This is a genomic window from Exiguobacterium sp. s80 (genome assembly GCF_018618725.1).
GTDB classification, from domain to species: domain Bacteria; phylum Bacillota; class Bacilli; order Exiguobacteriales; family Exiguobacteriaceae; genus Exiguobacterium_A; species Exiguobacterium_A oxidotolerans.
The window spans coordinates 57,672-115,342 of the sequence record NZ_JACSMP010000009.1; the positions used below are offsets into that span (position 1 = coordinate 57,672).

Annotated in this window: 56 protein-coding genes and 4 riboswitches (2 of these 60 cut by a window edge); of the genes, 24 read left to right on the forward strand and 32 right to left on the reverse strand. The window is 46.3% G+C overall.

The annotated features are described in order from the left end of the window. The 5 genes from KNP94_RS13600 to ribD form a co-directional block, all read right to left on the reverse strand. A protein-coding gene (locus tag KNP94_RS13600; RefSeq protein ID WP_251132669.1) for a putative bifunctional diguanylate cyclase/phosphodiesterase crosses the window boundary here: on the reverse strand, positions 1-1,123 show its 5' portion. 1,529 nt of this gene lie to the left of the window's left edge; the window shows 1,123 of its 2,652 coding nt (coding positions 1-1,123); it begins with the start codon at positions 1,121-1,123; its stop codon lies beyond the left edge, outside the window. 279 nt (positions 1,124-1,402) lie between these two features. Beyond that, positions 1,403-1,864 (reverse strand): 6,7-dimethyl-8-ribityllumazine synthase, encoded by a 462-nt coding sequence (ribH, locus tag KNP94_RS13605; RefSeq protein WP_214808901.1) that lies wholly within the window; start codon positions 1,862-1,864, stop codon positions 1,403-1,405. Between the two features lies 1 nt (position 1,865). Further along, on the reverse strand, positions 1,866-3,050 hold the full coding sequence (ribA, locus tag KNP94_RS13610) for a GTP cyclohydrolase II (RefSeq protein WP_215115863.1): 1,185 nt from the start codon (positions 3,048-3,050) through the stop codon (positions 1,866-1,868). Beyond that, entirely contained in the window at positions 3,050-3,676 is a 627-nt protein-coding gene (ribE, locus tag KNP94_RS13615; RefSeq protein WP_088837992.1) for a riboflavin synthase, read from the reverse strand. Before ribE ends, ribA begins: the two co-directional genes overlap by 1 nt. Next, a complete protein-coding gene (gene ribD / locus KNP94_RS13620) occupies positions 3,661-4,707 on the reverse strand; it encodes a bifunctional diaminohydroxyphosphoribosylaminopyrimidine deaminase/5-amino-6-(5-phosphoribosylamino)uracil reductase RibD (RefSeq protein WP_215115842.1) in 1,047 nt (348 codons plus the stop codon). The genes ribE and ribD overlap by 16 nt, the downstream gene beginning before the upstream one ends. Before the next feature lie 158 nt (positions 4,708-4,865). Then, positions 4,866-5,010, reverse strand: a riboswitch (FMN riboswitch). 152 nt (positions 5,011-5,162) lie between these two features. Beyond that, positions 5,163-5,267, reverse strand: a riboswitch (SAM riboswitch). A 215-nt stretch (positions 5,268-5,482) separates the two neighbouring features. Then, a riboswitch (SAM riboswitch) is annotated at positions 5,483-5,585 on the forward strand. Positions 5,586-5,645: 60 nt separating this feature from the next. On the opposite strand from ribD, the gene KNP94_RS13625 reads away from it, so the two are divergent. Next, the gene (locus KNP94_RS13625) at positions 5,646-6,404 is read left to right on the forward strand and encodes an alpha/beta hydrolase (RefSeq protein WP_215115843.1); all 759 of its coding nucleotides are present in this window, start codon (positions 5,646-5,648) and stop codon (positions 6,402-6,404) included. Between the two features lie 183 nt (positions 6,405-6,587). On the opposite strand, the gene KNP94_RS13630 is transcribed toward KNP94_RS13625, so the two are convergent. Then, entirely contained in the window at positions 6,588-7,205 is a 618-nt protein-coding gene (locus KNP94_RS13630) for a thymidine kinase (RefSeq protein WP_034801409.1), read from the reverse strand. Between the two features lie 182 nt (positions 7,206-7,387). Between KNP94_RS13630 and KNP94_RS13635 the strand changes: the two genes are divergently transcribed. Continuing rightward, the gene (locus KNP94_RS13635) at positions 7,388-8,038 is read left to right on the forward strand and encodes a DedA family protein (RefSeq protein WP_214767790.1); all 651 of its coding nucleotides are present in this window, start codon (positions 7,388-7,390) and stop codon (positions 8,036-8,038) included. Positions 8,039-8,073: 35 nt separating this feature from the next. Here the strand turns inward: KNP94_RS13635 and KNP94_RS13640 are convergent, their stop codons facing one another. Together KNP94_RS13640 and rho are read right to left on the reverse strand one after the other, a co-directional pair. Beyond that, entirely contained in the window at positions 8,074-8,319 is a 246-nt protein-coding gene (locus KNP94_RS13640; RefSeq protein ID WP_012371588.1) for a type B 50S ribosomal protein L31, read from the reverse strand. A 97-nt stretch (positions 8,320-8,416) separates the two neighbouring features. After that, a complete protein-coding gene (gene rho, locus KNP94_RS13645; protein WP_029331794.1) occupies positions 8,417-9,781 on the reverse strand; it encodes a transcription termination factor Rho in 1,365 nt (454 codons plus the stop codon). A 351-nt stretch (positions 9,782-10,132) separates the two neighbouring features. Between rho and KNP94_RS13650 the strand changes: the two genes are divergently transcribed. Beyond that, a complete protein-coding gene (locus tag KNP94_RS13650; RefSeq protein ID WP_215115844.1) occupies positions 10,133-10,819 on the forward strand; it encodes a C40 family peptidase in 687 nt (228 codons plus the stop codon). Positions 10,820-10,941: 122 nt separating this feature from the next. Continuing rightward, positions 10,942-11,715, forward strand: a complete 774-nt coding sequence (locus KNP94_RS13655; protein ID WP_215115845.1) for an SDR family NAD(P)-dependent oxidoreductase — start codon at positions 10,942-10,944, stop codon at positions 11,713-11,715. A 73-nt stretch (positions 11,716-11,788) separates the two neighbouring features. Here KNP94_RS13655 and glpX read toward each other — a convergent pair whose 3' ends face one another. The 5 genes from glpX to KNP94_RS13680 form a co-directional block, all read right to left on the reverse strand. After that, a complete protein-coding gene (gene glpX / locus KNP94_RS13660) occupies positions 11,789-12,754 on the reverse strand; it encodes a class II fructose-bisphosphatase (protein WP_088837997.1) in 966 nt (321 codons plus the stop codon). Positions 12,755-12,786: 32 nt separating this feature from the next. Further along, positions 12,787-14,037 (reverse strand): UDP-N-acetylglucosamine 1-carboxyvinyltransferase, encoded by a 1,251-nt coding sequence (murA, locus tag KNP94_RS13665; protein WP_215115846.1) that lies wholly within the window; start codon positions 14,035-14,037, stop codon positions 12,787-12,789. A gap of 27 nt (positions 14,038-14,064) precedes the next feature. Beyond that, positions 14,065-14,712 carry a fructose-6-phosphate aldolase gene (fsa, locus tag KNP94_RS13670; protein ID WP_029331801.1) on the reverse strand — a complete coding sequence of 216 codons (648 nt, stop codon included), beginning with the start codon at positions 14,710-14,712 and terminating at the stop codon, positions 14,065-14,067. Between the two features lie 165 nt (positions 14,713-14,877). After that, the gene (gene fba, locus KNP94_RS13675) at positions 14,878-15,732 is read right to left on the reverse strand and encodes a class II fructose-1,6-bisphosphate aldolase (RefSeq protein ID WP_088837999.1); all 855 of its coding nucleotides are present in this window, start codon (positions 15,730-15,732) and stop codon (positions 14,878-14,880) included. A gap of 132 nt (positions 15,733-15,864) precedes the next feature. Next, positions 15,865-16,239, reverse strand: coding sequence for a response regulator (locus KNP94_RS13680; RefSeq protein WP_088838000.1), 375 nt, complete (start codon positions 16,237-16,239; stop codon positions 15,865-15,867). 94 nt (positions 16,240-16,333) lie between these two features. Here KNP94_RS13680 and KNP94_RS13685 point away from each other — a divergent pair, with 94 nt between their 5' ends. Continuing rightward, positions 16,334-16,843 carry a DUF2529 family protein gene (locus KNP94_RS13685; RefSeq protein WP_088838001.1) on the forward strand — a complete coding sequence of 170 codons (510 nt, stop codon included), beginning with the start codon at positions 16,334-16,336 and terminating at the stop codon, positions 16,841-16,843. 197 nt (positions 16,844-17,040) lie between these two features. Here the strand turns inward: KNP94_RS13685 and KNP94_RS13690 are convergent, their stop codons facing one another. The 7 genes from KNP94_RS13690 to rpoE form a co-directional block, all read right to left on the reverse strand. Continuing rightward, the gene (locus KNP94_RS13690; RefSeq protein ID WP_215115847.1) at positions 17,041-18,363 is read right to left on the reverse strand and encodes a PTS sugar transporter subunit IIC; all 1,323 of its coding nucleotides are present in this window, start codon (positions 18,361-18,363) and stop codon (positions 17,041-17,043) included. 12 nt (positions 18,364-18,375) lie between these two features. Continuing rightward, positions 18,376-19,782, reverse strand: a complete 1,407-nt coding sequence (locus tag KNP94_RS13695) for a glycoside hydrolase family 1 protein (protein ID WP_214767805.1) — start codon at positions 19,780-19,782, stop codon at positions 18,376-18,378. Between the two features lie 14 nt (positions 19,783-19,796). Next, positions 19,797-20,105, reverse strand: a complete 309-nt coding sequence (locus KNP94_RS13700; RefSeq protein ID WP_029331810.1) for a PTS sugar transporter subunit IIB — start codon at positions 20,103-20,105, stop codon at positions 19,797-19,799. After that, positions 20,102-20,449: a PTS lactose/cellobiose transporter subunit IIA gene (locus KNP94_RS13705; RefSeq protein WP_029331812.1), complete on the reverse strand. Its 348-nt coding sequence runs from the start codon at positions 20,447-20,449 to the stop codon at positions 20,102-20,104. The genes KNP94_RS13700 and KNP94_RS13705 overlap by 4 nt, the downstream gene beginning before the upstream one ends. A 150-nt stretch (positions 20,450-20,599) precedes the next feature. Beyond that, the gene (locus KNP94_RS13710; RefSeq protein WP_088838004.1) at positions 20,600-21,310 is read right to left on the reverse strand and encodes a GntR family transcriptional regulator; all 711 of its coding nucleotides are present in this window, start codon (positions 21,308-21,310) and stop codon (positions 20,600-20,602) included. Between the two features lie 383 nt (positions 21,311-21,693). Next, a complete protein-coding gene (locus KNP94_RS13715) occupies positions 21,694-23,289 on the reverse strand; it encodes a CTP synthase (RefSeq protein ID WP_029331814.1) in 1,596 nt (531 codons plus the stop codon). Between the two features lie 253 nt (positions 23,290-23,542). Further along, entirely contained in the window at positions 23,543-24,067 is a 525-nt protein-coding gene (rpoE, locus tag KNP94_RS13720) for a DNA-directed RNA polymerase subunit delta (RefSeq protein ID WP_029331815.1), read from the reverse strand. Positions 24,068-24,236: 169 nt separating this feature from the next. On the opposite strand from rpoE, the gene KNP94_RS13725 reads away from it, so the two are divergent. Next, positions 24,237-24,683 (forward strand): GNAT family N-acetyltransferase, encoded by a 447-nt coding sequence (locus tag KNP94_RS13725; protein WP_088838005.1) that lies wholly within the window; start codon positions 24,237-24,239, stop codon positions 24,681-24,683. 65 nt (positions 24,684-24,748) lie between these two features. Here KNP94_RS13725 and KNP94_RS13730 read toward each other — a convergent pair whose 3' ends face one another. Genes KNP94_RS13730 through KNP94_RS13740 form a run of 3 tightly spaced genes read right to left on the reverse strand, consistent with a single transcriptional unit; the run spans position 24,749 to position 27,005 of the window. After that, positions 24,749-25,210: a heme-degrading domain-containing protein gene (locus tag KNP94_RS13730; RefSeq protein ID WP_088838006.1), complete on the reverse strand. Its 462-nt coding sequence runs from the start codon at positions 25,208-25,210 to the stop codon at positions 24,749-24,751. Further along, positions 25,207-26,247 carry an oxidoreductase gene (locus KNP94_RS13735; RefSeq protein ID WP_214770953.1) on the reverse strand — a complete coding sequence of 347 codons (1,041 nt, stop codon included), beginning with the start codon at positions 26,245-26,247 and terminating at the stop codon, positions 25,207-25,209. The genes KNP94_RS13730 and KNP94_RS13735 overlap by 4 nt, the downstream gene beginning before the upstream one ends. Next, on the reverse strand, positions 26,244-27,005 hold the full coding sequence (locus KNP94_RS13740; RefSeq protein ID WP_088838008.1) for a DeoR/GlpR family DNA-binding transcription regulator: 762 nt from the start codon (positions 27,003-27,005) through the stop codon (positions 26,244-26,246). Before KNP94_RS13740 ends, KNP94_RS13735 begins: the two co-directional genes overlap by 4 nt. 137 nt (positions 27,006-27,142) lie before the next feature. Here KNP94_RS13740 and KNP94_RS13745 point away from each other — a divergent pair, with 137 nt between their 5' ends. The 4 genes from KNP94_RS13745 to KNP94_RS13760 all read left to right on the forward strand — a co-directional run bounded on the left by KNP94_RS13745 (position 27,143) and on the right by KNP94_RS13760 (position 30,644). Further along, positions 27,143-27,985, forward strand: coding sequence for an SDR family NAD(P)-dependent oxidoreductase (locus KNP94_RS13745; protein WP_215115848.1), 843 nt, complete (start codon positions 27,143-27,145; stop codon positions 27,983-27,985). A gap of 91 nt (positions 27,986-28,076) precedes the next feature. Next, complete coding sequence (locus tag KNP94_RS13750) at positions 28,077-29,645, forward strand: GGDEF domain-containing protein (RefSeq protein ID WP_088838010.1); 1,569 nt, start codon at positions 28,077-28,079, stop codon at positions 29,643-29,645. A gap of 10 nt (positions 29,646-29,655) precedes the next feature. After that, entirely contained in the window at positions 29,656-29,985 is a 330-nt protein-coding gene (locus tag KNP94_RS13755; RefSeq protein WP_029331830.1) for a potassium channel family protein, read from the forward strand. 17 nt (positions 29,986-30,002) lie between these two features. After that, the gene (locus KNP94_RS13760; RefSeq protein ID WP_088838011.1) at positions 30,003-30,644 is read left to right on the forward strand and encodes a hypothetical protein; all 642 of its coding nucleotides are present in this window, start codon (positions 30,003-30,005) and stop codon (positions 30,642-30,644) included. A 220-nt stretch (positions 30,645-30,864) separates the two neighbouring features. On the opposite strand, the gene mgtE is transcribed toward KNP94_RS13760, so the two are convergent. After that, positions 30,865-32,217 (reverse strand): magnesium transporter, encoded by a 1,353-nt coding sequence (gene mgtE / locus KNP94_RS13765; RefSeq protein WP_215115849.1) that lies wholly within the window; start codon positions 32,215-32,217, stop codon positions 30,865-30,867. A gap of 229 nt (positions 32,218-32,446) precedes the next feature. On the opposite strand from mgtE, the gene KNP94_RS13770 reads away from it, so the two are divergent. The 6 genes from KNP94_RS13770 to KNP94_RS13795 all read left to right on the forward strand — a co-directional run bounded on the left by KNP94_RS13770 (position 32,447) and on the right by KNP94_RS13795 (position 39,434). Next, entirely contained in the window at positions 32,447-33,187 is a 741-nt protein-coding gene (locus tag KNP94_RS13770) for a metal ABC transporter ATP-binding protein (protein WP_214802914.1), read from the forward strand. Further along, positions 33,184-34,035 (forward strand): metal ABC transporter permease, encoded by an 852-nt coding sequence (locus KNP94_RS13775; protein ID WP_215115850.1) that lies wholly within the window; start codon positions 33,184-33,186, stop codon positions 34,033-34,035. The genes KNP94_RS13770 and KNP94_RS13775 overlap by 4 nt, the downstream gene beginning before the upstream one ends. Next, complete coding sequence (locus tag KNP94_RS13780) at positions 34,032-34,946, forward strand: metal ABC transporter substrate-binding protein (protein WP_088838015.1); 915 nt, start codon at positions 34,032-34,034, stop codon at positions 34,944-34,946. The genes KNP94_RS13775 and KNP94_RS13780 overlap by 4 nt, the downstream gene beginning before the upstream one ends. Positions 34,947-35,038: 92 nt before the next feature. Further along, a complete protein-coding gene (locus KNP94_RS13785; protein ID WP_088838016.1) occupies positions 35,039-35,542 on the forward strand; it encodes a PCYCGC motif-containing (lipo)protein in 504 nt (167 codons plus the stop codon). A 193-nt stretch (positions 35,543-35,735) separates the two neighbouring features. Next, entirely contained in the window at positions 35,736-36,758 is a 1,023-nt protein-coding gene (locus KNP94_RS13790; protein WP_214846132.1) for a zinc-binding alcohol dehydrogenase family protein, read from the forward strand. Positions 36,759-36,998: 240 nt separating this feature from the next. Next, on the forward strand, positions 36,999-39,434 hold the full coding sequence (locus tag KNP94_RS13795) for a HAMP domain-containing sensor histidine kinase (RefSeq protein ID WP_214767826.1): 2,436 nt from the start codon (positions 36,999-37,001) through the stop codon (positions 39,432-39,434). A gap of 81 nt (positions 39,435-39,515) precedes the next feature. Here the strand turns inward: KNP94_RS13795 and wrbA are convergent, their stop codons facing one another. Both wrbA and KNP94_RS13805 read right to left on the reverse strand, forming a co-directional pair. Beyond that, positions 39,516-40,118 (reverse strand): NAD(P)H:quinone oxidoreductase, encoded by a 603-nt coding sequence (gene wrbA, locus KNP94_RS13800; protein WP_088838019.1) that lies wholly within the window; start codon positions 40,116-40,118, stop codon positions 39,516-39,518. A 139-nt stretch (positions 40,119-40,257) separates the two neighbouring features. Continuing rightward, the gene (locus tag KNP94_RS13805) at positions 40,258-41,304 is read right to left on the reverse strand and encodes a DUF2332 domain-containing protein (RefSeq protein WP_215115851.1); all 1,047 of its coding nucleotides are present in this window, start codon (positions 41,302-41,304) and stop codon (positions 40,258-40,260) included. Positions 41,305-41,493: 189 nt separating this feature from the next. On the opposite strand from KNP94_RS13805, the gene KNP94_RS13810 reads away from it, so the two are divergent. Continuing rightward, positions 41,494-43,293 (forward strand): LTA synthase family protein, encoded by a 1,800-nt coding sequence (locus KNP94_RS13810; protein ID WP_215115852.1) that lies wholly within the window; start codon positions 41,494-41,496, stop codon positions 43,291-43,293. 240 nt (positions 43,294-43,533) lie between these two features. Here KNP94_RS13810 and KNP94_RS13815 read toward each other — a convergent pair whose 3' ends face one another. Next, complete coding sequence (locus tag KNP94_RS13815; RefSeq protein ID WP_215115853.1) at positions 43,534-44,076, reverse strand: GNAT family N-acetyltransferase; 543 nt, start codon at positions 44,074-44,076, stop codon at positions 43,534-43,536. Between the two features lie 753 nt (positions 44,077-44,829). On the opposite strand from KNP94_RS13815, the gene KNP94_RS16000 reads away from it, so the two are divergent. Then, positions 44,830-45,393: an LTA synthase family protein gene (locus KNP94_RS16000; RefSeq protein ID WP_251132670.1), complete on the forward strand. Its 564-nt coding sequence runs from the start codon at positions 44,830-44,832 to the stop codon at positions 45,391-45,393. 374 nt (positions 45,394-45,767) lie between these two features. Here KNP94_RS16000 and KNP94_RS13825 read toward each other — a convergent pair whose 3' ends face one another. The 4 genes from KNP94_RS13825 to groES form a co-directional block, all read right to left on the reverse strand. Further along, a complete protein-coding gene (locus tag KNP94_RS13825; RefSeq protein ID WP_215115854.1) occupies positions 45,768-47,276 on the reverse strand; it encodes a UvrD-helicase domain-containing protein in 1,509 nt (502 codons plus the stop codon). Between the two features lies 1 nt (position 47,277). Then, complete coding sequence (locus tag KNP94_RS13830; RefSeq protein ID WP_215115855.1) at positions 47,278-49,020, reverse strand: ATP-dependent nuclease; 1,743 nt, start codon at positions 49,018-49,020, stop codon at positions 47,278-47,280. Positions 49,021-49,245: 225 nt separating this feature from the next. Then, positions 49,246-50,886: a chaperonin GroEL gene (groL, locus tag KNP94_RS13835; protein ID WP_029331859.1), complete on the reverse strand. Its 1,641-nt coding sequence runs from the start codon at positions 50,884-50,886 to the stop codon at positions 49,246-49,248. A gap of 19 nt (positions 50,887-50,905) precedes the next feature. After that, the gene (gene groES / locus KNP94_RS13840) at positions 50,906-51,190 is read right to left on the reverse strand and encodes a co-chaperone GroES (protein WP_029331860.1); all 285 of its coding nucleotides are present in this window, start codon (positions 51,188-51,190) and stop codon (positions 50,906-50,908) included. A 220-nt stretch (positions 51,191-51,410) separates the two neighbouring features. Between groES and KNP94_RS13845 the strand changes: the two genes are divergently transcribed. The 3 genes from KNP94_RS13845 (at position 51,411) to KNP94_RS13855 (ending at position 53,682) form a co-directional block, all read left to right on the forward strand. Continuing rightward, positions 51,411-52,103, forward strand: a complete 693-nt coding sequence (locus KNP94_RS13845) for a CPBP family intramembrane glutamic endopeptidase (RefSeq protein WP_215115856.1) — start codon at positions 51,411-51,413, stop codon at positions 52,101-52,103. A 21-nt stretch (positions 52,104-52,124) separates the two neighbouring features. After that, a complete protein-coding gene (locus tag KNP94_RS13850) occupies positions 52,125-52,358 on the forward strand; it encodes a DUF4305 domain-containing protein (RefSeq protein WP_029331862.1) in 234 nt (77 codons plus the stop codon). A 423-nt stretch (positions 52,359-52,781) separates the two neighbouring features. Next, a riboswitch (cyclic di-GMP riboswitch) is annotated at positions 52,782-52,865 on the forward strand. Positions 52,866-52,890: 25 nt separating this feature from the next. Next, on the forward strand, positions 52,891-53,682 hold the full coding sequence (locus KNP94_RS13855; RefSeq protein WP_215115857.1) for a hypothetical protein: 792 nt from the start codon (positions 52,891-52,893) through the stop codon (positions 53,680-53,682). A 79-nt stretch (positions 53,683-53,761) separates the two neighbouring features. Here KNP94_RS13855 and KNP94_RS13860 read toward each other — a convergent pair whose 3' ends face one another. Continuing rightward, positions 53,762-54,817: an NAD(P)/FAD-dependent oxidoreductase gene (locus tag KNP94_RS13860; protein WP_088838031.1), complete on the reverse strand. Its 1,056-nt coding sequence runs from the start codon at positions 54,815-54,817 to the stop codon at positions 53,762-53,764. Between the two features lie 183 nt (positions 54,818-55,000). Here KNP94_RS13860 and KNP94_RS13865 point away from each other — a divergent pair, with 183 nt between their 5' ends. The 3 genes from KNP94_RS13865 to KNP94_RS13875 all read left to right on the forward strand — a co-directional run. Continuing rightward, positions 55,001-55,792 (forward strand): ABC transporter ATP-binding protein, encoded by a 792-nt coding sequence (locus KNP94_RS13865; protein ID WP_029331864.1) that lies wholly within the window; start codon positions 55,001-55,003, stop codon positions 55,790-55,792. A gap of 4 nt (positions 55,793-55,796) precedes the next feature. Beyond that, positions 55,797-56,708, forward strand: a complete 912-nt coding sequence (locus KNP94_RS13870; protein WP_029331865.1) for an iron-hydroxamate ABC transporter substrate-binding protein — start codon at positions 55,797-55,799, stop codon at positions 56,706-56,708. A 70-nt stretch (positions 56,709-56,778) separates the two neighbouring features. Then, positions 56,779-57,671, forward strand: partial view of a FecCD family ABC transporter permease gene (locus tag KNP94_RS13875; protein ID WP_215115858.1) — the 5' portion only. Its footprint extends 109 nt past the window's final position; 893 of the gene's 1,002 nt are visible here — the first part of the coding sequence; the start codon lies at positions 56,779-56,781; its stop codon lies beyond the right edge, outside the window.

Genomic DNA, 57,671 nt, shown 5'->3' on the forward strand with positions numbered 1-57,671 from the left:
GTTCCGTCAGTTTTTCGAATGATGGGTTCGCACTTTCAATTTGTCCTTTCAAATCAAGAGAATAAACGGCATCCGGATGATACGTAAAGAGTGATTCATAACGTTCCTTACTCTCTTCCAACTCATCCGCCTTATGGTGGATTTCTTGAATCAATTGATGGTTACTTAAAATCATTAAAATTTGCCGGACTAAAATTAAGAGAATCGTCACCCCGCAACCAATCATCAATCCATTTAAGGCATCTCCCCGTTGCGCATAAAACAGCATTGTTGAAAACAATAGAAGTACGAGGAAATACGGTAAAAACAATCGCCCGAGATGCAAGGATTGCCTTTCTTCCTGCTCGACTCGGATATGTTCCATCGTCACTTCTCCCGCGTGACCGGAAATCGCGACTAACAATAAACTTAAAATGAATAACGGATCAATCGCTGCGGTATTCTCATACCCATGGATGGTCGTCATATATAGAAAAATGGTATCGGCGATAATCTGAATTAATATTCCGATTAATAAAAAGGAAAAACAGGTCGGTCGTGTGACAGTTTGTCGTTTTTCGATTAAGAAGTAGATGCTGATGACACAAAACAGCAACACGACATCATTCATCGGATACGCGAACGCGACGAAGTTTTCCGCTGTCGACGCTTGCCCATCCGCTAAAGAAGGACGAACCAAGAAAAACCAGCTGTATGTCACAGCGACAGTCATGACGATTAAAATATCAAACACGAATCGAATCAATTGATGTTTCGTCACGTATTTTCGAATCAAATGAAGAAATGCCATAAAGAAAAAGAACGATTGCAACATATAAAAAGGGTCCGGCAGACCGGGAAAAGGAACGGCAACCTGTTGGATATTTTCATAAGACATCCAAATCAGTTCCGCAATCAGATAACTTCCTGTTCCGAAAGCAAGATAGAGAAAAAACCGACCTTGGTCCCGACCATTCGTTCGATATGTGTGCAGTAAGAATAATGTTGCAGCTATACAGCCTATGATAGAAAAAATGTTATTCCCCCACGATGCCAGTTCCGGTCGATCGGCATAAAACCAGATCCAACTATAATAGCTCAAACTAAATAAAAGAACGCCGTACACGTAATGAATCCGCTTCATGTTCATTCGCCCCCCTTTCTTCCAAACCTCTAAGTTTTCCGTACTTTTATTATTATACGGTGGTTATACCATCCCGTGTATGCGTGACCATGAATTATTGACAAAAAACAGAAAACTTTCTATCGCATGTAAGAGGGGCGCGACCTCAAAAAGGAATCGCTCATTTTCCACGCGCTTTCCTGCAGGAGTCGCGTGAAACGAGTGATTCCTTTTGAACGATCTAACAGGTGGCGGATTGACTTTTACGTCCGTCCCCGTTTTACATCCGATAGAGAAACATTACTGAAAACTGCGTAACAAGTTCGCCATCTCGATGGCAGAGACCGCCGACTCATATCCTTTGTTCCCTGCTTTCGTGCCGGCCCGTTCGACCGCTTGTTCAATCGAGTCCGTCGTCAATACACCAAAGATGATCGGAACACCCGTCTCACGCGACGCACCGGCGACACCTTTCGCGACTTCATTGCAGACATAATCGTAATGCGACGTCGCACCGCGGATGACGGCACCGAGTGTGATGACGGCATCATACTTACCGCTTTTCGCCAGTTTTTCCGCGACGAGCGGAATCTCGAATGCGCCCGGCACCCACGCCGTATCGACGTTATCCGCTGCGACACCGTGACGACGGAAGGCATCGTTTGCTCCTCCGACTAATTTAGATGTGATCAATTCATTAAAACGTGCTGCGACGATCGCAACCCGGAGTCCTTCGCCCGTTAAAAATCCTTCGTATACCATCTTATTTTCCTCCTTCGAGATCGAGCAGATGCCCGAGCTTCGTCTGTTTGGTTTTGAGATACTGGTGGTTTTCTAAATTTGCCGGTACTTCATGGGGAACCCGCTCAAGCACGGTGATGCCGTACGTTTCGAGCGCTTGCTGTTTATCCGGGTTATTCGTCATCAAACGGATTTTCGTGACACCGAGATCCTGAAGCATCGCTGCTGCGACGGCGTAGTCGCGTAAGTCGGCTGCAAATCCGAGCGCATGATTCGCCTCGACCGTATCGAGTCCTTGTTCTTGGAGCTCATAGGCTTTCAGCTTCGCCATCAGACCAATCCCCCGACCTTCTTGCCGCAAGTAGAGGACAGCGCCGCCTTCTTGTTCAATCCGGTCGAGCGCCGCGTCGAGTTGCGGACCGCAGTCACACCGTTTTGATCCGAAGACGTCACCCGTCAGACATTCGGAATGAACGCGGACGAGCATCCCGTCTTCTGCTTCACCTGATAGCACCGTGACATGTTCCTTGGCGTCAGGTGTCGTATAACCAAGCATCCGAAACGCCCCGTGCGTCGTCGGTAACAAGACTTCCGCTTCACGGCGGACAGAGCGCTCGAGATAGCGGATGAGAGCATCGATCGTAATCATTTTTAAATCATGTTCTGCTTTATACGTCACTAAATCATCAACCCGTGCCATCGTCCCGTCGTCTAAAATGATTTCACAGATGACGGCCGCTTCGGCGCTTCCCGCGAGCCGTGCCAAATCAATCCCTGCTTCCGTATGACCACGCCGGACGCGAACGCCGCCTTCGTTTGCGATCAACGGAAAGATGTGTCCGGGACGCTTGAACTGCTTTGGACCATCCGTCAACATCCGCTGAATCGTCATTGCCCGTTCCGCTGCACTGATGCCGGTTTTCGCATCTTCATGATCAATGCTGATCGTAAAAGCCGTTCCGTTCGGATCCGTGTTGACATCTGTCATCGGCCGGAGTTCGAGTCGTGTTGCGATATCCGGACTGACCGGGACACAGACGAGTCCTTTGCCGTAAGTGATCATGAAGTTAATCATCTCGGGTGTCGCATGTTCCGCAAGTAACACGAGATCCCCTTCGTTCTCACGGTTTTCATCGTCACAGACGATGATCGGTCGTCCGCGTTTTAAGTCATCCACTGCTTCTTCAATCGAATCAAATCCGTTCATCATGCTTCGCCTCCTAAAAATGCCGACCAGTCCGTTTTCGCATCCTTCTGCGTAAAGTGATAGAGATGTTTCGCCATCAAGTCACATTCGATATTGACGAGGGCACCCGTCTGCAAGCGATCGAACGTCGTGACTTGGCGTGAATGGGGAATCAATGAAATCGTCACCGCGTCGTTTCCGACATGTTGCAGTGTCAGGCTCGTCCCATTAATCGCAATCGATCCTTTCGGAATACAGTACTTGCTCCAGTCGCCTGCCTCAAAACGGTATTCCATCGCTTCACCGTCCGGTCGCCGGCTGAGAAACCGAGCCGTCCCGTCGATATGCCCGCTGACGAAGTGACCACCGAACCGTCCATTCGCCGGCATCGCGCGTTCGAGTTGAACGGCTGCTCCGACCCGTAACGTCTGAAGCGACGTCGCTCGGATCGTCTCATGGACCGCATCGGCCGTGAATCCGCTCTTCGTCATCGCCGTCACCGTCAAACAAATGCCATCAACGGCAATGCTGTCGCCAATCTTTGTTCCGTCAAGCACTGCTGTCGCTTCAATCTCGAGCGCCAGCCCGTTCGGACGGGGGACTTTCCGTTTTATTGTGCCAAGTTCTTCAATCAATCCGGTAAACATGTCATCCTCTCCTTTCGTACATACTGGAGATGGACGTCCTGTCCGATTTGGTTCATTTTCACTAAATCAAAACGGTCTTCGATGTCCTGTTCCGTCGTCAGAGACTTTGTCCCACTGAAGAGGGACGGTGCCTGATAGAGTTCGATCGTATCCACGAGATCCGCTTCTAAAAATGCGGATTGAATCGTGGGACCGCCTTCAATCAACAGACTGCGAATACCTTGTTCATATAAAAGTTCGAGGATTTGGTCCGGTGTCGCATACGTCCCGACGAAAACCGTCACGTTCTCGCGCTCTGTCGTACGCGGCTGTTCCGTCAGCCAGTACGTCGGATTCAAGCCATCGTTTAAGACTTGGAATGTTTCAGTCAGGCGCCCGCGCCGATCGACAATGACACGGACCGGTTCGATGCCGGTCGAACTGCGCAACGTCAGTGCCGGATCATCGATGATCACCGTGTCGCTTCCGACGAGAATCGCATCGTGCGTCCCGCGTAACTGACGTCCGTCTGCGCGCGCCACTTCTGAAGTGATAAAGCGTTGTTCACCCGTCGCGACCGTCCCGTTCATCGTTTGTGCGACTTTCACTGTGACGCGTGGCCGTTTTCGTTCGATCGCCGTCCAAAATGGTTCATACAGTGCCACTGCCTCGTCTTTTAATAAACCGACTTCGACGTCAAGTCCCGCTTCCCGGAGACGTGTGATGCCGCTTCCTGCGACGAGCGCGTGCCGGTCCTCTGTCGCGACAAAGACGCCGGCAATCCCGGCTTTTAGAATCGCTTCCGTACACGGCGGTGTTTTACCGTGATGATTGCACGGTTCGAGTGTCACGTAGAGATCGGCTCCGCGTGCTGCTTCACCTGCCATGAGGAGCGCTTCGACTTCGGCATGGGGTCCTCCCGCATAACGGTGGGCCCCAAAACCAACAATCCGCCCCTGTTTGACGATGACGCAGCCGACACTCGGATTCGGGCTCGTTTGACCGTTTAACATGTGTGCTAGTTGCATCGCATAACTCATGAATGTTTCCATTTTTTCCGCTCCTTTCAATAAAAAAGACGCCTCCTGTAAAAGGGGCGTCGTGATTGAAGGATTGACGAAATAAGCGTCTCGCGTTTCTGTTTTTACACATACAGAAACAGACCTTTCCCTGAAAACATTTTTTCAGAAAATGGCAGCAAGCGCATTGTTTCGTCCTTCTCCCATCCGGACTTTACCGTCGGCCCTGGAGTCTCACCAAGTCAGCCACAGTGCGTACACTGCAGGTCGCGGGCTCATCGATTTATCAATCGCATCACCGCCGGTTGGGATTTTCACCCTACCCCGAAGAACTGGTTATTGAGTTATACAGCTCAAGACTAGCACAGGTCATTCTAAAATACAAAATGAATTGTATTTCATTCTCTTTTTTTAGGAAAACATCAAAAAAAGGACCCTTCTCTTAAAAGAAAAGGATCCTTCCATCTGCACTAAGGCAGAATCCGCTCCGCTCATCTTTCAGACAAACGTCTGACGGAATTGGCACAGTACGACGTAAGAAGTCTGTTGCCGAGGTTTCGTAGGGCCAGTCCCTCCACCTCTCTCGATAAGTGCTACGGTATGAAGTTCATATGTGTGATGTTTCAAGTCGTTCTTATGTCGTGAATCTAATGCTTACACTACGGGGATTCCTTTCTCAAGTCAACCATATTTTCAAAATTAAACCAAATTACCCAGTTTATCAATTTCGACTTCTTTTTGACGTCTTGACAACGTATTTCAATCAATGCTATCCTCTTCACAATGATTATTCCGACAATTCCTATACGATATATCAAGAGTGGGCGAGAGATCTGGCTCTACGAACCCACGGCAACCTGCAACATGCAAGGTGCTCCGACCAGCAAAGCCGATGCTTTGGATGATACTTACGAGAATCTCGTAGTGCGCCTAAAGCACTACGAGTTTTTTAATAGAAGGAGGAACCCTTTATGAATTCATCATCACCCGTCCTGTTTGGCGCAGAAGCTTTTTTGATTGAACGAGGTCCAATCGGTATTTTACTGTCTCACGGTTTTAACGCAACCCCTCAAAGCGTCCGTACTGTCGGAGAGCAGTTTGCCGCCCGAGGGTTTACTGTGTATGCCCCGCGTCTCGACGGACACGGGACGAGCATCCGTGATTTCGAAGCGTCGACTGCCGAAGATTGGAAACAAAGCCTCCGCCAAGGGTTCGACGTCTTAACCAATCATTGTTCGTCCATTTTCATCGCCGGACAATCGATGGGTGCAACACTTGCCCTTGCACTCGTCGCGGAAGGATTACCTGCTGACGGATTGATTACGATCAATGCAGCGTTAGCGATTCCTGCCTATGAAGCATTATCTTTTGAAGACTGTCCACGCTACTTAAAAGAAAGTACCCCAGACATTAAACGTGAAGCGTTTGAAATCATCTATGACCAGGTCCCTGTCGTCTGCGCATCGGAACTTTTGACCTTGATTGACCAGACACGTCCACTCTTACCAGCCATCGAGATTCCAACACTTATTTTATATTCTGCCGAAGACCATGTCGTCCCGCCTGAAAGTTCGGATTACCTTTATCAAGTCATCGGTTCGACGGACAAACGGAGCTATTGCCTGCTTGACTCCTATCATGTCGCGACCCTCGATTATGATCAAGAAACGATTGTCCGCGAGGCAACACACTTTGTACACCAATATAGTCGTTTGACCCACACCGGTTGATGTCTTTCCTGCGCGAAAGCAAGGGATGAAGACTGTTTCGATGCGTGTTTCAAGCATCGACTAAGCCGTCCAGAACAATATGAATGCGCAAAAAAAATGACCGATGCCCCCTTGAAACGATGGGAGTATCGGCCATTTGATTGATGTGGTCCTGACTGATGAATCAGTCCTTCGTTTACTTCATCAGTTCTGTTGCTGTTTCTTCCATTGTTGCAGGGCTTGCGATTTCCCCGGCACTTCATGGCAGTGGCGGCAACGCGGCTCATACGACTCTGACGCGCCGACTAAAATGATTGGATCATTGTAGTTGGCAGGTCGACCGTCGATTAAACGTTGCGTCCGCGATGCCGGGTCACCGCACGACAGGCAGATCGCCTGCAGTTTCGTGACGAACTCTGCCCGTGCGAGAAGTTCCGGCATCTTACCGAATGGTTCCGCCCGGAAGTCTTGATCGAGTCCGGCACAGATGACACGTTTTCCGTCCTGCGCGAGGGCCTCGATGACATCGACGATTTCATCATCAAAGAACTGAACTTCGTCAATCGCGACCACTTGTGTCTCTTGTGCGACTGCCGCGTACACGTCACGGCTCGTCGCCATCGGTACCGCGATGACAGAGTTGCCGACGTGCGAGACGACATGTTCTTCATGATAACGGTCGTCGATTGCCGGTTTAAACACTTGGACCGGCAACTTCCCGTACTGAGCCCGGCGAACGCGTCGAATCAATTCTTCCGACTTACCAGAGAACATACTTCCGCAAATCACTTCAATCCAACCATACTGATTTATTACATGCATCATTGCAGACACCGTCCTCTAAAATTAGTCACTTTAACGAGTATAGCCCGAATCGAATATAAGGAAAAGAGTTGACTTCTCGAAATCAAAAATCCATCCGTTCATTCCCATGATTCCCCACCTTGTCGTTTTAACCAGTCCTCATTTCCTGTACACTATAGAAGAAGAATTTATGAAGGAAGGTGTTCCCGATCCATCACATATTACATGAAGTGCTTCATCAATATGGTTCATTCGGACTTGCGATCCTTCTAGCCGGGGGGATCATCGGGCTTCCTGTTCCGGATGAAACGTTACTGATCATGTCCGGTTTTTGGATGCATCAAGGCAATTTACCCTTAATCGGAACGATTCTCGCCGCTTACGCCGGAAGCTGTATCGGGATGACGATCAGCTACCTGCTTGGTCTGAAACTCGGAATGCCGTTGCTTCATCGAATCGGACCGAAGTTTCGCATTTCTGAAAAACACATTGTCACGGCAGAAGCCGGCTTTCTTCGTTACGGCAAGTCGGTCTTGATTATCGGTTACTACATACCTGGCCTTCGCCAACTGTCCGCTTTTTTTGCCGGTGTTTCGAAGATGCCGTTTCGGGTTTTCGCCGTCTATGCGTATACCGGGGCTTTGATTTGGATTAGTGTCTTTCTCGGCGCAGGTTTTTTCCTCGGCCGACATTTTTCCTTCAGTCGTCTCTTCGAACAATTCGCGACAAATCCTGACTTGCTCCCGTATATCACCGGCATTGCCGGCGCAATCGGCTCATCGTTCGTGTTGAAGACTTACCTGACCTATCGCGCCCAGTTCAGTCTATACAAAAACAGCCTGCTCCAGTGATGGAGACAGGCTGTTTTTTAATGGATAGGTCGCAATTACTTGCGGCCGTATTTTTTGTTGAAGCGATCGACACGACCGTCTGCAGCGTTGAACTTTTGACGACCAGTGTAGAATGGGTGCGAGTCCGAAGACACATCCACGCGGATGAGTGGGTACTCGTTTCCATCTTCCCAAGTGATTGTTTCGTTCGAAGAACGAGTAGAACCAGTTAAGAATTTGTACTCAGTAGTTGAATCCATAAATACAACTTTGTTGTAGTTTGGGTGAATTCCTTGTTTCATGGTTGATTTCTCTCCTTCCGCCCTGGTTCATTTGCTGAGCCAGAGTAAGTTACCTTCCTATACTAAACGATTTTTCATCGTCTCGCAATACCTATTTTCAAGTCGGTGTATCTGTTTTGATCGTCCGTGGTTTAGCTGCTGCCCGGCGAATCGGCTTCTTCTTTTCCTTCAACAGTTCAACGAAGAATTCTTCATTATTTTTCGTATCCTTAATCTTGCGCAAGAAACTGTCGACGAACTCGTTTGATTCATTCATCGTCCGACGAATCGTCCACAACGCATCGAGTTGATCTTTCGGTAGGAGCAACTCTTCTTTCCGTGTGCCGGATTTCCGGATATCGATCGCCGGGAAGATGCGACGCTCTGATAGTTTCCGGTCAAGATGAAGCTCCATGTTGCCGGTCCCTTTAAATTCTTCATAGATGACATCGTCCATCCGTGAACCGGTCTCAACGAGTGCTGTCGCGAGAATCGTCAAACTGCCGCCATGTTCGATGTTCCGTGCTGCTCCGAAGAAACGTTTCGGTTTATGGAAGGCAGCCGGGTCAATCCCCCCTGATAAGGTCCGTCCGCTTTGCGGGACGGTCAGGTTATAGGCACGCGTCAGACGTGTGATCGAGTCCATCAAGATGACGACATCTTTTTTATGCTCGACGAGACGCATCGCCCGCTCAAGGACGAGTTCTGAAATCCGGACGTGGTTATCCGGTGTCTCATCAAACGTCGAACTGACGACGTCTGCTCCCGGTACGGAACGTTCGATATCCGTCACTTCCTCCGGTCGTTCATCAATCAAAAGAATGATTAACTCAACATCCGGATGGTTGACTTGAATCGAATTCGCAATCTCTTTTAACAAGGACGTCTTCCCCGCCTTCGGTGGTGCGACAATCAATCCGCGTTGCCCGAATCCGACCGGCGCAATCATGTCCATGACACGAACCGACAGATGACGCGGTTCTGTTTCAAGACGCATTAAACGATCGGGGTAGATCGGTGTCAGCGCAGGGAAGAATAAACGGTTTCGTGCCGTGTCCGGCGCTTCTCCATTCACTGCTTCAACACTCAATAAACCTTGGAAACGTTCATTTTCCTTCGGTGGCCGGACTTTTCCCGTGACGACATCTCCATTGCGAAGATTAAAACGACGAATTTGTGAAGCGGCGATGTAAATATCTTCAGAGGATTGTGAGTAGTTGATGGGACGAAGGAAGCCGAAACCACCATCGTTTTGCATCTGTGGATTGCCGGGGATGACTTCAAGCACCCCTTCGAGGAAGTAGAGACCGGTTGATTCTGCTTGTGCTTTTAAAATCTTGAACATTAACTCACGCTTTCGCGCTTCCCGGTATTGCGGAACATTTTTTGCTTTCGCAATTTCATATAGATCCTTCAATGTCAGATTACCGAGTTGGGCAAGTGTATAGGAACGTTCTGGTTTATCGGTTTTTTCAGTTGGCATATGCATTCACCTATTCTTTATAAATTCAACAGCAAAGTTCTGTAACGTATTTAATGATAAAGCAAAAAAATCTTTTGTGAATTAAAGGTATCACATATCTACCACTTTCGTCGTGATTTAGCGAATGGAAATTTCTTCTTTGTAATATTCCACGATATTATTGCAGTTATATTACAGAAAAGCGGTATTTTGTAGCGGAACTGAAAAAACGTTTTCACACGACCGCATGCTAAGATATTCCTGCAGAGAAAAACTTACAAAGTCGTAAGGATGACTGCCTAAACAAACACTCAATGATTTCATTATATAACTCGGTCACATAAATTTTAATTAAAATGGAGGAATTCACATATGAAACGTTTTCTAGCATCGGTCGCGACAGCCGCATTAGTGGTTTCAGGTTTTGCGTCAGTGGGAACAGGTAAAGTTGAAGCTGCTACAATTACTAAAGTCAAAATCATGGATAACGGATTACGCGTTCGTTCAGGTGCCTCTACAAAATCTTCAATCGTCGGTAAAGTTAACGCAGGTCAAACATTCCGTTATAAAGGAAAGTCAGGTAGCTGGACGAAGATTTATTACGGTGGGAAAACACGTTACGTGTACACGAAGTATACAAAAACATACAAGAAAAAAACATCAACTTCAACAGCTAAGAAAACAACGACTTCTTCTTCAACACGTACAAAGATCTTAAGCGAAGCAGCAAAACATAAAGGTACGCCTTACGTCTGGGGCGGTACAACAACACGCGGTTTTGATTGCTCTGGTTTCACAAGCTACGTTTATAAGAAAGCAGCTGGAAAAACACTTCCACGCTCGTCTTCTTCACAATACTCTTCATCTAAGAAAGTCAGCGTCTCAAGCGTTCAACCGGGAGATCTCGTCTTCTTCTCACACGGTAGCGGCATCCAACACGTTGGTATCGCGACAAGCAAGACAAGCATGGTCAACTCGGAAACGGGTGGCGTTAAATACTCAAGCTTCAAATCAGGATACTGGAGTTCACGTCTCGTCGGAGCCGGTTCTTACCTTTAATCCAAACACGATCGTCCAAGCGGTTGAGCATCGGCTCAATCGCTTTTTTGTTTGTTCTGCGCTATCGTCTAGTTAATACCCTTTTTCTATCAATTCAATCCACGAAACAGGAGCGTGATCCTATGAACGTATTGATTACAGGAGCCTCAGCAGGAATCGGTCGCGAGCTCGCACGGTTACATGGCATGCAAGGAGATCATCTGCTGCTCGTCGGGCGCAATGCCGAAAAACTGTTCGAGACGAAGTATCTCGTCGAACAAGAAGGAGGAACGGCTGATGTCTTTCCTTACGACATCGGACAGCCCCTCCACATCGAAGCCCTCCTTCGGGCGACAAAAGATGATTCGGTCGATCTCTTAATCAACAATGCCGGTTTCGGATTATTTGGTGAGTTTCTCGAAACCGAACTTTCACGCGAACTGAACATGATTGATGTCAACATCCGGGCCCTGACTCATCTGACAAAAGCTTATGCACAGCGGATGCGGGACCAAGATATACAAGGTCGGATCGTACAGATAGCTTCGACGGCAGCATTTCAAGCCGGTCCGTTCCTAGCCGTCTATTATGCAACAAAAGCCTACGTCTTAAGTTTTTCCGAAGCTTTAGCAGAGGAACTCGCGCCTTACGGCATTCAAGTCACGGCGGTTTGTCCCGGTGCGACCCATACCGATTTCGAAGCGACGGCCGGCCTGTCTGCTTCCCGTTTGTTTAAACGCCCCGGCATCATGGATGCGCCAACCGTCGCTAAGCTATCCTTCGATGGATACATGCAAGGCAAGACGCTGGTGATTCCTGGTGCAAGCAATGCCTTCTATGTTTTCCTGACGCGGCTCTTACCACGTCAAACACTCACAAAGATGAGCGCTTCCGTCCAAGCACCGTTGAAAGAATAGTTGGTTCACAAAAGAAAAAGACCTTTCCGAAAAAATCGGAAAGGTCTTTCTTTGTTTTGCTCAGTTTCATGCATTACTTAATGACGAGCTTCGGTTTCTTTTTGAACGAGTGATGTCCTTCGACGAAACGAACGGTTCCTGATTTTGCGCGCATGACGACAGAGTGCGTTTGTCCACCTTGTCCGGAGAACTGAACACCTTTCATCAGCTCACTGTCCGTTACGCCCGTTGCAGCAAAGATACAGTCATCTCCTGAAACAAGATCGTCCATCATGAGGATTCTTGACGGATCTTCAATCCCCATCTTTTTACAGCGTGCGACTTCCGCCTCGTCTGCCGGAAGCAGACGGCCTTGGAGTTCACCGCCGAGACACTTAAGTGCAACGGCTGCAAGCACACCTTCAGGCGCTCCGCCTGAACCGAGCAGTAAATCAATCCCTGTATGCGGGAATGCGGTATTGATTGCCGCTGCGACATCGCCGTCACCAATCAAGCGAATCCGTGCTCCCGTTGCCCGAATCCGTTGAATGACTTCTTCATGACGTTCACGATCAAGAATCGAGACGACGACGTCTTCGATGTCTTTATTTTTAGCTTTCGCGACAGCGGCGATGTTTTCTTCAATCGTCGCATCTAAGCTGACGTGACCTGCCGCTTCCGGACCGACAGCAATTTTATCCATATACATGTCCGGTGCATGGAGCAAATCGCCAGCATCTGCAACAGCGAGTACGGCAAGCGCACCCCATGTTCCTTTTGCGACGATGTTCGTTCCTTCAAGCGGGTCGACGGCAACATCGAGTCGTGGGCCATATCCATTTCCAAGCTTTTCTCCAATGTAGAGCATCGGTGCTTCATCCATCTCACCTTCGCCAATGACGACCGTTCCCTTCATCGGGATCGTATCGAAGACATCACGCATTGCGCTCGTCGCCGCGTCATCTGCCTCATTCTTCAAACCTTTCCCCATCCAGCGGGCAGAGGCAAGTGCCGCCGCCTCTGTTACGCGTACAAGTTCCATTGATAGACTTCTTTCCATGTGTATGTCCCCTCTCTTTTGCTAAAAATCGGTCAGACCGTTTCGCGCCATACGAGGGCCCCGAGCCCTTTTAACTTTTCATCGAACCGTTCATAACTTTGATCGATGAGTTCAGCATGATGCAACAACGTTTCGCCTGAAGCGAGCATTCCACTTAGAACGAGTGCTGCCGCGCCACGCGGATCTTTCGCCTCGAGTTCTGCCCCAAACAACGTTTCACCACCGCGGATGATGATGGAAGCAGCATCTTCATGCGTAATCCGTGCACTCAGGCGACGCATTTCTTGGACGTGACGGAAACGTTGGGGGTACAGCTTATCAACAACGATGCTCGCACCCTTCGCTTGCAAAAGCGCCGCTGAGATGATTGGTTGCATGTCACTCGGAAACCCACCGTAATGGAAAACCCTGATATCGACCGGTTTCATTTCCCCGATTGAAGCCGTGACTGCATCGTCTGCGACTTCAACCTTCGCACCGAACCGTTCGAGCTTTTGAATGATGCTTTCAAGATGTAGCGGAATGACGTTGTCGACCGTGACGCGTCCAAGGACGGCGCCCATCGTCAGAAACGTTCCCGCCTCCATCCGGTCAGGAATCAGTGTATGACGACAGCCTTGAAGCGATTTAATCCCTTTGATGCGAATTTCATCGGTCCCTGCACCTTTGACACTCGCTCCCATGTTCGTAAGCATCGTACTGACATCGATCACTTCCGGATCACAGGCGGCATTTTCAATCACTGTCGTTCCTTCAGCCATGACGGCGACGAGTAACGCACTGATTGTCGCACCGAAGGAAGGTAAATCAAGATAGATGCGGTTACCCTTTAACTCTTCGACACGCATGTAGTAAACACCTTGTTCGTTCCGCATCGAAACACCGAGACGCTCGAGTGCTTTAATATGCAAATCAATCGGTCGAGGACCGATGGCATAGCCACCGGGTAGACCGACGACCCCCTGTTTAAATCGCGCTGCAAGAATGCTCATGAGGTAGATTGATCCACGTAATTTCCGTGTCTCCGCTCCCGTCAAAGGCATTGGTTCGACTTGACTCGGGTCAATCGTCACCATATCGCCTTGACGTGTCACGACGGCTCCAAGCGTCTCCATGATTTGGATCATCGTCGTAACGTCGCCAATGTCCGGCACACCCTCAAGTACGACTTGCTGATCCGTCAAGAGTGCGGCCGCGAGGCATGGAATCGCACTTTGTTTCGAACCGCTGATCAAGACCGTTCCTTCAAGGCGTTGTTGCCCTACGATATGCAAAATGTCCACTATCCATCAACCTTTCTTCACCATCTATTATTGCTGGGCTTTTTCCCAGTCCGCGAGAAACTTCTCGATTCCTTGAGTCGTCAATGGGTGGTGTGTCAACGACTCAATGACGTTGAACGGAATCGTCGCGATATCTGCACCTGCAAGTGCTGCATTCGTGACATGAATCGGATTACGAATCGATGCTGCAATGATTTGTGTCGGAATATCATGGACAACGAAGATTTGCGCAATCGTTTCGACGAGTCCCATTCCATCTTGCCCGATGTCATCGAGACGCCCGAGGAACGGCGAAACGTATGTCGCTCCAGCACGTGCTGCGAGAAGTGCCTGGTTCGGATTGAAAATCAATGTCACGTTCGTCGTAATTTTTTCTTTTGACAATGCTGCAACTGCTTCAAGACCAGCAGGTGTCATCGGAACCTTTACCGTAATGTTCGGTGCGATTTGTGCGAGTTCCTTCCCTTCACGAATCATTCCTTCTGCATCGAGTGCGATGACTTCCGCACTGACGGATACATCCCCGACGATTTCACAAATCTCACGGAGACGTGTATGGAAGTCGACGCCTTCTTTTGCGACGAGTGATGGATTTGTTGTAACCCCATCTAAAATCCCCATTTTATGTGCTTTTTTAATATCCTCTACGTTCGCTGTGTCGATAAAAAATCTCATTTTAATCCTTCCCCTTTCATCCCTTAAAGTATTCCCTTGAAATCGCTTACTGTTCCATTATAAATTTTTTTCGCTCGAAGTCCTAACGTTTTCCAAAAACAGTTTGCTTTCTAGATGAAAAAAAATGCGATAGACCGGAGTCTACCGCATTTTAAAGGATAAAAATTATGCTTTGTTGCTTGAACCAAACTCACGCATCTTACCGATGACTGTTTGTTTGATTGCTTCGCGACCTGGTGCGATGAATACGCGTGGGTCATATGCTTCTGGTTTCTCAGCCAATACTTCACGAACGACTTTCGCGAATGAGATTTGGTTCTCTGTGTTGACGTTGATTTTAGAAGTACCGAGCGAAATCGCTTTTTCGATATCGTGTGTCGGGATTCCTGTACCACCGTGAAGAACGAGTGGAAGGTCTGTTGCGTTACGGATTTCTTCCATTTCAGCGAAACCAAGGTTTGGTTCACCTTTGTAAGGACCGTGTACAGAACCGAGTGCTGGAGCGAGCGTGTCGATGCCTGTTTCTTTAACGATGCGAACGCACTCGTCAAGTTTCGCGTACATAACGTCACCGATAACGTCGTCTTCTTGTCCACCGACAGTTCCAACTTCTGCTTCAACAGAAACACCTTTAGCATGTGCATACTCAACAACTGCTTTAGTTGTTTCGATGTTTGTGTCGATTGGGCTGTGTGAATCATCGATCATTACAGATGTAAATCCAGCGTCGATCGCTTCTTTACATTTTTCAATGCTTGAACCGTGGTCGAGGTGAATCGCAACAGGAACTGTTACTTTCATGTCGTGAACGAGACCTTCTACCATTTTAACAACCGTGTAGAATCCGCCCATGTGACGTGCTGCACCTTCAGATACACCAAGGATAACTGGTGACTGCTCTTCTTGAGCCGCACCGAGAATCGCTTGTGTCCACTCGAGGTTGTTGATGTTGAATTGACCTACTGCATACTTACCTTCGAGCGCTTTGTTTAACATGTCTGTCATAGATACTAATGGCATAATGACATCCTCCTCTGTTTTGATCGCTGCTTACACGGAATCGTGTAATTTCAGACTGATTATAACATACTGATTCGCTTGAACGTACAGCATTTCGCTCTGTTTTCAGGTTTGTGACGACGACGTGAAGGATTAACCGCTTACATCGCTCGAAATCTGCACAGTCACTTCTTTTTTCAGTTCAAAGATATCAAACGGCTTTCCGAAGAAGGCGACGACACCGAGTCGTTTCGCTTCTTCCATCGCTTCTTTTTCACTGAGCGCCGTCATTAAAATCGTCCGGATCGGACGTCCGATTTGGTCTTGATGACGCAACACTTCAATCCCTGTTTTCCCAGGCATGTTGACGTCCATCAGCAGCAGATCGTAATCCGCTTCGCGTAATCGTTCAATCGTCTCGATTCCATCGACCGCTAAATCCGTGATGTACCCTTGCGCCTTGAATAACTGTGCCAATAAATTCCGTATGCCCGGCTCATCTTCCGCGATGAGTAGTCTCCCTTTCATCTTTCACACTCCCCCTCTAGTTATTTCCATTCTACATTAAAGTAAAACTTGCTATATACTGTCTGTGATAGAAATTTAGAGAGGATGTTCACCCATGATGAAAATTTTAGCGACTCAATTCAACGGAAAGCTTCAAAGTCTCGTCAAACAAGAGGACGAATTGTTCGATGTCGTCCGTTTGCTGGCTCAAGCGCTCGTCGGAGAGGGTACCGTTTATGTTGATGCTTACGGCGAATTCGAAGGTCTTTATCCGATGTTGTCCGAAGGTCCGGACCAAATGAAACGTGTCTCACAGATTAAAAATCATAAAACACTCCATGCCGTCGACCGGATTCTCATATTTACACCGGATACGGAACGCCCCGACTTCCAAGCATCACTCGCCCGCTATGACTCGTGGCATACACCGTATGCAATTGTCACGCTTGGAGATGTAACAGAGACGCTCGAGCGCTCCATCGCACCACTCGCCTTAAAATTCAATAAAGGGTTGCTCCCGGCTGAAGACGGCTCGCGTCACGGGTTGCCAAGTCTTGCCCTCGGAGCCTTTTTGCTGACACATATCTTGACGCAACTGCAAGAGATGACGGAAGAGTGGGCTTGACGCTTTTCTTCTATAATAATGACTGCTGAATCCTAGATACGATCTTTGCAAAAATTTAACCGAGTATCACTCTTTCATGTCGTCCTCTTTCGATGGGTGGCGCACAAAATACATGGTTCCATACAAAACAATTAAAACCGACCGACTCCCCTATTGTTTCAAAAGAGGAATCGATCGGTTTTTCTATGAGCACGGTTTTATGCCGAAGCTTGATCTTCCTGTGCTTTGACTTCTTCTCCATATGAGATTTGATCCTGCATTCGAACGAAAGGCAAGTAAATCGCAACGGACATAGCGATCGTCGCAATCTGTAAGAGTGCTGCCCGCCATCCTCCTATCAAGAACCCTGAGATGATTGGCGGAGTCGTCCACGGAACTTGCAAGGCATTAAACGGTTCGACCCATCCCCACAAAATCGTGAAATAGACCATGAATGATGCAATCGCCGGAACAATGACGAACGGGATAAACATGACCGGATTGAAGACGATCGGCATCCCAAAGATGACTGGCTCATTGATGTTAAACAGACTCGGTGCAAGTGACAATTTACCGAGCTGCTTCAAGTGAGCTGAACGCGCAACCATAAGCGTGGCGATGATGAAACCAATCGTAATTCCAGTACCTCCAAGTTTCGTAAATACATCAAGAAACTGAATCGTAACGATCTTTGCATTCTCTCCGACGACAAGTTCTTTCCCCGAGTCGATGAGCGCTTGGTTCTGCAATGCATTTGCTGTCAATAATGGTCCCATAATCCCCATGATGATTGCCGCACCATGAATGCCGCACCACCACATAACAGACATCAAGACCATGATGAGCACTGCTCCGGCAAGCGTATCTGTTAAGTTTTGAATCGGTGTTTGAAGCACGTCATAAATGACTTCCGTGAACGTCCGATCAGCGAACGCCTGGAATACCGCAAACGTCACAACTGACAGTGTGATGACAGCTAATCCCGGTACGAGCGCTGAAAACGAATTGGCCACACCTGGTGGGACGCCATCCGGCATTTTGATACTGATTCCACGCTTGATGAACTGCGAATAAACGAACCCGACAACTAATCCAACAAGAATCGCTGCCATGACCCCTTGTCCGCCTGTCCAAACTTTTGGCACGACCCCGTTTACGACTTCTCCTGATTCCGAAAGGACTGAAGCTTGAGTAATGATTAAAAACGAGATAATTGCAAGGATACCAGCCGGCACCCCCTCAATCTTTTCATTTTTGACGTAGGAATAGGCAATCCCGAATACACCAATCAAAGCGAGGATGTCGAATGTCGCTCCAACGACCTGCGTCAGCGGTAACGTCCAATCTGCCCCAAATAACCCTGACATGAAATTTGCCCACCCCGGAATCGGAAGTGCCAAAATCAGTAGGAAAAGTGATCCGATGATAGTCATCGGCATTGTCAAAATAAATCCATCTTTAATAGCGAGAACAGGTTTTGCATTCGCAAAACGAGCAAAAGCTGGTGTGACTTTTTCGAATGCGGTTTCTAGACGGCTCATTCGGAAACCTCCTTATAGGTCTGCAGCGCGCGTGGCGATGATTTCTTGATACCAATGGAACGACTGTTTCTTTTTACGAGCAAGACCATTTACATGATCGACATAGATGAAGCCGTACTGTTTTTTATAGCCGTTCAGCCAGCTCAGAAGATCAATGACCGACCACGCATAGTAACCCGAGACGTTGATCCCTTCTTGAACGGCATGCTTCACCGCACGTAAATGACCTTCAATGTATTCGATTCGTGGTGTATCTTTGATTTCTTCGCCGACGATTGGATCGACGTCACCAAGTCCGTTCTCTGTGATGTAGATTTTGATATCGCCATAACGGGCTTTTAGCATCCGCATTCCTTCGAGGAAAGCATCCGGTGCAATTTCCCAGCCCCACTTCGTATACACTTTATCATCCATCAAGACCGTCTTGTAAACACCATCGAACGACGGATTCCCAGGGCGACCTGTCGAATTTTCACGTCCGCCTGCCATGACGAGTGCTGTATCATTTTTCATGACACGTTGCGGGCAATAATAATTAAGACCAATGAAATCATTCATCGGAGCTGTCCGTTTGAGCAAGTCGAGCTCCTCTTCCGTCCAGTCAGGAAGAAGATTTTGTTGGTCCAATTGTTTGACGACATATTCCGGATATGTTCCTTTTAAAATTGGATCATAGAACCAGTGTGTCGAAAATTCATTCGCATGCATCTCAGCAAACTTATTATCCGCCTCATTATCGATGCTGAACGCTGGATTAAACACATGTGTGATGCCAATCTCACCTTCATAACCCGCCTGCTTAAAGCTTTCGATCGTGCGCGCATGTGCGACGAAGACGTTATGCGTCGTTTGGAAATACGCCTTTGCATCTCCTTCGATTCCTGGTGGGTGTGCACCTGACAAGTAGCCGAGCGAACAAAAGATGACCGTCTCGTTAAAGGTGATCCAGTTGCGGACGCGATCCCCAAAAGCCTCAAAACAAGTCTCGGCAAAACGGACGAACGCAGCGACCGTCTCCTGACTCCGCCAGCCGCCTCGTTCTTCAAGTACTTGCGGAAGATCCCAGTGGTATAGCGTCACGAATGGTACAATGTTGTGTTTTAAGCACTCGTCGATGACGTTGTTGTAAAACTCTAATCCCTTTTCATTCACTTCCCCCGTGCCATTCGGGAAGATGCGTGGCCAAGAGATGGAGAAACGATATGACTCGAGTCCCATTTCAGCCATCAGTCCGATATCTTCTTTGTAACGGTGATAGTGATCAATCGCGACATCACCGTTTGTATTTTCAAATGTCTTTCCTGGAATTTTCGAGAAGACATCCCAGTTCGAGACACCCTTCCCGTCCTCGTTCCATGCACCTTCGACTTGATAAGAGGCAGAAGCAGCACCAAACAAGAAATTTTTAGGCATTTTCAAAGTCGTCACCCCGTTTATTTATTTGCGAGTTTGATCGCATGGTCCAGTACTTTTGTTCCGTTCATCATGCCGTAGTCAACCGTATTGATGACATCAATCGGAACACCTTTTGGTTCACAGATTTGTTTACCTTTCGCAAGTAAATATTTGACTTGTGGTCCAAGGAGCGCAACATCGATTGTATCCACATACGTTTCCATTTCCGATTCCGGGTACGCTGCGATTTCCGTTTCAAGACCACGTTCAGTAGCAACCGCTTTCATTTTTTCCACTAACATACTTGTTGACATACCTGCTGCACAGAAAAGTCCGATTTTCATCATTTTTGATCCATTCCCTTCAGTTGGTTGATTTCGTTTTGCATATTCATCATGTATCCGAGCATTTCTTTTACAAGAATCGTATTCATCAAATGATCTTGAGCATGTACCATCAAGACACCTACTGTAGCTGTTTTCCCTTGCGCTTCAAGCGTGACGAATTTCGTTTGGATGCCGTGCGCTTCTTTTAATGTTGCATCCCCTGTCTTGACCGCTTCATTCGCTTCCGCGACTTTCCCTTCTTGCATGAGGAGCATTGCCTGGTGGTAACTGGCTTTCGCGTCTCCCGAGAGGGCGATGAGACCAAATATATCTTCCGGTGTAATGTCAATCGTTTCAGAAACCATTGTATCTCTCCTTTTTGTATGGATAACTAAAATTCATAGGTACAAATTCTACAAGTTGATAATAGCACGCGTTAAATTTTATGTAAACCCTTTCTTATTGAATAAAATGTGAACAAAAAAACGTAAGCGAGATGACTCTCTCGCCTACGTTCATGATTTAATATTGGAGACTTTAAGCATTTTGACATGTCGAAAATGATGTGTAGCACGTGATACGTCAAAGATTTGACCATTCGTTAAATACACAGTGTTGTCGACGAGCAAGGCTGGATCATCTTCTTTCAGCTCGAGTAATACTGCGTCATCTAATTTCAAAAAATCAGCATAGATGACGCGATCAGCAAAGCCAATCGCGAGTTTTTGATCATTACGTAAATAGTTATAAATTGATTTCTGAATGATGTTTTCATCAAGGTAAATGACTAAACTTTTACGAAAATAGGAATCCTCGACTGAAAAAGGATGATCGTCGACCAGACGAAGACGCTTGACGTAATAAACGGGGGTTCCGACCGGACACTTCATTCGTTCTGCAACTTCTTCGTTTGCTGTCGTCTGCTCAAACGCAAGGACACGCGTCTCGACTTTCCGTCCACTAAAGTCACTAGTCAATCCTTGGAGTTTTTCGAGATTCACATAATCGCTGTTGTAATGATCCCGAACGAACACCCCACTCCCTTGTACTTGATAGACATATCCTTTATTCACAAGAATCTCAATCGCTTTTCGGACAGTATTACGGCTGATTCCATATTTTGTCGCGTATTCGTCTTCTGTGAGCAACTTGTTTGTATGTTGATAGACGTGATTTACGATATCCGTCTCGATTTGTTCTGCAACTTGCTTATACTTGGCGGTCATCGCTATCTACACCTTCCACTTAAATTTGTAGGAATGAATTCGCTATCATTATAGCAGATAAATTTAAAAAGCGTCCTTAAACTACGGAATCATTGAAATTTTAGAGATATGTCCCCTTCACAATCATAGATTCGTAGCCTGTGACTCCTACAGGGAAAGATGCGATTTCGCGCTAGCAGCGGCAAAAACGAAAAAAAACGCTTTTTAGGCAATATCGTAGGGAAAGACAAGTGATGCAGACGTTTTGAAGATGAGTCGAGACAGGAAAGCTTGTCATGACAGCAAGCTCATGCAGACTCTTGACGCTTCATAAGAGTTTGTCTACACGCCAAAACCCCCTGTTTCCGCTTGGAGACAGGGGGTTGATTTGCTCGTCCTACTTCTTATTCTCCAAGTGACGCTCGGATGAAGTCATGGAAGAGTGCTTGCGGACGTTCTGGACGTGAAATCAATTCCGGGTGGAACTGACACGCGACGAACCATTTATGTTCTGGAATCTCGATGATTTCAACGAGACGGCCGTCCGGACTCGTACCCGAGAAAATCATGCCGTTCGCTTCGAACTGCTCACGGAACTCGTTCCCGAACTCGTAACGGTGACGGTGACGTTCGTAGACAAGCTCGCTCGAATACGCCGCACGTGCTTTTGAACCTTCTTCAAGCTTACACGGGTACAGACCGAGACGAAGCGTTCCACCGAGATCTTCGATGTCCTTTTGTTCAGGGAGCAAGTCGATGATCGGATATGGTGTCGACGGGTCGATTTCAGCCGAGTGTGCCCCTTCGAGGTTCAAGACGTTACGTGCGAATTCGACTGTTGCAAGCTGCATGCCGAGACAAATACCGAAGAACGGAACGTTGTTTTCACGTGCGAAACGCGTCGCTTCGATTTTTCCTTCGATGCCGCGTTCTCCGAATCCGCCTGGAACGAGAATTCCATCTGCTGAACCAAGTAATTCGGCGACGTTTTCACGCGTCACGTCTTCTGCATTGATCCAGTCGATGTCGATGTCACTATTGAAGGCGAAACCGGCGTGTTTGAGCGATTCAGCAACTGAGATGTACGCGTCACGGAGCTCAACGTATTTTCCGACGAGTGCAATCTTCGTTTTCTTCTCAAGATGCGTCACCGTATGGACGAGTTGCTTCCACGCTGTCATGTCAGCTGACGGTGTATCGAACTTGAAGTAATCGCAAACGAGTTGATCCATGCCTTGACGTTGCAAGTTGAGCGGTACTTCGTATAATGTCGATGCATCTTGTGCTTCGATGACGGCTTCCGGACGTGTATCACAGAAGAGTGCGATTTTATCTTTCATTTCTTGCGGGACCGCATGCTCTGAACGAAGCACGATGATATCCGGCTGAATTCCGTAGCTGCGGAGTTCTTTGACACTGTGTTGTGTCGGTTTCGTTTTCAATTCACCTGCTGCTGCAAGATACGGGACGAGCGTACAGTGAACATACATGACGTTTTCTTTTCCGATATCGTTCTTGACTTGGCGAATGGCTTCGATGAACGGAAGCGACTCGATATCCCCTACTGTTCCACCAATCTCCGTGATGACGACATCTGCGCCTGTCTCTTTACCGGCACGGAAGACACGATCCTTGATTTCATTCGTGATGTGCGGAATGACCTGAACCGTTCCACCGTTGTAATCACCGCGACGCTCTTTTTTGAGAACTGTCGAATAGATGCGGCCGGATGTCACGTTTGCGTTTTGGCTCAAGTTGATGTCGATGAAACGCTCGTAGTGACCTAAATCAAGATCGGTCTCAGCGCCATCATCCGTTACGAATACTTCACCGTGTTGATATGGGCTCATCGTACCTGGATCGATGTTGATGTATGGGTCAAATTTTTGAATCGTGACGTTCAGACCACGGTTTTTGAGCAACCGTGCGAGTGAAGCAGCCGTGATTCCTTTTCCAAGCGAAGATACTACCCCACCGGTTACGAAAATATACTTTGTCATGAATAAAATGCTCCCTTCTCAAGTCCAAAAATCTAGCAGAGGTCTAATAAAATAAAAAAAGCAAAAGTGCCCCCATTTGCAGGAGACACTTTTGCTGAAATTAAGCACGTTGCTTAAAGAAGCCCATGACTAACTTACGTCATTCCGAAAACTTCGTCAAGCAGATTTTTAACAAATAAAAATCTTTCGTCCTTAGTCAGCCGTCAATGAAAAAACTACGATTTCTTACTCGAAATCGCAGCTGTACGGTTGTTTATACTTCTTCTTCATCGTCCTCGAAGTCTTCGAGATCGTCTTCTTCTAAATCATCTTCAAGATCGTCGATTGCTGCAACTTTCTTGAAAGAATCGTCTTCCGTGTCGTCAGCTGAATCATAGTCCGCTGTCTTCGCGAATGTATCGAGGTCATCTTCGATCGTCTCGAATTCATCTTCTTCTGCGTCATAGTTGAACTCTTCTTCGAACTCGTCGAGTTCACCACGTTGACGTGCTTCGATGACGAGATCCTCGTCTGATTTATCAAACGGATACCAAGCACGGAGTGACCAACGGTTTGCTCCGACGTTAACGAAGTTTCCGTCGATATTCATGTCTGTATAGAGTTGAGCAAGTTTCTCGAACTTGTCTTCTTCACCTGTAAACGAATGATACTTTTCAATTTCTTTCGTGATGTCATCGAAAGTGATTGGCTGTTCGCCAGCTTCTTGAAGCATTTCATTGACGAATTCAATCAGTGAAAGTTCAGTAATTTTTTCTTTACTCAAACGGCTGAGGCTCATTGTGACGGCCACTTCCTTTCATTTGCGTTCAATCCATTACTTCTCATTATACGCAAAATGGCTTTTAAAAATCCAGTCTCTATTCGAAAAAAGATTAATTTGCTTCATTTTTGTGTTTCTGTCCTCACTAAAAAAGGAATAATGGAGGGAGAAGAAGGAGGAATTGACGATGGAGATGACAGTTGAACGAGTAAACGATTTTGACAGCTATAATTGGTTGCCTTTACTTGCGAAAAGCTCGCAGGAAGGATTTCAATTTATTGAGTACATGTTACGAAATCGTCGCGATGAAACCTTTCAAGAGACCGGTGAGGCGCTATTCATCGTTCTTTCGCCGATGGGGCAACCCATCGCCTGTGGTGGTTATACGAAACAACCGCACGAAGCTTCGACCGGCCGGATTCGCCACGTCTATGTTTTACCTGAAGCACGGTCCAAAGGAGTCGGAACGAGCTTACTCGAGAAAATGATTCGGGAAGCTTTCTTAAGTTACGACCGGCTCGTACTCTTCTCTGATGCCGCAGATGGTTTTTATCGGCGCCTCGGATTCGTACCTGCATCCGGTGAGAAAGTCACCCACGAACTAGTAAAATCGAACAATCGGAAACAGATATAAGAAACATTTTTTATTTTTAACAATCGAAAAGACCGTGTTCCCTGAATCGGGGACACGGTTTTTCCTTACGCCATTCGTTGTTTTAAAAAAGTCAACGCATCGATCGCTAATTGATGATCGGCCTCTTGCGACAACCCTGACACGGTCAGTGTACCGATGATCCCGACGCCTGCGACCCGAATCGGAAACGATCCCCCCGCATCCGCATAATCGCCTGGCGCAACGGCGTACATCGTATGGTAGGACCGTTGTTTCAGTTTATTGTAGACACGCATGTAGAGCGAGCTATGTCCGTGACGGGTGACGACGTTTGATTTACGGCGAATCCATTCTTCTTGATCGGGAGCCGTTCCTTCGAGTGCCGCGTAATAGAGACGTTGCCCATTGCGTTTGATTTCGACGGCAACCGCTAACTCTTCGCGCAGTGCCCGCTCAATGACGTATTGTCCGGCAGCAATCGCCTCTTGATTCGTCAAACTCGTCAAGACGAGCTGTTGTTCTTGTTCGAGTAAAGTTTCGATGTTCATCTGTCCCACTCCTTCCGACAGATCGTCCGCCCATCTTCACTGCTTTTGCGGACGGCTTCGATCAGCTTCATTGTCTTCAAAGCATCATGCAAGTCGACCGGCAGTCGTCCTGTCGCTAACCCGTCCGCTAAGTCGCGGTAATAGCCGAGGTAGTTTCCGGATAGCGTTTCCAGCCGTTCTGCTGCCTGTTCTGCCAGCTGCAGATGACCAAAGTCCTCCGGGTCGTCCTCACCTAATGTCCCGTCCGCTTCCCGCCCTGAAGCAAGTCGCGCTTCTTGCGGGTCCATCCCGTATTTCACATAGCTTCCCCGCGTACCGTGCAACTCAAAACGTGGTGTCGGTCCTTGAACGAACGATGTCGAGCGAAGAATCACCCGGCGTTTGCCATAGTGCAGCGTGATATGGAAGCCGTCATCCGTCTCTGCCCCGTCACGTTGCATCAAGACGTCACCCGTCAATTCGTCCGGTTCACCGAACAAGGCAAGCGCTTGGTCAATCAAATGGGAACCGAGATCAAACAAGATGCCGGAACCCGCTCCCTGCTTCTCCCGCCAGCGGTCACGGACGACCGGACGGTAACGGTCAAAACGTGACTCGAGAAGTTGCCAATCACCGATTTCATTGGCTTCTATCAATTGCTCGACCGTCAGGAAGTCACCGTCATAGCGACGGTTGTGATACACGGCGACATGCACCCGATGTTGTTCGGCAAGTGCCAGTAGCGCCTCCCCTTCCTCAATCGTAACAACGGCCGGTTTTTCGAGTAAGACATGTTTGTTTGCTTCGATTGCTTGCTTCGCCATCTCGAAATGAAGACCTGTCGGCGTCGTGATGACGACGAGCTCTGTCGCTTGATCGTGCAAGGCCTCGTCGAGCGTCGTAACGACACGCGCTTCCGGAAAGACACGGTGGACTTTTCCTGCGTCACGTGAGACGACTTGTCGCACATGGAATTCGGGTAACACATCGAGTAACGGGGCATGGAACGTTACAGCTGAAAAGCCGAATCCGACAATCGTGGTTTGAATCGGTGTCATGTCAATTCCTCCTTCGCCACTTCAATCGTGACGTCTGCTTGATGTAGTCGTTCTTCCCAATCCGCAGATGGGCGCTCGTTCGTAATCAGGACATCGAGTTGTTCTAAGCTACAGACTTTATGGAAAAAACGTTTGTCAAACTTCGTCCGATCGGCTAAGACGATCACTTCTGCCCCGCTCCGAATCATCGCCTTTTTGACGATCGCTTCTTCTAAATTTTCTGCGAACACCCCTTCACTTGTCAGTCCGCACGCTCCGAGGAACACGCGGTCGACTTGATAATGCAGGATGTCATCCGCTGTTTTGATACCGACGAGACTCTTCGCATGCGGATCGAACTTGCCACCCGTGACATACAAGTCGACGTTTGCCCGTTCGCCGATCTGCTCCGCGATTTCGAGTGAATTGGTGATGACCTGTAAGGAATAGAACGGAATATACGCCGTCATCTTCGCGACCGTCGTCGCCGCATCGAGTACAATCCGGTCATCCTGCTTGATTCGCATCGAGGCCCGTTTTGCAATCCGTTCCTTCTCTGGTTGCTCCGTCCGTTGATCGTACTTCAAGGTGCGCTTCGCCCCCGCACGAACAAGCCCGTTTTTGATGCGAATGATATCGCCTTCACTTTCCAGTTGAATGATGTCACGCCGTGCTGTATCCCGCGAAATTTGATACGTTTCGACCAGTTGATCGAGCGTCAGCTCCGGCGTCGTCTTAATCCATTCACGCATCTTTTGTAATCGTTCTGCTTGACCCATAAAGCACCTTCCTTATATTCAATTCTTTCCTTTATTTTAATTTTTTTCATTAAAAATTGCAATTTTAATGCAAATAAAACGTATCCAGATTCGGGTAAAGGAAACTAATGCCACATTAGATAAGGAGGGACGACGATATGAAATCCATGTTAATTACGGGTGCCTCGTCAGGAATCGGATTAGCGACAGCTCGTCGCTTTGCTGAATCCGGATGGACAGTTTACGCGGAGGTACGCGAACGAACGGAAACACTTGAAGACTTTAGTTCCACTCACCTTCGCTTCATTACACTTGATGTCACGGATACGACAAGTTTGAAAGCAGCTTCTCACCAAATCGAACAAGAGGTCGGTCATCTCGATGTCTTGTTTTGTAATGCCGGCCAAGGCTTACTGCGGGCAATCGGGCAGGCGACGAGTTATGAGATCAACCAACTGTTTGAGACGAACGTCTTTGGCGTGATGCGAACGATTGAACAGTGTCTGCCCCTGTTAAAAGCGGCACCGCACGGGAGTCACTTGCTCGCGACTTCAAGTACGAGCGGACTCGTCGGACAACCACTCAATGAAATTTATTGTGCGAGCAAATTTGCCGTCGAAGGTTTACTCGAAAGCCTCGCGACCTATTACAAACCGTTCTTTTCAATTGATGTGACACTGATTGAGCCCGGTGCCGTCGAGACGAACTTCACGGCAAACGTTCTTGACCAGCTCGAGCAGTCAGGCGGCTTGCATGAGGATGATTTTAAACCAATCGTCGAAAATTATTTACGTCTGTACCGGAAACACCATGCGACGCGCCAAGCATCGCGTGAAATCGCTGAGTTGGTTTATGCCCTCGTCCACATGAAAGAACCAAAACCGCTGCGCGTCCGCACGACACCGGTCGACGAGGCTTTCGTCGCGCATAAGACATCTGCCGATCCGTCTGGATTAATCGGTATCACGAAGACACGTCAATTGACATTAAATCTTGAATGATTTCCCTCTTGTAAAAAAAACGCCGTCATCCTCTCGTCAGACGTCCTATACTGAGACTATATACCTACAGCTTAGAAAGGGCGGTCTTGTCATGACGACATTATTTTTGTTTACCGCGGTTTATCTACTACCCACGTTCATCATGTTTTATATGTCCGTCGACATTTTCTTACGCAACCCGAAACGAGCGGAACACCGCCTGTTAAGTCTGTTCACATTTGCTTACGGGATGATGTTCTTAGGCGAATTTTTCCGAAATGCTTCGCCGATTGAAATGAGTCCGGCTTTCGTGACGTACTGGTTCGGAAATGCCGGATTACTTGTATTTAGTACGTCTCTTCACTTTATCTTTCGTGTCTCAAATCTTCGAAAAAAAATCCCCCGTTTTTTGTATCCCGGGATTTTTTATGCACCGATGCTCATCGTCCTCGTAACTTATCTCTTTCAAACGAATGTCATCAACAGCCAACGTTTTGAACAAGTCGGTCTGTTCATCTACCCAGAATTCAATTCATCTTATTTAATTACAATCACCGTCGGAAACGTGTTTCACACCTTGGTCTTCACGTTACTTGTTTATACACGCAAACAATTAAACGATGCGCGGCGGGGGATTATCACCTTACTGATTTTCGCTGCTTCGCTCACACTCATCTGGAACATTTTGTTCGGTTACTTTTCGTTTTACGGCAAGATCCCACCGTATGCGTATATGTATGGCGGACTCTTTTGGGCGGCTGCCATCACGATGTCAATGCGTCGATTTGATTTCTTGGCTTCTTATCAAACACGCTTCGCGACACTCTACAACTTGAACCCGTCAGCCATCGTTCTTCTAGACCGCAGTGGCGTCATCGAAAGTGCTAATCCGGCCGCCTATCAACTGCTCGAAGAAACGGAACTCGTCGGACAGTCGTTCCTTGATTACTTGCCGCAAAACAAGCGAACGGACTGGCTCGAACATTACACACACCACTTTGACTCTTCTAATCAATTCATCGAATACGAAACGAAAGTCGCGACGATTCAAAAACAGGAACGGTATGTCGTCATGGATGGGGATTTCGTTTTCATCGAACAAGAACTGCATGGGATGTTGCTCATTCGTGACATTCAAGCTTCGAAAGAGGCGGAACAAGCGATTCGTTTCTTCGCCTATAACGATCCCTTGACGAAGATTCCGAACCGACGCAGCTTTTACGAAACAGCCGCGGCGGAACTCTTACAACACGCGAGTTGCTCGATTGCCGTCGTCGATCTCGACGGATTCAAAGCGATCAACGATACGTTCGGTCATCAAATCGGTGATGAATATTTAATTCACATCGCACAGCTGCTAGAAGAACATGTTGCAGAAATCGGATTTGCGGCACGTGTCGGAGGCGATGAATTTTTCTTATTGCTCTATGATCAGACACCAGAACAGCTGCACCACTTCGCGACGTCCTTGCTCGAGCGGTTCCAAGTCAATCCTTTCACGCTAGCTGAAGAATTAATCGACATCCGAACGAGTATCGGGATCAGTTTCTCACCTGACCACGGGATCAACCTTGATACATTGATTCACCATGCAGACCAGGCGATGTATGACGTCAAAAACAACGGTAAAAATGATTACCGGATTCATGATACGATGGACAAAACATTGCGTCAGCATTAAGGAGATTTGTATGATTTCATTTTTAGCGATTTTTTCACGGTTGTTCAAAGGCATTCGACGAGCGTTTCAGATTTCTTATTTCCAGGGACTCCTGTTCCTCTGTTTGTTGACGTTAGTTTCCGGAACAATTTTCTATAGCACCGAAGAAAATTTATCGATCGTCGATGCTCTCTATTTCTGCATCACGACGCTCAGTACGATTGGTCACCCGACGTTCGTTCCGACGACGACACTTAGTAAAATCTTCACGATGGCCTACATTACGATTGGATGCGGTCTGTTCCTGACCTTGATTGCTACCCTCTCGTACGTATTGATTAAGCAACCCGACGAAGATTGATGAAGGGAGAACGTCCGATGCGACAAGCCGCGATTCAAAACAACTTCGACTGGTGTCGGCTCATCTGTGAGCTCCACGGCTGTACCGTAAAGGAAACGGACGATCAATGGATTGCGACCGGAGACGTGCCTGCACTGTATCCAGAAGTGATGATTCGGACGCCCCATCAACACTTGACGTTCGATACAGCAAGCAGTATCAAAGATTGTACGGCGAGCTATGATTTTTCAAAAGACGGTCTGACTCATCTCTTTACAGCAGAGTGGATTGCACGCCAACCGATTTATGATCGTCTGGCCCTGCCGCCTGACTGGACGGTCGTGACAAACGTGCGGCTTGCAGAACAGTTTTTCAAACTCGTCGACGTCCATGACTTACCACGTGACCTATTCAATCGAAAAGAGGTCCGCCTGTTTTTCTCCGATCAACAACAAGCTGCCTTTATCGCTTTTTCGAACGGACAGACGACGGGACTTTCGCATTTAACATCGGATTATCTAGACGAGCGCTTATGGGACGATGTCATTCGGCTCAGTTCAGCCCATTTTCCCGGGCAACGAATCGTCGGCTACGAGTATGGCGATCAACTGATCACAGCACTCGAAGCCGGATTTGATGATATCGGTCCGCTCGCTGTTTGGACACGGATGACGCCTTGATTCAGGCGATGTATCGCTTATCGAGGTCGAAGAGTTCATGTAGGTGTACTGCCTTATAGCGCTTTCTCGTCTTCAAAGCGACACGCCTAAAAAGCATCATGTTTCGTTGACTCCTGCGGGGAAAACAACGAAAAGAACGACGCTCTCCTTTCACAACTGCAACTTCGTCTACACGAAAGAAGCACGCCTGACATATCGTCAGGCGTGCTTCTTCAATGTTTCACATCAAATGATTGATAAAGGCAGTCGCAATCCCGAAATAAACGAGTAACGACAAGATGTCATTGAGCGTCGTAATGAGTGGACCCGAGGCAATCGCCGGGTCAATCTTCAACCGGTGCAAAATCAGCGGAATGATTGTCCCGGCGAGCGTTCCGAAAATCAACGTGATGATTAACGAACTACCGACGACGAGACCAAGAATCGGATTTCCCTGCCAGACATAGGCAATGATGGCGATTAAAATTCCACACGTCACCCCGATGATTAAACCGACGCGGAATTCCCGTAAAATCAAACGCGTAACGACCTTTTTGTCGACTTCCCGTGTAATCAACCCCCGGACAACGACCGCAAGTGATTGCGTTCCTGTGTTTCCGGTCATCCCGGCAATCATCGGCATGAAGAAGGCGAGCGCAACGACTTTCGATAGTGTCTCCTCAAACTGACTGATGATCGAACCGGAAACGAGGCCGATGAACAGTAATAAAATCAACCAAGGCAACCGACGTGTTGCGGCAATCAGTGGTTTCGTCTCAAAATCAATCGACTTACCGGACGCTGCCAGCTTCTCGATGTCCTCATTCGCTTCTTCCCGTAAAACATCTAACGCATCATCGACCGTAATCAGACCGACGAGTACATCGCCTTCGACGACAGGTAACGAAACGAGGTCATAGCGTTCGAACATCTTCGCGACATCTTCCTGATCGGTTTCAGCCGATACACGGATGACTTTTTGATCCATGACGTCACTAATCTGCTCGGCATTATTCGCAAGAATTAAATTCCGGTATGAGATGACACCGACGAGTTCACTCAACTGATTGACGACGTAGACATAATTAATCGTTTCCGAATACTCGATATAGTCACGCATCTTTTCGACGGTCTCTCCGACCGTGAAGTCTTCCGGGACCCAAATAAAACGGTTTGTCATCAAGCGACCGGCTGTCTCGACTGGATAGGTCAGCAGGTTTCGGACGACGAGCGCTTCATCCTGACGCATACCGGACAGAAGGCGGTCGACTTCCTCTTCTTGCAGCTCTTCTAAGAGGTCAACTAAATCATCGTTTTCCATCAAGTCCATTACGTGACCTGCATGTTCGACATCGAGTCGACGCAAGACTTCTAATTGTTGTTCAAGCTCAAGTTCCTCAATGACATCTGCTAAACGCTCGTGATCGAGATAACGAAGCAGCCGTTCTTGCTCGACTGGTTCTAGCTCAACATAAAGCTTTGCTAAGTCATAGGGATAGACTTCCTCAATCGCTTGTTGTGCTTGTTCACGACGCTCTTTTAACAGCGCATCCAGCAACAATAACTTCCACTGTTGTTCATTCGACTGACTCACGTTACCACCCCCACGTTTTCTCCTTCTTTATCTTAGCATGAGATGTTCAAAAGCTCCCCCCTTTGAATCCAGTTGACATTTGCAGACAAACCAGTTAAAGTTTGCCCTAAGGAAACATTTATAGTTTAACGAATGATACATGACTTTATGCAATCTAATTTTTTTAGTTCTTTTTTTGCCCTAAGGAAACTTTTTATACCTTCATTAAAATTTGAAAGGAGCATGTACGATGTACGCGATAGAAGTAGAACACTTATCTGTCTCCTATTTTGAGACGACGGCACTTGAAGATGTGTCGTTAAACATTTTATCCGGTCAGCTCGTCGGCATCATCGGTCCGAACGGGGCCGGAAAATCGACGTTCATCAAAGCCTTGATGGAGTTGATTCCTGCTCAAGCTGAAAAAATCACCCTGCTCGGACAAACGATTGATGCGACCCGAACTCAAATCGCCTATGTTCCGCAACGGAGTGTCATCGATTGGGATTTTCCGATTCGTGTCATCGATGCTGTACTGATTGGTTGTTATCCGAAGCTCGGGTTGTTCAAACGACCGAACAAACACCACCGCGCTTTTGCGAGTGCTTGTCTTGAACGCGTCGGCATGAGTGAGTTCGCCGACCGCCAAATCGGTGAACTGTCTGGTGGACAGCAACAACGGGTCTTCTTAGCTCGTGCGCTCGCACAGGAAGCTGAACTTTTATTACTCGACGAACCGTTCGTTGGTGTCGATGTCGTCAGTGAACGTGTCATCATCGATCTCCTGCGCACGTTGCGTGACGAAGGCAAAACGATCATCGTCGTCCATCACGATTTGAGTAAGGCAGCTGATTATTTTGACGAATTATTACTCCTTAATAAGACGGTAATCGCGTACGGTCGACCGGAAGAGGTCTTGCAAGCAGATACGATTGAAGGGGCTTACGGGAATCCACTTGCCTTCTTGAAGAAAGCGGAGGTCTCCTCATGAATTTCATCGAAGCGATTTTTCAATACGATTTTTTACAAAAAGCACTCATCACGTCCATCATGGTCGGTGTGATTTGCGGCGTGATCGGATGTTTCATCATTTTGCGCGGCATGTCTTTGATGGGCGACGCGATTTCGCACGCCGTCTTACCCGGTGTCGCGATTTCCTACTTGCTTGGAATCAACTTCTTCATCGGAGCGGTCGCAACGGGTCTGCTGACGGCACTCGGGATTGGATTCGTCAGCCAAAACAGTCGTATCAAGAATGATACAGCGATCGGCATTCTCTTCACGTCCGCCTTCGCTCTCGGGATTATCCTGATTTCATTTTTACGCAGTAGCAGCGACCTGTACCACATCCTGTTCGGTAACGTGCTCGCCGTCCGTCCGAGTGATATGTGGATGACCCTCATCATCGGTATCATCGTCCTCGGTGGCATTTATCTCTTTTACAAGGAATTACTCGTGACCTCGTTCGACCCGACGATGGCAGCTGCCTACGGTCTTTCGACACGATTTATCCATTATTTACTGATGATGATGTTGACGCTCGTCACGGTCGCCTCCTTACAGACCGTCGGCATCATTCTCGTCGTCGCGATGCTGATTACGCCTGCTGCGACAGCCTATCTGTTGACGAACCGGCTCTCACGGATGATTTTCCTGTCGGCCAGCTTCGGAACGATTTCCGCCATCATCGGTCTTTACTTGAGCTTCACGTACAATCTGTCTTCCGGTGCGTCGATTGTTCTCGTCGCAACCGCATTGTTTGCGTTCGTCTTCATTTTTTCCCCGCGCCACGGTTTGATGCGGAAATGGAAAACATCAACAAAGGAGGTTGCTTCATGAAATTAAAAACGCTCATTCCACTCGTCGGTCTCAGCGCGCTACTCGCTGGATGTTCAAGTGAATCAACAGACAACGATAAACTTCAGGTCGTCACGACCTATTCGATTTTAGAGGACATGGCCCGCGTCGTCGGCGGTGAACACGTCGAGGTCCATAGTATGGTCAAAATCGGAGCAAACCCGCATGAATATGACCCACTTCCGACGGATGTTCGAAAAATGGCAGATGCCGATGTCGTCTTTTACAACGGACTCAACCTTGAAGCTGGAGGTTCATGGTTCAACAAATTACGTTCAAGTACGAACAAAGACGATAAAGATGCTCCTGTCTATGAACTGAGTCAAGGTGTCGATCCGAAGTACCTGACATCTAAAGGGAAAGAACAGGAAACCGATCCCCATGCATGGCTCGATCTTCAAAACGGAATTCAGTATGTCGAAAATGTCAAAGACGGTCTCATTAAAGAAGACCCGGAACATAAAGCTGATTATGAAAAAAATGCATCGTCCTATATTCAAGAACTTGAAACACTCGATACGCGAGCAAAAGAACGCTTTGCCCGGATACCGGAAGAACAACGTCACCTGATTACGAGCGAAGGTGCTTTTAAATACTTTAGCGATGCTTACGATTTTAAAGCCGATTACATTTGGGAAATCAATTCAGATAACCAAGGGACGCCGGATCAAGTTCGCCGCGTCGTCGACTTGATTAAACAACAAGAGATTCCCGTCCTGTTCGTCGAAACGAGCGTCGATCGTCGGAGCATGGAAACTGTCTCGCGTGAAACCGGCGTCCCGATCGGTGGTACGCTCTACACCGATTCACTCGGTGCCGAAGGAAAAGACGGATCGACCTATTTGACGATGATGGAAGCGAACTTCGATACGATTGAACAACAATTGAAATGAGCTAGTCATTAAATCGTCATCATCCCCCTCTCAAATCGATTAAACGACACGGTATACTGACTGATAGAGGAAATCGATTTGGAGGGAAGTTCATGAAACGACAAGTACGTTGGTTTACACTAACGTTGACGGCAAGTCTAGCGCTCGGCGCTTGTGCCCCAGCGGAACAACATACAGACAAGCAGATGAGCACAGAACATGCAGAGCACGAGACGCACGGTGCAGGGGATCAACTCGAAAAAACGAGTGCCAAGACGATTGCACCCGCTTTCTTAAAAGAAACCGATGAATCGATCCAAACGATTTATCTTGCCGTCGCCAAGCATCAAGACTTACTTGAAAAGATGCCGTGTTACTGTGGATGCGGTGAGACAGCCGGTCATACGAGTAACTATGACTGTTTCATCGCCGATCAGACAGCAGCAGGTGAAACGACGTGGACGACACACGGCATCACATGCGGGACATGTCTCGATATCGCGGCACAATCCATCGTCGCCTACCAACAAGGAACACCGATCAAAAAAATCCGCCAAGACATCGATGCAACTTACGCAACTACTGGAGTCGCCCCGACAAAAACACCTGCATTATAATACTCATTCAAAAAGCCCCTTACTCACACGGCTGCGCATCTTTAAATGCGTCGTCTGATCGATGGGGCTTTTTTTGTTGACGCACAATTAGCATTCAAAGCGTTAGCGTTTCCTTCTTTCTGTAGACGTTTCATTTCAGCTACACGGTGGAACATTTTGAAGAGATACCTGAAACAGGAAAGGATGACGACAGATGACACAGATGAAAGCCGTTGGATTTCACCAACACTTGCCGATTACAGAAGAGAATAGTTTGATTAATCTTGAACTGCCACGTCCGGAAGCGACTGGTCATGATGTACTCGTCGAAGTCAAAGCCGTTTCCGTCAATCCGGTCGATACGAAAGTCCGGGCACACGGTCAAGATGAAACAGAACCGAAAGTCATCGGGTATGATGCTGCCGGAATCATCGTCGAAGTCGGGAATGACGTCGGACGGTTTGAAGTCGGTGACGAAGTCTATTATGCCGGTGCCATCGATCGTCCGGGATCAAACAGTACGTTCCAACTCGTCGACGAGCGAATCGTCGCGAAAAAACCGGAACGGTTGACGTTTGCTGAAGCAGCAGCCTTACCACTGACGACACTAACGGCATACGAAGCATTAACCGATCGCCTCCATATCTCGTTTGACGCCAAGTCGAACCTCGACAAGACGATTTTAATCGTCGGTGCAGCCGGAGGTGTCGGTTCCATCGCGACGCAACTCGCGAACAAAGCCGGACTGACCGTCATCGGGACGGCTTCGCGCAGTGAAACGATTGACTGGGCGAAAGCACACGGGGCACACCATACGATCAACCACCATGAGGACTTCCGCCCGCAACTGGAAGCACTCGGCTATTCGTACGTCGACTACATCTTTTGTTTGAATGCGACCGATCAGCATTTTGAAGCGATGGTCGATGTCATTGCGCCGCAAGGAAGTATTTGCAGCATCGTCGAGACCGACAAATTGCTTGATTTAAGTGCCTTGCAACAGAAGAGTGCGAACTTCGTCTGGGAATTCATGTTCACCCGGTCCCTGTTCCAAACGCCTGACATGATGCGCCAACACGATATCTTGACGCAAGTCGCGGCGTGGATCGATGCAGAGGAGTTAGAAACGACGGTCACCAAAACCTTGACCGACATCAATGCAGCAAACTTAAAAGAAGCCCATCGTCTCGTCGAAAGTGGGAAGACGATCGGGAAGGTCGTCGTCGCAGAAGCATGATCCGGTCACTTCACCCAAGCCATTCAAGTAAAACACTAACTTAACTAAGGTCAATTCTACGCTCAGGCATACTGTCAATCAGTATGTCTTTTCTAATGTTAATTTCTCATATTAAAGATATTTTAACTTTTCTTCTATATTTTTAAGTCTAAAAAATGTACGATTATGATAAGAAAAATATGTACACAAGTTACATCTAATGCATATATACGCTGACGTAAAGGAGCATTTAAAAATTATATGAATAAATGGTTAAATAAAAAAATCAGTCGGCAAATCATGTTCGCTTTTTATCTTATCTTACTTGTACTTTCAACGACCTCGATTGCTGCTTACTTTTATACAAATCATCAAGTCGCTAATGCCGAAAGTAGGATTGACGATATCAGCACCAGAGAAGACCGCGCGACGAAGCTCTGGGATACATGGCAGTCGCTTCAGTATGAAGTCAGGGGCTATGTCGTCTTCGGAGATGACGCCGTCATGGATGTGATCGAGTCGAAACAAGCATCACTCGAGCGCCAGACGAAATGGTTCGAACAAAATCGGATTTATGAAGCTGATCAAATTTATGCGACTGACATCCGATCGCTCTATACGTCGTATACGAAATTCGTCATGCCGAGTCTCATCCGTTACGTCCAAGCGAAACAGTCAGGAGCGATTGATGAAACGTTTCTTGAGATGCCGAGTTTAAAAGCAATGATGCCAGACATTCCGTCAGACCCTGACCGGAAATTTAAAATGGATGCTTCCGATAGCGAAACGATGCGCACGAGTGTCAACACGATGGAAAGTGTCTTTACGAGTTACCGAAACAGCTTAAACGCAAAGGAAGCAACAGCAAAAGACCAACTCGTTCAACAGACGAAATACGCCGGTTGGATTTGGTTAATCAACCTAGCAGTCCTGTTTCTCGTCGTGTTACTCCTCGTTCGTCCTTTCATCGAACGGACGACGCGTCAAATCCAACTGCTGAGTAAAGAAAGTAAATTGCTCGCGCAAGGACAACATACAGCACCACTGATTCCGATTGAACGCTCTGACGAAATCGGCGAACTTAGTAAATCGTTTCATCAGATGGCATCCGCCCTGATTGATAACAAGCATCGCCTGATGTCGACGAACGATAACTTGGAACAAGCACTCAAAGTGACGTTACGCAATGAAGCATTACTAAAAATACGGAACCAACTGACAGAGACGCTTGCTTCCCGTGACTCCGTGACGGCTTATCCTGCTGTCATCGAAAAAATGGTTGAAATTACAGGGTCGACGCATGGATCACTTATCTTTAAAGAAGGAACGACTGTAACCAATATCATCTCGCACGCGATGACAGATCAAGAACAGGACACCTTGATCGCGACGATTGAACCATTAATCCGTCAAGCGCGCCGTGATAAGATACCGCATACGGCACAAAATGCTGAACGCGCCTTAGCCGTTACTCCGGTTCTTGATCCGAGTACGGATGAAATCATTGCCTATATCTATTTAATGCGTCTAGACATGGCCTTCAACAAACAAGAACAAGAAGAACTTGCGACCTTCTCACGTCAACTCGCCCTATCCCTGCTTCGGATGCGAACGTTTGATGAGATCGACCGTGAACGTGAGAAGACATCCCGTCTTCTAAACTCAATCCGTGAGTCCGTCGTCTACATTGAACCGGACGGCTCCAATCAGTTAATTAACCGGCCGTTACTTGATCTATTCAACCATTCAATCGAACAAGATTCGGAAGTCGACTGGTTGCTTGATATTGATGAATCGATCGTCAATTTAAAATACCGGGTTGACCAACTGCCTGAGTTTGAGCGTTATTTGCATCAAACCTTTATTGAGCACGAAACCGGTGAAGGTATCCTGTTCTCGATCGATCAGGAAAAACGTTTCATCAAAACGTATTCTGAAAAAATCCACTACGGTGGTCAGTTCCGTGGCATCATGCTCGTTATGCGTGACGTCACGAACGAAGTCGAAATCGATCGTTTAAAAAATGAACTCGTTTCGACGATTTCGCACGAATTACGGACACCCTTGTCATCGATTTACGGATTTACCGAATTGATGATTGAACGTGAGCTGTCACCGAAGCGGCAAAAGACTTACCTCGAAGCCGTTCACTCAGAGACAAAACGCTTATCTCTACTGATTAACGATTTCCTGGATTTACAACGGATGGAAGCAGACCGTCAGGAATATGAGTTTGAATCGTTTGATTTAGTCGAACTGATTGAAGACCTGAAACAATTCCACGGTCTCTCTTCGACGACTCATGTGATTACCGTCTCACACGATGTAACGCATCTGTTAATCGAAGGCGATGCGAAAAAAATCCGTCAATTGTTCGGGAACCTAATCAACAATGCCATCAAATATTCACCGGCCGGCGGAGCCATCGATATCGAATTAGCGGTTCGCGATACGCAGGCTTCCGTCGCGATTCGTGACCACGGAATCGGGATTCCGACTTCTGCGATGGGTGAATTATTCCAAAAATTCTACCGGGTCGATAACTCGGATACACGCAAAATCGGCGGGACTGGACTGGGTCTATCGATTTGTCGCGAAATCGCCCGTGCTCATGACGGTGAAATCCACGTCGAATCCATCGAAGGTGAAGGATCGACTTTCACCGTCGACTTGCCATTGCGCCATCCGAATGCTTGATTTCAACTACACACTTCATACAAAAAGGACAATCGATAAACGCTATCGATCGTCCTTTTTTGATTGCTTGAATTTGCGCTCTTACTTCAGGAGACGGCTCGCCACTTCGACTGTCCGTTTTGCTTGATGACGGACGGCAGGTTCAACTGACTCAACCATCTTCCCTTCCTGGTCGACGGTGACCGTCGTTCCGTACGGGTTCCCTCCTGCTGCAAACAGCACCGGATCCGAATAGCCAGGTGCCGCAACGATTGCACCCCAGTGGAACATCGTCGCATAGACGGCAAGGACGGTCGTTTCCTGACCACCATGCGGGTTTTGTGCAGAAGACATTGCACTGACGACTTTATCGACAAGTTTTCCTTGTCCCCAAAGTCCTCCCGTCGTATCAAGGAATTGTTGGAATTGACCTGGGACATGTCCATAACGCGTCGGCACACTAAAGATGATTGCGTCCGCCCAGTCGAGTAAGTCGACGGTTGCTTCTTCGACGTCACGTGTCGCGTCCGTATGTTTTTGCCAAAGTGGATTCGAGGCAATCGCTTCCGCCGGTGCGGTTTCTTTAACTTTTGCAAGGCGGACTTCTGCTCCGGCAGCTTCCCCTGCCTCTTTCGCCCACGTGGCGAGTTGATGATTGGTACCGGTCGAACTGTAGTAAATGACTGCTAATTTCACATTAGACATGGAATCGCTCCTTTTCTACGACAGTGACGGACAATGGATGTACAGGTTATCTTTTCCCATTTTGTCTGTAAAAAAACGCCTTTATCTTGATCCTAAGGTTTTTTGTGACTGAACTTCGATGCCTGCTTCTCTTTTTTTCTTAGTTCGGAAGAACGGATGCAGTCGGCAACAACCATTTGAACCAACGCCCGTGCCCGTCCGTTTCAGCAATCGTCTGTTCCTGGAGTGCCCCGTCCCGGTACAGATCGAGGTGCAAATAACGGTCCTGGACGTTATTGTACAGGTGATAGACGTCACGCGTCTGTCCGATTTGTTCAACGACGTGAAGCAGTTCTTTTTTCAGCGCAAGCGGCAACTGATTCGCGACATGGGTATGAAAAATACAGAGGATATGCGCTGTCGGAATTCGCTCGGCACATGGTTCAAGAAGTTGAATCCCGTCCCCTTCAATCAGCTCGAGCGGATGTTCGGCGACGTAACGTGCCGCCTGTTCAAACAGTTCAAGCCGCTCACGGTGTTCCGTCCAAATCAATGCCTTTAACCATAGTCGTTCGTCGTCATCCGTCAAATCAACGGTATTCAGGTCGAGTCCGATTCGCTCCGCGATCGGCGGTGCTGTCCGTGCAAGCGGTGGAACATGCTCACCTTCGATTGTCGACGTCAAACGAAGACGCGACGCCGGATTTCCGAACGTCTCCCCCGTTCCGTAGTCATATGCGTACTGGTCGAACAGCAACTGCAGACCGGCACTCGTACCGATCTCAAGTAACGCGAGCGGACGCTGTTCGGCTTGATGAATCATCCCGAAGACCGGATAGAGATACGTACAGCGCCGGACTTCGTTCGTTTGGACGAGACGCGTCGTCAGCAACTCAATCAATTCCGTTTCGTAGACCCGGCAAAAATCCTGAAAAGCCGGAAATGACTCATCGAACGGTGCGGCGTCCGTCGTCACACTCGGATAATACCGGGCTAACGGATGCTCGACCCCTTTGAGTAACAGATAATGAACGGCACCAAACAAGAGGTTCGGTACCGGTTGTCCGTCCCGTGCCTGTTGGCATATTGTCAAGATCGCTGTGTCACACGCGACGTGACGGGATAAGTACTCATAAAACGGGCTCGAGTCCTTACACTCGCGTTCCGCGAACGTCTGAAACCGTACCGCTAATTCTTTGTTCGTCATCGCTATTCCCCCTACTAAATCGTTCTTTATGAATAAATTCACCAAATTATTCCAAACCCCTTTTTTATATTTTATAAAATAAACGAATATACCATTTCACAATTTTTAGCACATCGTGATGTTCCTTCGCTTTTGTTATAGGGTAAATAGCATCATACAACGATGATACAGACAAGGAGGTTGGCTTTGATGATCGGATTCGGTTATGCATTTTATTTACTGTTAGGTATGCTGAAATTTTCACTCTTCAGCTTTTATACGAACACAGAAGTTTCATTTAAGCTCGTCCTGTTGAACCTGGCCGGGATGTTGCTGTTATCGAGCTGGACCTTGCTCATTCAGTGGAAGAAACGGCGCTGGATTTGGCTTGGTCTGTTAGTGCTACATAGTTTCCTGTTAGTCTCAGATCTTTGGTATTACCGCTACTTTGACGATTTACTGTCCGTTTCCCTGATGTCGCAAATGCTGCAGATGAGTGATGTCGGCAGTGGTTTCATGGCACTGATCGTCCCGACCGACTTTTTCCTGTTCGCAGATAGCATCATCTTCGGACTCGTTTTAATCTTCTTACGGAAGAAACGGTTTACTGTTGCGAAGCGACAACAACGTCGTTCGGCGGTTGCCGCTTTTCTCGCCGGCATCGTGCTGTTCGCAGCACCGCTCACCTATGCCGTCGTCAAACAGGAGCAGCGGCTCGACCAGTCGATCTCCGACATGCGGGACTATTACCAGCTCGGGTTTTGGGGATATCACGGTGTCGATCTCGCCCGTGGAATCACGCGGGCCATCAGTCCGGACGAATCATTGACGGAAGCGGAGCGGCGACGGCTCGAACAATCCGCACCGGATGAAACGGCTGGTGCTGTCAACACACCGAACATCATCATGGTCCAGTTGGAATCCTTCCAAGGGTCCGTCATCGGACAGACGATTAACGGGCAGGAGCTGACGCCGCACTTAAACGAACTCAAACAGGAGTCGCTCTACTTCGAGTCGTTTTATCACCAAACGCACGAAGGACGGACGTCGGATGCGGAATTCATTACGAATACGTCGCTGTACCCGTTAAAGTCGGGCTCGGTCTACACCCGTTTCCCGGACAATGAGTTCGGCGCCTTACCGCAACTGTTAAAAGACAGCGGCTATGACACAGCCGCAATGCACGCCTACGACAAAGGGTTTTGGAACCGGGACAAAGTTTACGACAACCTCGGATTCAATCACTTTTTCAGTAATAAAGATTATCCGGACAACAAAGAAATCGGAATGGCCTTAAATGATAAACAGTTTTTGACGAAGTCGATCGAACATATGGAGACGTTACAAGAGCCGTTCTTCTCGTTCCTCGTCGCCTTGACGAGTCATACGCCGTATGAGATTCCAAAAGACGAACGCGAACTCGACTTAACAGGGTACGACGATCCGATGCTGAAACGGTATTACCAGACCGTTCATTATGTCGATCAAGGCGTCGGACTGATGATTGACGAATTGAAAGCGAAAAACATATGGGATGACGCGCTCGTAATCTTTTACGGCGACCACGACAGCGGCTTGACGAACGAAGGCAGCGAACTGCGGGAGAAAGCCGAAATCGACAATCCGGTCGACCTGTTCGAACTTGATCGCCAAGTCCCGCTGTTCATCAAGAAACCGAATCAACAGGACGGACAAGTAATTAAAGAAAACGGCGGACAAATCGATATTGCTCCGACGATCGTCGACTTGCTCAACCTCGAGTCATCCTACATGATGGGCAACTCGCTCGTCGATGATGAACCGAACGTGACGGCGTTCCGCGACGGTTCGTTCCGTTATCAAAACTATTATTATGAAGCGGACTTAACGAAAAAAGCCGGGAACGGTGTCTGTTATGACGTCTCGACGACAAGCGAAGTCGACCTTGATTTATGTAAAAAACAAGCGGACGTCCGGAAGGATTTACGCTTGTCGGATGCCATCATCGAGAAGAACGGCTTGGAACAATAAACGAATTAAGAAATCACTTTTTCTTCACGCGCTTTCCTCAGGCGAGACACAAGCCAGTTTTCCTGTCCTCTCTGGACAGGAAAGCGGGTCTTGTTTGTCTCTGACAGCGCAAGTCACCTTGCGCTTTTTCCTGTAGGAGTCGCGTGAATCAAATGATTTCTATCAAACGAACAGAGGGAGCCGGATGTTAATTCCGGCTCCCTCTGTTCTGTTCATATGAGTGTGTGCGTCAATAACCGTTTAAAAAAGTTTATACCAGTACAATGTGATATCGATTTCCGGATTAGCCGACTGCTTCAGCGTATCCACCCCACCAAGAACAAATCCTTCTTTTACGTAAAAACGGCAGGCAATCAAATTATCGTTTTGCGCTTCAAGCGATAAGCCGATCAACGACTGTTCCTTCGCCCAGGTTTCGGCTGCTTCAAGCAACAAATGGCCGACACCATTTTTCCGGAAACTGCTTCGGACAGCGATATTTTCAATGTAGGCCAAACGATTCCAGTCCTTGACGAGACGGATTTGTCCAATGCATTCATTCTCATGAAATGCTAACAAAATAATTTTTTCACTGCTGTCGATATAAGTAGACCAATCCAGTTTGTCATCCGGGAAACGGATTTCTGATGGAGTATCGTATAACTGTTCTTCGTAAGACCAAATGCCGTCAAAAAAACGAGGAAGGACTTTACCAATGACGGGGAACGATTCATTTGTGTCGCTGATGATAGTTATGGATTGTTCCGTTAAAGGTTGAATTGTGATTTCTACGTTTTTCTTCATATATTCCCGCCTTCCTAATATATTTTAATTTCGTCTTTTCTAATACAAATCTACAACATATTGAAAAACAGAAGAGTGCACGGAGTATTAATCTATCACAAAATATATAGATTTGTTGATGAGAGTATTGGCACACTTATTTCTAATAATAGCAGACTGTAAATAATGGCCTATTAGAGACAAGAGCACGAATCTAAGCTTAGACATTCTTGTTCAGCTCGAGTCGTTTCAGGCTTCAGTCATCGACCAAACCAAAACCATCAATGGTGAAGAAGTGACACCGAACCTGAATCAGTTGAAGAAGGAATCACTCTACTTCTCGTCGTTCTACCATCAGACGCATGAAGGACGGACTTCGGACGCTGAGTTCATTACGAATACATCGCTTTATCCATTAAAATGAGGTTCCGTCTATACGCAATATCCATTGAATGAATTCGAACCACTACCTGCGTTACTTGAGAAAAGCGGATACGATACGGCAGCGATGCATGCCTACGAAAAAGGTTTCTGGAACTGTGACGATGTCTATCAGAACATCGGTTTTTAGCACTTCTTCAGCCAAAAGGATTATTCAAAAGAGAAGGAAATCGGGATGGCGCTAAACGATCAACAGTTTTTTCTCGAATCGATTGATCACATGGAGACGTTGCAAGAACCGTTCTTCTCGTTCTTAGTCGCGCTGACGAGTCATACGCCGTATAGATCGATCAGGAAGATTAGACGCTTGATCTGTCCGGATATAAGGATCCGATGTTGAAACGGTATTACCAGACCGTCCATTATGTCGACGAGGCCGTCGGACAGATGGTCAATGAGTTGAAGGCAAAAGACATGTGGGACGAGACACTCGTCATCTTTTACGGCGATCACGACAGCGGCTTGACGAACGAAGGCAGTGAGATGCAACAAAAAGCGCAGATCGACAATGCCGTCGATGCCTTCGCCCTCGACCGCCAAGTGCCGTTATTCATCAAAAAACCAAATCAAGACACGGGAGAAATCATCCAAGAGAACGGCGGACAAATTGATATCGCTCCGACGATCGTTGATTTACTCAATCTCGAGTCCCCGTATATGATGGGCAACTCCCTGCTCGATGACGAACCGAATCTGACCGCTTTCTGTGACGGTTCGTTCCGTTACAAGGACTACTATTACGAAGCGAACCTAAAGGAAAAAGCCGGCAACGGCATCTGTTACGTATTGACGGAAAAGAAAGTCGAGATGAAGTTCTGTCGCAGTCAGGTGAAGGATGTGAGAGAGCGATTACAACTATCGGATAAAATCACTGACCAAAATGCTTTGAAACAATAAGAATTTAAGAAATCTTTTTTCCATGCGCTTTGTTGCAACCAATTCTTTAATTGATTCACACGATACAATCAGTTTTATGAAACGAATAAAAAAGAGTCGGATTTTAATTCCGGCCCCTTTTATTCTATCCATATAAATTTGTTCGTCAGTATTATCCGATTAAATTAAAAACTATCATGAGTCAAAGTTTTTTGAAGCTTTAAGCAAAAGTTATGGTTATCGCTTTTTGCTATTTACCCAAAGATTATTTCTAGTCATTTCATCATATCCATCTTTTACATATAATATTTTTCATTAAGAAGTAATGTTGTATTTAACTTTGATGACAAATCATTTTTATTAATAAGTTAATTTTATATATTGAACTGAAAAATTCAATAAATAATCTTAACTAGATTGTTAAGGCACTTCATTTTTGTCAAATCTAATTTATGCACTATATGATCATTATATACATTATTAGAAATCATAATAAATTTACTTTTAGCCCTAGTGATACATACATAATGATTTTGAAGGTCTCGATCAATATATATTTTATAATATTTTGAAAAGCTGATTACTTGATCAAATTCTAAGCCTTTGGATCCAAACACTGTCATTACTTTGTGTTTTTCGTCAGATTTTACAAACGCACTATGGAATTCAACATTCCTTATAGTCTGTATAAATAATTCAAGTTCATCGTTTGTAACGTTTATCTGCATTAGATTAGATAGTTCAGTAATCGTCGTGTTAATAGTATTTTCATTAAGTTCTTGTCCATTTTTAAGTATACTAATAACATCCTTCAATCTCATAATTGCTTGTCTTCGTGAATCTAAATTAGTATCTTCTACAAAATCATATATCGTATAATTATCATCCAGCACATAACAAGCTAAGTAATGAAGTAAAGAACTATTAGGTGTATTATTATCGATAGGTGTTTTAGGGATGAATTGAAAATTATAACCACTTTCATTTAAGATTTTTGTGCATAACTTAGCTTCTTCATTAATATTAATAATGATAGTTATTTCTTTTTCATAATCTATTTCATTGGATTCAATCATTTGAGTAAAGCTTTTTACAAAGTCTGAGGTTTTATGAAGAATTACACGTTCGACAGTTTTACTATAATTCTTATTGAAATAACTCTTATTGTGAAGTAGATTAGCATAATTAACTATTTCATCATGGCTTCTGAAGTTTGTTATAAGCTCATAAGTCTCTATGCCTTTCTGTTGTTCTAGTAATTCAAATATATTACTCTGAGCACCCCTCCAAAGATAAATGGCTTGCTTAGAATCGCCAACAATAAATAATTTTATCTTGAGCTCATTTTTAAAATACATAAATAGATTATGCATATCTAAATCTGAATCTTGGTACTCGTCTAAAAATACCATTTTATATTTTGATTGAATGTATTGTTGAGCCGCTATATTATTCTTTAAAATATCAAGAGCTAATCTAAATTTGAAATTTTCTTTAATTTTTTCGAAAACTCCTAATTTATTTTGATTTACGATAACAGCTTTACCTTCCTCAAAACTATTGAATTTATAACTATAATCAATAATAAAATCTTTTTTATAATCATTACCATAAGTGTCTGAAATAAATGGACGAATTATTTCTTGTTCAATAAAGGAATCATTTGTCATAGCAACAAATTCTTTATTTATTCCTTCGCTTTCTGCTTTTCTTTTTATTTCTGAAGTAGCTTTTGTAGTAAAAGTAATTGCTGCAATTGTTTTATGATTGTCAATACTATCTAAGATTTTTTTGATTTTTTTTATCATTATTGTAGTCTTTCCTGAACCCGCACTAGCAGAAATCGCTATACTACCTTCATTATTTAGAATTCCATCTCTAGCCATCTGATCGACTAAAACCATGTTAATCTACCAACCTTTTTAAAGCTTTAAATAAATCGTGATTTATTATCTTTTCACAGTCTTTCTTCTTTAATCCTTTTGTTAAAGTAATCATATTTAACATCTTTGAATTTTGTAAATATTTCACAGGGTTATCCCCTAAAATTTCTACCATTTCATCATCAATAACCTCATACAAGTCATGTTCTAAATCAATTTTTGATAAATAAATATCTTTTGATTTCAATAATTCAATATCCTTTACTTCAGAAGAATATATTCTTTCTTTTTTCGCTCTTAATAATAATTCTTTTCGTGATTTAAGCCATTGTTTTTTACCATGTTCATCTATTGTAGAATAATCTATTTTGACCGCTTCTTTTTTATCTTGCCCAATCAATTCTAAACATCTATTAAGTCCTATCAAATCAAAGCTCGTTTTATTATTGCTTTTAGACTTTAAATCGTTATCAGTTTTTACTATTGTTTCAATCTCTAAATCTTTTAAAACTTTGTAATAAGGCTTAAATTTTATACCGTCAACTTCCAAAATGTATCCTCCTTCCAATTCATATGTTGGATAGGTTTCTTCAAGTACTTTTTCAAAAAGTACTCGTTCTGATGGACCTTCGATCAACAAGACTTTATTAGCAAATAATGCTGTAGACAATGAACGATTTAATTCTTTTTTAATTTCTGCATATTCTTCATCAACTTTGTAAATGTGAGAAGCACATTGAATTCTTTCTTCAGAAAACACCCTTATTAAAGAAGCATTATCTACCTCATATAATAATTCGGACGAGTGTGTAGATAAAAAGAAATAGCCATAAACCCTATTTTCAAACAATTGTTTTGATAACGCTATTTGCATTGAGCGATGGAGACTATTTTCAGGTTCTTCAATTAAATAAATAACGATTTTATTTGCTTCATATTCTTTGGTTAAATGATTCAATAATGAATATGCCAATATTTTTTTTCTTCCATCTCCAGAAGTCGGATAGTGTTTATCATCGTTATTTCGTTTTATATAAGGAATTAAGTCGCTGAAATATCCATTAATAGCCATTTCTGATTTCATTTCTATTTTAATTTCTTCTGTTTTCAAAGTTTTATATTCAGATGTTAATGTTTCTTGAAATTCTTGAATTAGTTCCATGTCACCAATTAATTTGTTCATATCTTCTGTCATTTGCTTTATTTTATTGGATAAAGTAATATCAGGTTCATTTAATTTTCTTTGATCAAATAATTTTTTCCTATTTTTTGAAAAAGTACTCTCTAAATCAATAGCTGGATCAATATACACAACCTTAAATATTTTATCTAAATCAGAAAATAAACCATTTTGTGGAATAGGTTCCAATTCATTTAACACACTTCCCCAAAATAAGTTTGGAACACCAAAATATTCAGTTTCATCATACGTTCCCTTAACTTGTATATAAAATTTTTCAAGCTCTTCTATTTTTCGACTTCCTTTTATTTTAGAAATGAGATGCTGGGTATCATTACTAGATGTTCTATCTGTTAAACTCAGTTCTAAAGTTATTTCTACAGTTAAATCAGTATTTTTCTGAAAAAAGTCACTGTCTTTAAATCCATCTTTTCTTATTTGACGATCTAATAGAAATCTTAGTGCATACAATAAGTTAGTTTTACCAACATCGTTCATTCCAAAAATAACATTTTGATTAGTAAGCTCTACTTGTATTTCATTAAAGTTACGAAAATTTTTTACTGTTAATTTTTTTAGCTCCAATATTTACACGTCCTTTCTAAACTAGTAAATCTAATATAATTGAATTTTTGAACAATACAAAAACACTGTTTTATTATAACAAAAAATGAAATAATAGCCTTTTTTTATTTCATATAAACTTCATTGAACTATTTATTACAAAATTCATATATGTATATAAAAAAATAAACAAAAAAGGTTTTCCAAAAGTTTAAAGAACTTTTGAAAAACCTCTAATTCTTTTTATTACATCATGCCGCCCATTCCACCCATGCCGCCCATATCAGGCATTGCAGGAGCAGATCCGGCTGGTTCTGGTTTGTCGGCGATGACGGCTTCTGTCGTTAAGAACATTGCTGAAACAGACGCTGCGTTTTGAAGGGCAGAACGCGTTACTTTCGCCGGGTCGACGATTCCCGCTTCAATCATGTCGACGTACTCGTCTGTCGCGGCGTTGTAGCCCATGCCTTGCGCTTCATGTTTGAGACGTTCGACGATGACTGAACCTTCTTGACCGGCGTTTTCCGCGATTTGGCGGAGCGGTGCTTCGAGCGCACGGAGAACGATGTTGACGCCTGTTGCTTCGTCGCCTGTTGAGACAGCAAGAATTGATTCGACGGCTTTCGTCACGTGGATGAAGGCTGTTCCCCCACCGGCAACGATTCCTTCTTCGACGGCTGCACGTGTTGCGTTGAGTGCATCTTCAATTCGGAGCTTGCGTTCTTTCAATTCTGTTTCTGTTGCTGCCCCGACTTTGACGACAGCTACGCCGCCCGCGAGTTTCGCGAGACGCTCTTGCAGTTTTTCACGGTCGAAGTCGCTTGATGTTTCTTCGATTTGTGCACGGATGGCGCCGACACGTGCTTCGATTGAATCACTGTGTCCGTGTCCTTCGACGATTGTCGTGTTGTCTTTTGAGACGACGACTTTCGACGCACGACCGAGTTGCATGATTTGTGTTTCTTTTAAATCAAGACCGAGCTCTTCAGTGATCAGTTCTGCGCCTGTGACGATCGAGATGTCTTCGAGCATCGCTTTACGACGGTCACCGAAGCCTGGTGCTTTGACCGCAACCGCGTTGAATGTTCCACGGAGTTTGTTGACGACGAGTGTCGCTAGTGCTTCGCCTTCGACGTCTTCCGCGATGATTAAGAGCGGTTTGTTTTGTTGGACGACTTGCTCAAGGACCGGCAAGATTTCCTGGATGTTCGAGATTTTTTTATCTGTGACTAAGATGTATGGGTTCTCAAGGACAGCTTCCATCTTGTCTGAATCCGTGATCATGTATGGTGACGCATAACCACGATCGAACTGCATTCCTTCAACGACGTCGAGTTCTGTCGTGAAGCCGCGTGACTCTTCGATCGTGATGACACCGTCCTGACCGACACGTTCCATTGCTTCTGCGATCAATTGACCGACTTCTTCGTCAGCAGCAGAAATCGCCGCAACTTGTGCGATCGCTTCTTTGCCTTCGATCGGTTTTGCGATTTCGTGGAGCTCTTCGACGGCACGACGGACCGCTTTTTCGATTCCTTTACGGATGACCATCGGGTTCGCGCCCGCTGTGACGTTTTTGAGTCCTTCACGGATCATCGCTTGTGCGAGGACTGTCGCTGTTGTCGTACCATCCCCTGCGATTTCGTTCGTTTTCGACGCGACTTCCGCGACGAGCTTCGCACCCATGTTTTCAAAGTGGTCTTCAAGTTCAATTTCTTTTGCGATCGTCACACCATCGTTCGTGATGAGTGGTGAACCGAATTTACGTTCGAGAACGACGTTGCGTCCTTTTGGTCCGATCGTCACTTTGACTGCGTCTGCTAATGCGTCGACACCGCGGAGCATCGCGCGGCGTGCTTCTTCACTGAATAAGATATCTTTTGCCATGACTGAAATCCCCCTTTTATTATTGTGCTACTGCTAAAATATCGCTTTCGCGTAAGATTAAGTATTCATTGCCATCAACTTTGACTTCTGACCCGGCGTACTGCGCGTAGATGACATGGTCGCCGACGTTCACTTCAAGTGGTACACGTACACCCTGCTCTGTCACACGGCCTGTACCGACAGCGATGACTTTACCCTCTTGTGGCTTTTCTTTCGCTGACCCAGGAAGAACGATTCCTCCGAGTGTTGTTTCTTCTTTTTTAACGACTTCGATCACGATGCGATCACCAAGTGGTTTTAACATGCGAAACATCCTCCTTGAAAATGACTGTTTTTTAGCACTCACTTTAATGGAGTGCTAACATATTTTTATCTTAAACGGTTTTCAATCGAAATTCAACCCTGAACCCTTATCCGTTTTCCCGAAATCGCCATCTTTGAACCATCACCATTCGTGCGCCCGGCCGGTTTGTTTGTTACAATCGGGACAGTACCTTTAATACAAAGGAGTTGTGTCCCGACCGATGAAAAATTCCGTCAATCTGCCGTTCAACATGGCTGATAAGTGGCAAATCCGTCACATCATTCCGATTGTGATTTATTTGATCGTCCAGCTTGTTCCAGGTACGTTCAGATACTTCATCCCTGAAAATCAAATTCCGAGTGTCGTCGGCTGGTGGCTGGCGATTGGCTTTACCGTCGCTGTCATCGTCTCGTTCTTCTGTCTTCGTCCTGACTGGCAGAAGTGGAAAGCAGAGGGCAATCAGACGGATCCGATCGACACATTAAAGTGGATCGGGATCGGAATCGTGTTGCTGTACGCCTTACTGATTAGCGTCAACCTTCTTGATGCCTGGATGTCTGGTGGACTCGAAAACGTCGCGAAATCACAAAATACGGATGACATCATGAAAGCAATCCAAGTCATCCCGATTTTACAGCTGATGGTCGTCTTACTCGGACCGATTATGGAAGAATTTTTATTCCGCCACATTATGTTCGGGAACTTGTCGACAAAACTGAACTTCGTCTTCAGCTTCGTTCTCAGTGGTGTTATCTTCGGGTTCATCCACGGAGACAACAAGTTTTTGATTTATGTCGCAATGAGTTTTGTTTTCTCACTCGTCTTCGTCAAAACGCGCCGCATCATAGCACCGATTGCGATTCACGTTTTCAATAACGGAATTGTCGTACTCGCACTCTATGCAATGACTTAACTTACGAAAGGTAGTGTTTTCATGCGCCAAGGCTCAAACTTCATGGCATTATTTTATGCCCTGTTCGGTATTCTCTTCATGTACCTCGCGTACAGCAACTCGATCGAGGCAGGAACCGTCTTTAACTTTTGGACGATTCTGTTGACACTGTTCGCAGCGATCGACTTTTACCGTCTTTACTTGATTTTCCGCTTCCGGATGGCTGCGAAGAAGATGATTGAGAAGGAACAAAACAAAAAAAATGATAAAGAATAAGTAACCTGTCCGCCTCTTGACCGATTCAGTTCGTGAAAGGGCGGATTTTTTTGTCTCTTGCTCACTGTATCCTTATCGAAAATCAGGCGAACAGTTTTTTAGACGCGCTATCGTCAGCTTGTTCCCGTTTCGAAATAATCGAAGTGACCAAAAAAAGAGTTACTTCTCGTGACTCCTACGGGAAAAAGCGCAAGACCCCTTGCGCTGTCAGAGGCAAGTAAGACCCTGCTTCTTGTTCGCTAGAATCAAGAAGCAACGGCTTACGCCTCGCCCGAGGAAAGCACGAGAAGAAAAATCTTTTCGCATGCATCTCTTTCATGAATTAACCTTCGTACAAAACATATATTTTACTGACTCATTATCAAAAACCCTTATCTATCCATAGAAACAAATCACTTATACTGAAGATACGGTTCTTCACCGGAATCGAACGGGCAAACCCACAGAAATGTGGTGACGCAAAACTATAGGGGCTACCGCTTCAAGCTATGCTTGCCAGTTACCGAAGTTCACAAAAGGAGACTACGTTCACATGAAAAAAATCAATTATGTCGTTACTGCCGGTCTTGCTTGTGCCTTGATGCTGACGCCGCTCGGCTCAATCGACGCGAAGAGTAAAACATCGAAGCATGACCGCAACAAGAACGGAATCCATGACAGCTGGGAAAAGAAGTACAAGCTTAAAGGGAAAAAACTTGCGCAGCAAGATACGGACCATGACGGCTTAAGCAACTACACCGAATATAAGCTCAAACTCAATCCACGGAAGAAAGACAGCGACCGCGATAAGATCAGCGACGCACATGAAGATACGGACCGTGATGGCTTAACTAACGACATCGAACTCGAGCTTGGGACAAAACCATATAAACGGGATTCTGATGGTGATGGAATTCTCGATGGCAAAGAACGCAACAAGGCCGGTCACCGCTATGAAGATATGCTGAAAAAAATGAAGATTGCTCTCGCGACAGAGACGATGCAAAGTCAGATTAAATACCAGTTTAAAAAGAAGAAGAGTCAGCTGCGTGTCAAAACGAATGACGCAACGGTCGATGAAACCCGTGTCCGCCAATTGATTCAGTTCATCGAGTCACATCCGAAGATGACGGAAGAGGAATTACGGGCACAACTCGTCAGCTTATTCGCTCTCTCTGGTTCTTACGAGTTGGAGATTGAACTCGAGTACTTCGATCACGAAGAAACGAAATCAGAGCACCGTCACGTTGAAGAAGACGAGCAAGACGATGATCAAGGTCAGGACGAAGATGATGATTCAGATGATGACTCGGACGACGAGCATGAAGATGAAGATGAAGATTAATCCTTAAACAAAAAAAACACCTGCTCTAAAGACGACCGACGTCCATGTGACGAGGGGCGATCTTTAAGACAGGTGTTTTTTACTTTTCGTTGACCATTTCTTGAATCAATTCACGGTTCCGTTTTTTGAAAACTTCATTGTGGGATGAGACCATCGCGACTTTGGCAGCATCCGGTTCAATGAACTGCTTCGCCCGGTTGACGGCGTTTGCCGCGTCCTGGAATGTACCCGAAATCAAGTTCACCTTGCCGTCATGCGTCAAAATATCTCCTGCTGCATACAATCCCGGTACACTTGATTCGCTCGACGCGTTACCGGCGATGTAAAAGTCGTCGACTTGTTTGATGTCGAGTTCCGAGTTCGCGAGCAACTCTGCTTCCCGTTCGTAGCCATGGTTGATGATGACTTCATCGACGTCAACGATGTTTGTCACGTCCGTCGCACAATCAATCAATTCGACGGACGCAATCCGGTGGTGATCGTCGCTTGCGATCAACTTATGAATCGTCGTGTTGAGGAGACAGACGGCTGAGCTTCGGACGAGTTGGTCGACTTGTGCCTCGTGACCTGTGAAACAGTCTTTCCGGTATGTGACGTAAACTTTTTTCGCAATCGGTTCGAGCTCGTTCGCCCAGTCGATCGCTGAGTTCCCGCCACCTGAAATCAGGACCGTCTTATCTTTAAACCGCTCAATCGATTTGACGGTATAGTTCAAGTTCGACACTTCGTACCGTTCGGCCCCTTCAATCTTCAGTTTTTGGGGATTGAGGATTCCGCCGCCGACAGCGACGATGACTGTCTTCGAATAATGAATTTCTCCCGACTCCGCTTCGAGGACGAAGTTTCCGAATACGTCTTTTGCGATTGAAATGATTTTTTCATTCAGGTGCACGGACGGATTAAACGTTAAGCCTTGTTCGACGAGTTGCTCGATCAGCTTCGCTCCGGTAATGGGCGGCTGTCCCCCGACATCCCAAATCATCTTCTCCGGATAAACATGAATCTTGCCACCAAGCTCTGCCTGGTATTCAATGATTTTCGTCTTCATCCCGCGTAATCCGCTATAGAAAGTCGAGTATAACCCGGCCGGGCCTCCACCAATTACCGTTACATCAAACAATTCCTGCTGTTCCATCTCACTCACTCCTCGCTCTCGACTACGACTGATTATCATTCTCATTCCCAATGATAACGTGAACATCTCTTGAAGACAAGAAAAAATGTTGACAGCGTTTTTATGAGACTGGTATGGTTAGAAAGACGATAGTGATAATCATTATCAATGAAAACAGCTTTAAACGAGAAGGAGCCTCTGCGTATGGTACGTCTAGCAACAGAAGAAATCAGTATCGGATACGGAGATCGTACCATCGTCAAAGACTTGACGGTTCAGATTCCGGATCGGCAAATCACGACAATCATCGGTGCGAATGGTTGCGGTAAATCGACCTTATTGAAAGCGATGACCCGAATCATCCCCCATCAGTCTGGTCGTGCCCTGCTTGACGGTCTCGATATTGCGAAGGAAAGTACAAAGCTGCTTGCCCGGAAAATGGCGATCCTGCCTCAGACACCGGAAAGTGCAAGCGGTCTAACGGTCGCAGAGCTCGTCTCATACGGTCGTTTTCCTTATCAAAAAGGATTTGGTCGTTTAACGAAACATGATTACGAGATCATTGACTGGGCGTTAGAGGCAACGGATACGACGGCATTCAAACACCGTCCGGTCGACGCCTTGTCCGGTGGTCAACGGCAACGCGTCTGGATTGCGATGGCGCTGGCGCAGGAGACGGATATCATCTTCCTCGATGAGCCGACGACTTACCTTGATCTCGCCCACCAGCTCGAAGTCCTCGAGCTGCTCGAGCATCTCAACCGGACGGAAGGCCGGACGATCGTCATGGTGTTACATGATTTAAATCAGGCCGCCCGTTTCGCCGACTACATCATCGCGATGAAAGAAGGCGAAGTCGTCAAAGCCGGAACGTGCGAGGAAGTCATTTCGCATGACGTCTTAAAAGAAGTATTCCATATCGATGCCGAAATCGGTCGTGATCCACGGACGAATAAGCCGATGTGTGTCACCTACAACTTAATCAAGGGAGATTAACCACATGAAGAAACTAGTACTCTTACCGATTTTATTACTCTTAGCGCTCGTCATCGCCGCCTGCGGCAATACAGATAAAACAGAAGATACGTCTTCCGATACGAAAAAAGAAACGATCACCTATAAATCGGAAGAAGGTGACGTCGAAGTCCCGGCTGATCCGAAACGCGTCGTCGTCCTTGCCGGTTTCGCCGGAAACGTCATGGCACTCGACGTCCCTCTCGTCGGTGTCGATTCGTGGTCAAAATCGAATCCGAAGTTTGATTTGAAAGACGTCCAGGAAGTATCAGAAGAAAACGTCGAAAAAGTCATCGAACTCGAACCCGATCTCATCATCGGCTACAATACAACGAAAAACATCGATAAATTTAAAGAAATCGCTCCAACCGTCACGTACACGTACGGCAAAGTCGACTATTTGACACAACATATCGAAATCGGTAAATTGCTCAATAAAGAACAAGAAGCACGCGATTGGGTCAAAGACTTCCAAACACGCGCAGCGGACGCCGGAACAGAGATTAAAGCCAAAATCGGTGACGATGCGACGGTCTCTGTCATCGAAAGCTTCGATAAACAGCTTTACGTCTTCGGCGACAACTGGGGACGCGGTACAGAAATCCTCTACCAGGAAATGAAATTGAAGATGCCGGAAAAAGTTACGGAAATGGCTTTAAAAGACGGCTATTACGCGCTATCACCGGAAGTCTTACCTGAATATGCAGGGGATTACCTCATCTTCAGTAAGACGGCAGAAGCAGATAACTCGTTCACAGAAACAGACACATACAAAAATATTCCTGCTGTTAAAAACAACCACGTCTTCGAAGTCGATTCGAAAGAATTTTACTTCAATGATCCATTGACGCTCGAACGTCAGCTCGAGTTCTTCAAGAAAAGTTTCCTTGGCGCGTAACAAAAATAAGGAGGGAACCGATTTTTCGGTCCCTCCTTTTTGACTATCTAATGAAAGTGAGACGATAACTATGTCATCCGGTCGATTCCCGTTCGGACTGAAAATCATGTTCGGTTTACTCCTGTTCGTCGTCATGTTCTGGATCTCGATGACGTTCGGTGCCGCCGACACGACGATACGTGAGGTCTGGAACGCTTTGACGTTCGGTCCCTTGAACGATAAAGCAAAAATCATTCAGGAAATCCGGTTACCACGCGAAGTCGCTGCGGTGCTGGTCGGGGCTGCACTCGGTGTCTCCGGTGCGATCATGCAGGCGATGACACGTAATCCCCTTGCCGATCCCGGACTGCTTGGGCTGACGGCAGGCGCGAACGCGGCCCTTGCTCTTGCGCTCGTCTTCATTCCCGGTATCAATTACTACGGCATCATGCTCGCGTGTTTCCTTGGAGCAGCAGCCGGTGCCCTACTTGTCTTCGGGATCGGTGCCTCAAAACGTGGCGGGTTTTCACCACTTCGAATCGTCCTCGCCGGGGCCGCGATTTCTGCTTTTTTATACGCAATCGCAGAAGGGATCGGCATTTACTTCAAAATCGCTCAAGACGTCTCGCAATGGACATCCGGCGGGCTGATTGGAACGACCTGGGGGCAACTGCAAATCATCACCCCCGTCATCCTGATCGGCATCGCGATTGCGATGATCTTCTCACGTCAATTAACGATTTTAAGCTTATCAGAAGAAGTCGCACTCGGGCTCGGGCAAAACATCACCCGGATTAAAGGTGTACTCTACGTCGTCGTCATCCTGCTCGCCGGGGCCGCCGTTGCTTTAGTCGGTAACATGGCATTCATCGGCTTGATGATTCCGCACATCGTCCGCGCAATCGTCGGCACCGATTACCGCTTCATCCTCCCGATGACCGCCGTCTTCGGTGCAACGTTCATGTTACTCGCGGACACGATTGG

Bases quoted from the DNA above. Each gene is read 5' to 3' on its own strand.
- ribH (WP_214808901.1), bottom strand. From the start codon at position 1,864: ATGGTATACGAAGGATTTTTAACGGGCGAAGGACTCCGGGTTGCGATC.
- ribA (WP_215115863.1), bottom strand. From the start codon at position 3,050: ATGAACGGATTTGATTCGATTGAAGAAGCAGTGGATGACTTAAAACGC.
- ribE (WP_088837992.1), bottom strand. From the start codon at position 3,676: ATGTTTACCGGATTGATTGAAGAACTTGGCACAATAAAACGGAAAGTC.
- ribD (WP_215115842.1), bottom strand. From the start codon at position 4,707: ATGGAAACATTCATGAGTTATGCGATGCAACTAGCACACATGTTAAAC.
- KNP94_RS13625 (WP_215115843.1), top strand. From the start codon at position 5,646: ATGAATTCATCATCACCCGTCCTGTTTGGCGCAGAAGCTTTTTTGATT.
- KNP94_RS13630 (WP_034801409.1), bottom strand. From the start codon at position 7,205: ATGCATGTAATAAATCAGTATGGTTGGATTGAAGTGATTTGCGGAAGT.
- KNP94_RS13640 (WP_012371588.1), bottom strand. From the start codon at position 8,319: ATGAAACAAGGAATTCACCCAAACTACAACAAAGTTGTATTTATGGAT.
- rho (WP_029331794.1), bottom strand. From the start codon at position 9,781: ATGCCAACTGAAAAAACCGATAAACCAGAACGTTCCTATACACTTGCC.
- KNP94_RS13650 (WP_215115844.1), top strand. From the start codon at position 10,133: ATGAAACGTTTTCTAGCATCGGTCGCGACAGCCGCATTAGTGGTTTCA.
- KNP94_RS13655 (WP_215115845.1), top strand. From the start codon at position 10,942: ATGAACGTATTGATTACAGGAGCCTCAGCAGGAATCGGTCGCGAGCTC.
- glpX (WP_088837997.1), bottom strand. From the start codon at position 12,754: ATGGAAAGAAGTCTATCAATGGAACTTGTACGCGTAACAGAGGCGGCG.
- fsa (WP_029331801.1), bottom strand. From the start codon at position 14,712: ATGAGATTTTTTATCGACACAGCGAACGTAGAGGATATTAAAAAAGCA.
- fba (WP_088837999.1), bottom strand. From the start codon at position 15,732: ATGCCATTAGTATCTATGACAGACATGTTAAACAAAGCGCTCGAAGGT.
- KNP94_RS13680 (WP_088838000.1), bottom strand. From the start codon at position 16,239: ATGAAAGGGAGACTACTCATCGCGGAAGATGAGCCGGGCATACGGAAT.
- KNP94_RS13685 (WP_088838001.1), top strand. From the start codon at position 16,334: ATGATGAAAATTTTAGCGACTCAATTCAACGGAAAGCTTCAAAGTCTC.
- KNP94_RS13690 (WP_215115847.1), bottom strand. From the start codon at position 18,363: ATGAGCCGTCTAGAAACCGCATTCGAAAAAGTCACACCAGCTTTTGCT.
- KNP94_RS13700 (WP_029331810.1), bottom strand. From the start codon at position 20,105: ATGATGAAAATCGGACTTTTCTGTGCAGCAGGTATGTCAACAAGTATG.
- KNP94_RS13705 (WP_029331812.1), bottom strand. From the start codon at position 20,449: ATGGTTTCTGAAACGATTGACATTACACCGGAAGATATATTTGGTCTC.
- KNP94_RS13710 (WP_088838004.1), bottom strand. From the start codon at position 21,310: ATGACCGCCAAGTATAAGCAAGTTGCAGAACAAATCGAGACGGATATC.
- KNP94_RS13715 (WP_029331814.1), bottom strand. From the start codon at position 23,289: ATGACAAAGTATATTTTCGTAACCGGTGGGGTAGTATCTTCGCTTGGA.
- rpoE (WP_029331815.1), bottom strand. From the start codon at position 24,067: ATGAGCCTCAGCCGTTTGAGTAAAGAAAAAATTACTGAACTTTCACTG.
- KNP94_RS13725 (WP_088838005.1), top strand. From the start codon at position 24,237: ATGGAGATGACAGTTGAACGAGTAAACGATTTTGACAGCTATAATTGG.
- KNP94_RS13730 (WP_088838006.1), bottom strand. From the start codon at position 25,210: ATGAACATCGAAACTTTACTCGAACAAGAACAACAGCTCGTCTTGACG.
- KNP94_RS13735 (WP_214770953.1), bottom strand. From the start codon at position 26,247: ATGACACCGATTCAAACCACGATTGTCGGATTCGGCTTTTCAGCTGTA.
- KNP94_RS13740 (WP_088838008.1), bottom strand. From the start codon at position 27,005: ATGGGTCAAGCAGAACGATTACAAAAGATGCGTGAATGGATTAAGACG.
- KNP94_RS13745 (WP_215115848.1), top strand. From the start codon at position 27,143: ATGAAATCCATGTTAATTACGGGTGCCTCGTCAGGAATCGGATTAGCG.
- KNP94_RS13750 (WP_088838010.1), top strand. From the start codon at position 28,077: ATGACGACATTATTTTTGTTTACCGCGGTTTATCTACTACCCACGTTC.
- KNP94_RS13755 (WP_029331830.1), top strand. From the start codon at position 29,656: ATGATTTCATTTTTAGCGATTTTTTCACGGTTGTTCAAAGGCATTCGA.
- KNP94_RS13760 (WP_088838011.1), top strand. From the start codon at position 30,003: ATGCGACAAGCCGCGATTCAAAACAACTTCGACTGGTGTCGGCTCATC.
- KNP94_RS13770 (WP_214802914.1), top strand. From the start codon at position 32,447: ATGTACGCGATAGAAGTAGAACACTTATCTGTCTCCTATTTTGAGACG.
- KNP94_RS13775 (WP_215115850.1), top strand. From the start codon at position 33,184: ATGAATTTCATCGAAGCGATTTTTCAATACGATTTTTTACAAAAAGCA.
- KNP94_RS13780 (WP_088838015.1), top strand. From the start codon at position 34,032: ATGAAATTAAAAACGCTCATTCCACTCGTCGGTCTCAGCGCGCTACTC.
- KNP94_RS13785 (WP_088838016.1), top strand. From the start codon at position 35,039: ATGAAACGACAAGTACGTTGGTTTACACTAACGTTGACGGCAAGTCTA.
- KNP94_RS13790 (WP_214846132.1), top strand. From the start codon at position 35,736: ATGACACAGATGAAAGCCGTTGGATTTCACCAACACTTGCCGATTACA.
- KNP94_RS13795 (WP_214767826.1), top strand. From the start codon at position 36,999: ATGAATAAATGGTTAAATAAAAAAATCAGTCGGCAAATCATGTTCGCT.
- wrbA (WP_088838019.1), bottom strand. From the start codon at position 40,118: ATGTCTAATGTGAAATTAGCAGTCATTTACTACAGTTCGACCGGTACC.
- KNP94_RS13805 (WP_215115851.1), bottom strand. From the start codon at position 41,304: ATGACGAACAAAGAATTAGCGGTACGGTTTCAGACGTTCGCGGAACGC.
- KNP94_RS13810 (WP_215115852.1), top strand. From the start codon at position 41,494: ATGATCGGATTCGGTTATGCATTTTATTTACTGTTAGGTATGCTGAAA.
- KNP94_RS13815 (WP_215115853.1), bottom strand. From the start codon at position 44,076: ATGAAGAAAAACGTAGAAATCACAATTCAACCTTTAACGGAACAATCC.
- KNP94_RS16000 (WP_251132670.1), top strand. From the start codon at position 44,830: ATGTTGAAACGGTATTACCAGACCGTCCATTATGTCGACGAGGCCGTC.
- KNP94_RS13825 (WP_215115854.1), bottom strand. From the start codon at position 47,276: ATGGTTTTAGTCGATCAGATGGCTAGAGATGGAATTCTAAATAATGAA.
- groL (WP_029331859.1), bottom strand. From the start codon at position 50,886: ATGGCAAAAGATATCTTATTCAGTGAAGAAGCACGCCGCGCGATGCTC.
- groES (WP_029331860.1), bottom strand. From the start codon at position 51,190: ATGTTAAAACCACTTGGTGATCGCATCGTGATCGAAGTCGTTAAAAAA.
- KNP94_RS13845 (WP_215115856.1), top strand. From the start codon at position 51,411: ATGAAAAATTCCGTCAATCTGCCGTTCAACATGGCTGATAAGTGGCAA.
- KNP94_RS13850 (WP_029331862.1), top strand. From the start codon at position 52,125: ATGCGCCAAGGCTCAAACTTCATGGCATTATTTTATGCCCTGTTCGGT.
- KNP94_RS13855 (WP_215115857.1), top strand. From the start codon at position 52,891: ATGAAAAAAATCAATTATGTCGTTACTGCCGGTCTTGCTTGTGCCTTG.
- KNP94_RS13860 (WP_088838031.1), bottom strand. From the start codon at position 54,817: ATGGAACAGCAGGAATTGTTTGATGTAACGGTAATTGGTGGAGGCCCG.
- KNP94_RS13865 (WP_029331864.1), top strand. From the start codon at position 55,001: ATGGTACGTCTAGCAACAGAAGAAATCAGTATCGGATACGGAGATCGT.
- KNP94_RS13870 (WP_029331865.1), top strand. From the start codon at position 55,797: ATGAAGAAACTAGTACTCTTACCGATTTTATTACTCTTAGCGCTCGTC.